General features: G+C 69.2%; 44 protein-coding genes and 1 pseudogene (2 of these 45 running past the window's edge). 26 read left to right on the forward strand and 19 right to left on the reverse strand.

From position 1 onward, the window contains the following. Nucleotides 1-590: the 5' portion of a GNAT family N-acetyltransferase gene (locus tag V4Y04_RS13455; protein WP_332427985.1), read on the reverse strand. It extends 121 nt beyond the left edge of the window; only the first 590 of its 711 coding nucleotides appear in the window; its start codon is at nucleotides 588-590; its stop codon lies off the left edge, out of view. A gap of 570 nt (nucleotides 591-1,160) precedes the next feature. After that, nucleotides 1,161-1,691 carry a hypothetical protein gene (locus V4Y04_RS13460; RefSeq protein ID WP_332427987.1) on the reverse strand — a complete coding sequence of 177 codons (531 nt, stop codon included), beginning with the start codon at nucleotides 1,689-1,691 and terminating at the stop codon, nucleotides 1,161-1,163. Nucleotides 1,692-1,991: 300 nt separating this feature from the next. Between V4Y04_RS13460 and V4Y04_RS13465 the strand changes: the two genes are divergently transcribed. Genes V4Y04_RS13465 through V4Y04_RS13485 form a run of 5 tightly spaced genes read left to right on the forward strand, consistent with a single transcriptional unit; the run spans nucleotide 1,992 to nucleotide 9,314 of the window. Further along, nucleotides 1,992-3,545, forward strand: a complete 1,554-nt coding sequence (locus V4Y04_RS13465; protein WP_332427988.1) for an ATP-binding protein — start codon at nucleotides 1,992-1,994, stop codon at nucleotides 3,543-3,545. A 53-nt stretch (nucleotides 3,546-3,598) separates the two neighbouring features. Further along, complete coding sequence (locus V4Y04_RS13470; RefSeq protein WP_332427990.1) at nucleotides 3,599-6,544, forward strand: Z1 domain-containing protein; 2,946 nt, start codon at nucleotides 3,599-3,601, stop codon at nucleotides 6,542-6,544. Between the two features lie 53 nt (nucleotides 6,545-6,597). Beyond that, complete coding sequence (locus V4Y04_RS13475; protein WP_332427992.1) at nucleotides 6,598-6,975, forward strand: very short patch repair endonuclease; 378 nt, start codon at nucleotides 6,598-6,600, stop codon at nucleotides 6,973-6,975. A 21-nt stretch (nucleotides 6,976-6,996) separates the two neighbouring features. After that, on the forward strand, nucleotides 6,997-7,992 hold the full coding sequence (locus V4Y04_RS13480; protein ID WP_332427993.1) for a DNA cytosine methyltransferase: 996 nt from the start codon (nucleotides 6,997-6,999) through the stop codon (nucleotides 7,990-7,992). A gap of 11 nt (nucleotides 7,993-8,003) precedes the next feature. Then, nucleotides 8,004-9,314 (forward strand): DNA cytosine methyltransferase, encoded by a 1,311-nt coding sequence (locus V4Y04_RS13485; protein WP_332427994.1) that lies wholly within the window; start codon nucleotides 8,004-8,006, stop codon nucleotides 9,312-9,314. Nucleotides 9,315-9,384: 70 nt separating this feature from the next. On the opposite strand, the gene V4Y04_RS13490 is transcribed toward V4Y04_RS13485, so the two are convergent. From V4Y04_RS13490 to V4Y04_RS13500, 3 genes are read right to left on the reverse strand one after another with little or no spacing between them, the layout of a single operon-like run. Further along, complete coding sequence (locus V4Y04_RS13490; protein WP_332427995.1) at nucleotides 9,385-10,248, reverse strand: DUF6339 family protein; 864 nt, start codon at nucleotides 10,246-10,248, stop codon at nucleotides 9,385-9,387. Further along, nucleotides 10,245-11,240: a hypothetical protein gene (locus tag V4Y04_RS13495; protein WP_332427996.1), complete on the reverse strand. Its 996-nt coding sequence runs from the start codon at nucleotides 11,238-11,240 to the stop codon at nucleotides 10,245-10,247. The genes V4Y04_RS13490 and V4Y04_RS13495 overlap by 4 nt, the downstream gene beginning before the upstream one ends. Nucleotides 11,241-11,243: 3 nt before the next feature. Next, nucleotides 11,244-13,388 carry a helix-turn-helix domain-containing protein gene (locus V4Y04_RS13500; RefSeq protein WP_332427998.1) on the reverse strand — a complete coding sequence of 715 codons (2,145 nt, stop codon included), beginning with the start codon at nucleotides 13,386-13,388 and terminating at the stop codon, nucleotides 11,244-11,246. A gap of 489 nt (nucleotides 13,389-13,877) precedes the next feature. On the opposite strand from V4Y04_RS13500, the gene V4Y04_RS13505 reads away from it, so the two are divergent. The 5 genes from V4Y04_RS13505 (at nucleotide 13,878) to V4Y04_RS13530 (ending at nucleotide 26,017) form a co-directional block, all read left to right on the forward strand. Further along, nucleotides 13,878-14,084: a hypothetical protein gene (locus V4Y04_RS13505; RefSeq protein ID WP_332427999.1), complete on the forward strand. Its 207-nt coding sequence runs from the start codon at nucleotides 13,878-13,880 to the stop codon at nucleotides 14,082-14,084. 155 nt (nucleotides 14,085-14,239) lie between these two features. Further along, nucleotides 14,240-19,006: a DEAD/DEAH box helicase gene (locus V4Y04_RS13515; protein ID WP_443080010.1), complete on the forward strand. Its 4,767-nt coding sequence runs from the start codon at nucleotides 14,240-14,242 to the stop codon at nucleotides 19,004-19,006. Then, the gene (locus tag V4Y04_RS13520) at nucleotides 19,003-20,907 is read left to right on the forward strand and encodes a UvrD-helicase domain-containing protein (RefSeq protein ID WP_332428003.1); all 1,905 of its coding nucleotides are present in this window, start codon (nucleotides 19,003-19,005) and stop codon (nucleotides 20,905-20,907) included. Before V4Y04_RS13515 ends, V4Y04_RS13520 begins: the two co-directional genes overlap by 4 nt. Continuing rightward, complete coding sequence (locus V4Y04_RS13525) at nucleotides 20,904-24,149, forward strand: helicase-related protein (RefSeq protein WP_332428005.1); 3,246 nt, start codon at nucleotides 20,904-20,906, stop codon at nucleotides 24,147-24,149. The genes V4Y04_RS13520 and V4Y04_RS13525 overlap by 4 nt, the downstream gene beginning before the upstream one ends. Beyond that, complete coding sequence (locus V4Y04_RS13530; protein WP_332428007.1) at nucleotides 24,146-26,017, forward strand: DUF1998 domain-containing protein; 1,872 nt, start codon at nucleotides 24,146-24,148, stop codon at nucleotides 26,015-26,017. Before V4Y04_RS13525 ends, V4Y04_RS13530 begins: the two co-directional genes overlap by 4 nt. Before the next feature lie 8 nt (nucleotides 26,018-26,025). On the opposite strand, the gene V4Y04_RS13535 is transcribed toward V4Y04_RS13530, so the two are convergent. Next, entirely contained in the window at nucleotides 26,026-26,706 is a 681-nt protein-coding gene (locus V4Y04_RS13535) for an ATP-binding protein (RefSeq protein WP_332428008.1), read from the reverse strand. Nucleotides 26,707-26,906: 200 nt separating this feature from the next. On the opposite strand from V4Y04_RS13535, the gene V4Y04_RS13540 reads away from it, so the two are divergent. Both V4Y04_RS13540 and V4Y04_RS13545 read left to right on the forward strand, forming a co-directional pair. Continuing rightward, nucleotides 26,907-27,755, forward strand: coding sequence for a helix-turn-helix domain-containing protein (locus V4Y04_RS13540; protein WP_332428009.1), 849 nt, complete (start codon nucleotides 26,907-26,909; stop codon nucleotides 27,753-27,755). After that, nucleotides 27,752-27,961, forward strand: a complete 210-nt coding sequence (locus V4Y04_RS13545; protein WP_332428011.1) for a DUF397 domain-containing protein — start codon at nucleotides 27,752-27,754, stop codon at nucleotides 27,959-27,961. The genes V4Y04_RS13540 and V4Y04_RS13545 overlap by 4 nt, the downstream gene beginning before the upstream one ends. Before the next feature lie 317 nt (nucleotides 27,962-28,278). Here the strand turns inward: V4Y04_RS13545 and V4Y04_RS13550 are convergent, their stop codons facing one another. Beyond that, complete coding sequence (locus V4Y04_RS13550; RefSeq protein WP_332428013.1) at nucleotides 28,279-29,448, reverse strand: RICIN domain-containing protein; 1,170 nt, start codon at nucleotides 29,446-29,448, stop codon at nucleotides 28,279-28,281. Nucleotides 29,449-29,670: 222 nt separating this feature from the next. Then, nucleotides 29,671-30,120, reverse strand: coding sequence for an MmpS family transport accessory protein (locus tag V4Y04_RS13555; protein WP_332428015.1), 450 nt, complete (start codon nucleotides 30,118-30,120; stop codon nucleotides 29,671-29,673). Between the two features lie 530 nt (nucleotides 30,121-30,650). Between V4Y04_RS13555 and V4Y04_RS13560 the strand changes: the two genes are divergently transcribed. The 5 genes from V4Y04_RS13560 (at nucleotide 30,651) to V4Y04_RS13580 (ending at nucleotide 35,982) form a co-directional block, all read left to right on the forward strand. Next, nucleotides 30,651-31,307: a DUF4232 domain-containing protein gene (locus tag V4Y04_RS13560; protein ID WP_332428017.1), complete on the forward strand. Its 657-nt coding sequence runs from the start codon at nucleotides 30,651-30,653 to the stop codon at nucleotides 31,305-31,307. Nucleotides 31,308-31,455: 148 nt separating this feature from the next. After that, on the forward strand, nucleotides 31,456-33,627 hold the full coding sequence (locus V4Y04_RS13565; protein ID WP_332428019.1) for a TerD family protein: 2,172 nt from the start codon (nucleotides 31,456-31,458) through the stop codon (nucleotides 33,625-33,627). A 586-nt stretch (nucleotides 33,628-34,213) separates the two neighbouring features. After that, a complete protein-coding gene (locus V4Y04_RS13570) occupies nucleotides 34,214-34,870 on the forward strand; it encodes a TOPRIM nucleotidyl transferase/hydrolase domain-containing protein (protein ID WP_332428021.1) in 657 nt (218 codons plus the stop codon). 214 nt (nucleotides 34,871-35,084) lie between these two features. Further along, nucleotides 35,085-35,594, forward strand: coding sequence for a hypothetical protein (locus V4Y04_RS13575; RefSeq protein WP_332428023.1), 510 nt, complete (start codon nucleotides 35,085-35,087; stop codon nucleotides 35,592-35,594). An 85-nt stretch (nucleotides 35,595-35,679) separates the two neighbouring features. Continuing rightward, on the forward strand, nucleotides 35,680-35,982 hold the full coding sequence (locus V4Y04_RS13580; protein WP_332428024.1) for a hypothetical protein: 303 nt from the start codon (nucleotides 35,680-35,682) through the stop codon (nucleotides 35,980-35,982). Nucleotides 35,983-36,174: 192 nt separating this feature from the next. On the opposite strand, the gene V4Y04_RS13585 is transcribed toward V4Y04_RS13580, so the two are convergent. The 4 genes from V4Y04_RS13585 to V4Y04_RS13605 form a co-directional block, all read right to left on the reverse strand. After that, a complete protein-coding gene (locus V4Y04_RS13585) occupies nucleotides 36,175-36,720 on the reverse strand; it encodes a class IV adenylate cyclase (RefSeq protein WP_332428025.1) in 546 nt (181 codons plus the stop codon). A 657-nt stretch (nucleotides 36,721-37,377) separates the two neighbouring features. Then, nucleotides 37,378-37,914: a hypothetical protein gene (locus V4Y04_RS13595; protein ID WP_332428026.1), complete on the reverse strand. Its 537-nt coding sequence runs from the start codon at nucleotides 37,912-37,914 to the stop codon at nucleotides 37,378-37,380. Between the two features lie 41 nt (nucleotides 37,915-37,955). Next, complete coding sequence (locus tag V4Y04_RS13600) at nucleotides 37,956-39,422, reverse strand: hypothetical protein (protein WP_332428027.1); 1,467 nt, start codon at nucleotides 39,420-39,422, stop codon at nucleotides 37,956-37,958. Beyond that, on the reverse strand, nucleotides 39,419-39,661 hold the full coding sequence (locus tag V4Y04_RS13605) for a hypothetical protein (RefSeq protein WP_332428029.1): 243 nt from the start codon (nucleotides 39,659-39,661) through the stop codon (nucleotides 39,419-39,421). The genes V4Y04_RS13600 and V4Y04_RS13605 overlap by 4 nt, the downstream gene beginning before the upstream one ends. Between V4Y04_RS13605 and V4Y04_RS13610 the strand changes: the two genes are divergently transcribed. Further along, nucleotides 39,630-41,684 carry a transposase gene (locus V4Y04_RS13610; RefSeq protein ID WP_332428031.1) on the forward strand — a complete coding sequence of 685 codons (2,055 nt, stop codon included), beginning with the start codon at nucleotides 39,630-39,632 and terminating at the stop codon, nucleotides 41,682-41,684. The two genes, V4Y04_RS13605 and V4Y04_RS13610, sit on opposite strands and share 32 nt — an antisense overlap. A 55-nt stretch (nucleotides 41,685-41,739) precedes the next feature. Here V4Y04_RS13610 and V4Y04_RS13615 read toward each other — a convergent pair whose 3' ends face one another. Both V4Y04_RS13615 and V4Y04_RS13620 read right to left on the reverse strand, forming a co-directional pair. Next, the gene (locus V4Y04_RS13615; RefSeq protein WP_332428033.1) at nucleotides 41,740-42,816 is read right to left on the reverse strand and encodes a winged helix DNA-binding domain-containing protein; all 1,077 of its coding nucleotides are present in this window, start codon (nucleotides 42,814-42,816) and stop codon (nucleotides 41,740-41,742) included. 26 nt (nucleotides 42,817-42,842) lie between these two features. Then, complete coding sequence (locus tag V4Y04_RS13620; RefSeq protein ID WP_332428034.1) at nucleotides 42,843-43,577, reverse strand: alpha/beta fold hydrolase; 735 nt, start codon at nucleotides 43,575-43,577, stop codon at nucleotides 42,843-42,845. 79 nt (nucleotides 43,578-43,656) lie between these two features. On the opposite strand from V4Y04_RS13620, the gene V4Y04_RS13625 reads away from it, so the two are divergent. From V4Y04_RS13625 to V4Y04_RS13650, 6 genes are all read left to right on the forward strand, one after another. Then, nucleotides 43,657-44,631, forward strand: coding sequence for a helix-turn-helix transcriptional regulator (locus V4Y04_RS13625; RefSeq protein ID WP_332428036.1), 975 nt, complete (start codon nucleotides 43,657-43,659; stop codon nucleotides 44,629-44,631). Nucleotides 44,632-44,750: 119 nt separating this feature from the next. Beyond that, nucleotides 44,751-45,818 carry a tyrosine-type recombinase/integrase gene (locus tag V4Y04_RS13630; protein WP_332428037.1) on the forward strand — a complete coding sequence of 356 codons (1,068 nt, stop codon included), beginning with the start codon at nucleotides 44,751-44,753 and terminating at the stop codon, nucleotides 45,816-45,818. A gap of 112 nt (nucleotides 45,819-45,930) precedes the next feature. After that, the gene (locus V4Y04_RS13635; protein WP_332428039.1) at nucleotides 45,931-46,236 is read left to right on the forward strand and encodes a DUF6247 family protein; all 306 of its coding nucleotides are present in this window, start codon (nucleotides 45,931-45,933) and stop codon (nucleotides 46,234-46,236) included. Continuing rightward, nucleotides 46,233-46,511 (forward strand): hypothetical protein, encoded by a 279-nt coding sequence (locus tag V4Y04_RS13640; RefSeq protein WP_332428041.1) that lies wholly within the window; start codon nucleotides 46,233-46,235, stop codon nucleotides 46,509-46,511. Before V4Y04_RS13635 ends, V4Y04_RS13640 begins: the two co-directional genes overlap by 4 nt. A gap of 349 nt (nucleotides 46,512-46,860) precedes the next feature. Beyond that, nucleotides 46,861-47,091 carry a hypothetical protein gene (locus V4Y04_RS13645; protein WP_332428042.1) on the forward strand — a complete coding sequence of 77 codons (231 nt, stop codon included), beginning with the start codon at nucleotides 46,861-46,863 and terminating at the stop codon, nucleotides 47,089-47,091. A 291-nt stretch (nucleotides 47,092-47,382) separates the two neighbouring features. Continuing rightward, nucleotides 47,383-47,682, forward strand: coding sequence for a hypothetical protein (locus V4Y04_RS13650; protein WP_332428044.1), 300 nt, complete (start codon nucleotides 47,383-47,385; stop codon nucleotides 47,680-47,682). A 215-nt stretch (nucleotides 47,683-47,897) separates the two neighbouring features. On the opposite strand, the gene V4Y04_RS13655 is transcribed toward V4Y04_RS13650, so the two are convergent. Next, the gene (locus V4Y04_RS13655; protein WP_332428045.1) at nucleotides 47,898-49,283 is read right to left on the reverse strand and encodes a DUF445 domain-containing protein; all 1,386 of its coding nucleotides are present in this window, start codon (nucleotides 49,281-49,283) and stop codon (nucleotides 47,898-47,900) included. 468 nt (nucleotides 49,284-49,751) lie between these two features. Here V4Y04_RS13655 and V4Y04_RS13660 point away from each other — a divergent pair, with 468 nt between their 5' ends. Further along, complete coding sequence (locus V4Y04_RS13660; protein ID WP_332428047.1) at nucleotides 49,752-51,137, forward strand: SGNH/GDSL hydrolase family protein; 1,386 nt, start codon at nucleotides 49,752-49,754, stop codon at nucleotides 51,135-51,137. Between the two features lie 141 nt (nucleotides 51,138-51,278). Here the strand turns inward: V4Y04_RS13660 and V4Y04_RS13665 are convergent, their stop codons facing one another. The 4 genes and pseudogenes from V4Y04_RS13665 to V4Y04_RS13680 form a co-directional block, all read right to left on the reverse strand. Next, nucleotides 51,279-52,142, reverse strand: a complete 864-nt coding sequence (locus V4Y04_RS13665) for a DUF1707 SHOCT-like domain-containing protein (protein ID WP_332428049.1) — start codon at nucleotides 52,140-52,142, stop codon at nucleotides 51,279-51,281. A gap of 372 nt (nucleotides 52,143-52,514) precedes the next feature. Next, nucleotides 52,515-53,585, reverse strand: a pseudogene (locus V4Y04_RS13670) (ABC transporter ATP-binding protein); the annotation flags it as partial. 2 nt (nucleotides 53,586-53,587) lie between these two features. Continuing rightward, nucleotides 53,588-54,379 carry an ABC transporter permease gene (locus V4Y04_RS13675; RefSeq protein ID WP_443080176.1) on the reverse strand — a complete coding sequence of 264 codons (792 nt, stop codon included), beginning with the start codon at nucleotides 54,377-54,379 and terminating at the stop codon, nucleotides 53,588-53,590. Nucleotides 54,380-54,518: 139 nt separating this feature from the next. Continuing rightward, nucleotides 54,519-55,304 (reverse strand): ABC transporter permease, encoded by a 786-nt coding sequence (locus tag V4Y04_RS13680; RefSeq protein WP_332432830.1) that lies wholly within the window; start codon nucleotides 55,302-55,304, stop codon nucleotides 54,519-54,521. Between the two features lie 448 nt (nucleotides 55,305-55,752). Here V4Y04_RS13680 and V4Y04_RS13685 point away from each other — a divergent pair, with 448 nt between their 5' ends. Beyond that, nucleotides 55,753-57,671, forward strand: the 5' portion of a protein-coding gene (locus V4Y04_RS13685; protein WP_332428051.1) for a transglycosylase domain-containing protein. The gene runs 421 nt beyond the window's last position; only the first 1,919 of its 2,340 coding nucleotides appear in the window; the start codon lies at nucleotides 55,753-55,755; the stop codon falls past the right edge of the window.

Genomic DNA, 57,671 nt, shown 5'->3' on the forward strand with positions numbered 1-57,671 from the left:
GCACCCTCCTCGACGAGGAGGTGGGTGCACTCCGCGAGGAGGTCGTAGGCGTAGCCGTGACCACGCTGTTCCGGGACGACTCCGATGAAGCCGATGGTCGGGCCGGAAGGGTTGTGGGCCGGGATGTGGATGCCGGCCAGGTCGCCCTCCGGCGTGTACGCGATCTGCCACCACTCCCGTGGGGAGGGGCACCAGTGGAAGAAGTCGAGTTCCTCCTGGGCGGCCTGGTCGAGGCCGCCCTCCTCGACGGCCCTGAGCGCGTGGGCGTCCAGGGTGACGGAGTGGATTCGGCGCAACGCGTCGAAGAACACGGTGTCGTCGGGTTCGGCGCTGAAGCGCAGGCGTCCGGGCCGCTCGGGCAGACCTCGCTTTGGGGTCCAGCGGTACAGGAAGCGTTCCACCAGGAGTTCGTACCCGGCGGCTCGTGCGGCGGCGAACCGTGCCTCGGCGGCGGCGCGCAGGGCGACGCGCTTCCAGTCGGGGCGGAACCGGGTACGCCGATGGCCTTCACGGGCGCCCAGTGGGTCGGGGAGTGCGTCGAAGAGACGGGCGTCGCTCGCGGTGAGCGCGCGGATGACCGGATCGGTCATGGATTCCTCCGGGAGACAGGCTGCTCGGAGCGCTCCCGGTCAGAAGTGACGCACCACGCCGGGACAGCGGAAAAGGGAGCGCTGGAAAGGTGTGAACCGCACGGCACTCGCCTCCTTCCATCCGTCTCAGGGCGTGGAGCCACACCGTACGTGATCTTCCGCGGCTCCGTCATGGATTTCCGCGGCCCTTGGGAAGGACGGGTTCACGGGACGATGCAGAGCGCACCCAAAGGCCTGTGGGGCCTTGATCCTCCGCCCGTAGACCGCGATCGCCACACCTGACGCGCTGTCAACGCTTCTGTCGGCGGATGAGTACCCGAGTCGGCGAGCTGTGCCTGCCGAGTGGCAGGCCAGGGGCTGCAGGTGGTCTGCTGGCAGGCACTCACAGGGCCCCGAGGCGGGAGGCCGCCTCCTTCGCCGCGCCGACCGAACCGCTCGATCATGTCCGGGCTGCTTGCCTCCGGTGGGACCGGTCGAGCCGGGGCGATGGGCGTACAACCGGGCCGCCGAGCAGCGCGAACACCGGGGCGCCGGCAGACCCGTGCCTCGTGCTCAACCGCCTTGGCCTCCTTACAACTGGTCCCCCCTACCGGCTGGTTCCGGAGGATGCTCCCCGCCACCGTCCTTGATGTCCTCCGCGCAGGTTCGTCGGTCGTAGGACTGGTCGTTGGGGATGAACAGCACTCCGGCAACCTGCTCAGGGTGCTCGACGGCGAGCCAGTCGTCGCCCGTGAGGGGATCGGCAGCGGGCCCGAACGCCTGGGACGAGTAAACCGTCTGACACCCCAACGCCACGCGCTCCTTGTCGACCGCGCAGGCGTCCACTGCGGGGTCGGAATATTCGTCGGCGCCGTCGAAGCGGAAGCGGAAGTGGACCAGGTCGCCTTCGGAGGGCACCTGTGGGTGGGGCTCAAGGCTCCAGTCGACGACCTCGGCGGTAACGCCGAGAGACTGCCCGTACGTGCCCTCGATCTGCACCCTCACACAGGCCTCACCGCGCTCCGCCGTCGTGTCGGTGCAGCTCCAGAGGAAGGAGCAGCCGGACAGGGAGAGGATCACCAGAGCCAACGGGGCACCGGCAAGTATCCGTGCGGGTAACACTGAGATGACCTCCGGTCGGGGTGGGGCGGAGCAGTGCATCCCGGGGCCTGGCAGCTGCGGGCGACGGCGACGAGCGCCTGCGGCGGCGAAGCCGAAACGCAACTGAAGCAACCGCATTGACCGTCTATCCCCCGGGGGTTCCGGTCCAGCACCCACTCAACAGTTTTGGGACTAATCCCCCAGCTTCACCACCCAACCACCTTCATGTCCGACCTTTGCAGTACGGTCACACGAACCAGCCCGACCCTGAGGGCCGCCTCTCACCGGGCAGGCCCGGACCCGTGTATTCGAGGACGCACAATGCCTTACGAGCCCGGCACCGTCTGGCAGTACGAGGTCCCCACGACCAGTAGCACCCACCTGCCACCGGATGCCGGCTACGGCAAGGCTCTGACCAATCAGGGGTACGGCTTCGAGGTCGCCATAGCCGACCTGATCGACAACTCGATCGATGCCGGCGCCGACAAGATCGTCGTGCACTTCCTGCGGGACGCCAAGCGCATCCTCACCCTGCTGGTGATTGACAACGGCAAGGGCATGGACGATGCCGACCTGGACGCCGCCATGACCGTGGGGCGGCGCCGCGACTACGGCGAGAGTGCCCTCGGCATGTACGGCACGGGCTTGAAAGCCGCTTCGCTGTCCCACGCGGCGTCCCTGACAGTGGTCAGCCGTACCAAGCGCAGCCGGACCGCAGGACGCCGTCTCACCGCGGAGGGCCTCGAGGACGGCTTCCGTTGCGACACCGTCGATCCGCGCTACGCGCAGGAACTCGTCGACCGCTATGACGGCGTCATCGAGTGGCACGGCACGATCGTGCGCTGGGATCAGGTGCGGGCCTTCGAAACGGTGACCGCAGGCCAGAGCGACCACTACCTGTCCAAGTCGATCGCCCGCCTGGAAACGCACCTCGGTCTCTACCTGCACAGGTTTCTCCAGAACGGCCTCAAGCTCGACATCGCCGTGTGGGACGTCAGCAGTGGCGAAGGGGCACTCGGCGAGGAAGTCGACCACATCGCCGTCCAGGCGCTGGACCCCTTCGGTTACAAGGTCCCGGGGAAGCCGCGCTACCCCCGTACGTTCACGGCCCCCGTGGAGGGCTTGGGGGACGTCGAACTGACCGCGCACATCTGGCCCGCCAAGTCGAAGCAGGCCGGGTTCCGGCAGATCGGACCTCTCGCCGACCGTCAGGGCTTCTACTTCTACCGCAACGACCGTCTTGTCCAAGCCGGCGGCTGGAACGGTCTTCGCAACCCTGAAGGGCACCTCGCTCTTGCCCGCGTGGCCGTCGACCTTCCGCCCCGTGAGAACAGCGTCCTGAGCCTTGACGTGAAGAAGGAGAGCGTCACCGTCACGCCTGCCTTCACTCTCGGCGTCGAGAATGCCGTGGACGCCTCCGGGAACACCTTTCACGGGTACCTCAGCGACGCCGAGGCCACCTACCGGGAGGGCGCGAAGCGCACGGAGATCGTCCGCAAGCCCGTGACGCTCCCGGGTAAGGGGATAGACCCGAAGATCAAGCGGGTCGTCAAGGAGGAGCTGCCCGAGAAGCCGGGGGAAGAGCCCATCTCGTTCACCTGGGCCTCACTTCCCAGTGGCAAGTTCTTCGACCTTGACCGTGAGAACAACACCGTCCTCCTCAACAGGGCTTTCCGCAGCGACTTCAACGACGGCCGTCGCGGCGGAAGCAACGACGCCCCCGTCACGAAGACCTTGTTGTACTTGCTGCTCGAGGACTGCTTCGGTCTCGGACGCTGGGAGCGTGGCCGCCAGGACCGAGTGGACTACTGGAACACCATCCTTCTGGCAGCGGCGGGTACGCACCGCGACCGCCGTGTCCAGGCGACCGACTGATCCAGTACCGCTCTCGCTCCTGGCCCGCTCCGGCCCCTGACTGAGGACAAGAGATGACCCACACTTCGTCCGGCGTGCTCCTCGACATCCACACCTCCGCGCTGGCCGGGATGGGCAGCATGCCACGTCACTTCGAACGCTGGGCAGCGCTTGCCGCGGACGATTCCTACCCTGAAGCGGACCTGGGCGAGGAGTTGCTCCGCTCCCTTTTCATCAGTGGTGACGACGCACTGACCGCTCTGTGGGACCGCCACCTGACCGCCTGGGACTTCGCGGAGAACCCGCAATGGGGAGCGGGCTCCCCGGCGCGCACCGACGAACGGCGCGCAGTGGTCTACGAACGGCTCCGGTTCGGAAGTGAACTGCGCAAGGTCCTGGACGAGGCCATACCCGTGGCGAAGGTGCCCGGCGCGACGGTGATCACCCGGGAGTTCACCCCGTGGTACACCCCTGAACGCGCGGCGGCCAGGTCCTTCTACTGGACGGCGTACGAGCAGAAGCTCCGCGACAAGGGCTGGCCCGAGACCGCCATCGCCGGCCTCGACCAGGCGAGCCGGGCAGTCGTCGAGCGCCTCGCCGACCCCGAACAACCGGCGGCCCGCCAGGCGAAGGGCCTGGTCGTCGGCTATGTCCAGTCCGGCAAAACAGCGAACTTCACCGGCGTGGCCGCCAAGGCCATCGATGCCGGATACCGCCTCGTCATCGTCCTGGGGGGCACTCTCAACCTGCTCCGCGCCCAGACCCAGAGGCGCCTCGACATGGAGTTGATCGGCCAGGAGAACATCCTGCGGGGCGCGGATGTCACAGATGTGGACTCCCTGGTCGGCGTGGACTACGTGGGTGACGACGAGGGCTGGCCGGAGTTCGTCCGGCACGGCGGCCGCCCTTCCACGCTCGGTGCGTTCGACGTCGAGCGCCTGACCACACGCGACAACGACTACAAGAGCCTGGCCCAGGGCATCCGGGCCCTGGAGTTCGAGAAGCGCGCCCCCACCCGGCCGCTGCATGACTCGGCAAACCTTCACCACACCGCAGCGCGGATCCTCGTGGTGAAGAAGAACAAGGCCGTCCTCACGAAGCTCGTCAAGGACCTCAAGCAGATCCACGGGATCCTGGGGGAGCTGCCGACCCTCATCATCGACGACGAGTCCGACCAGGCCTCCGTGAACACCTCGGACCCGAAGAAGTGGGAACGGGGAAGCACCGAGCGCACGGCCATCAACGGCTTGATATCCAAACTCCTGGGACTGCTCCCGCGAGCCCAGTACATCGGCTACACCGCGACGCCCTTCGCCAATGTCTTCATCGATCCCGGTGACGAGGAGGACATCTTCCCGCGCGACTTCCTGATCTCCCTCCCCCGTCCCACCGGTTACATGGGTGTTCAGGACTTCCACGACCTGGACGGCATCGACGACGGTGAGGGTGGGGCCGAGCAGAGGCACGTCCGTGGGATCCATGACTCCACGGGCGACCGCCTTCAGGAAGCCTTGGACGCCTTCGTCCTCACAGGCGCTCTGAAGTGCTACCGCGTCGCCCACGGCGTCTCCTCCGAATCGTTCCGGCACCACACGATGCTCGTGCACGAATCGGTCCGGATGGCCGAGCACACCGAACTCGCCCTACGCATCAACACCATGTGGCACAACGCCGCGTACACACACTCTGAGGGCCACGCACGCCTGGCCCACCTCTTCGAGAAGGACTTTCGCCCCCACGCGGACGGAGCCGCCCTACCCACCCCCGCGACATACGACGAACTGAAGCCGCACCTCAAAGAGGCACGCCACCTCATCAACAAGGGCGGCGGGCCTGTCATCGTCGTCAACGGCGACAGCGAACGCGATTACACCCAGCCCGACCTGGACTTCGATCGCACCCCGAACGTCTGGAAGATCCTGGTCGGCGGCACGAAGCTGTCCCGTGGCTTCACGGTCGCGGGCCTGACGATCACGTACTACCGTCGCACGACGCAGCAGGCCGACACCCTGATGCAGATGGGCCGATGGTTCGGCTTCCGGCACGGGTACCGTGATCTTGTGCGGCTGTACATCGGTAGGGAGGAGACCCTCGGCCGTGGCCGCAACGCCAAGACGGTCGACCTGTACGAGGCCTTCGAGGCGATCTGCCGCGACGAGGAACTCTTCCGCGCCGAACTGGCCCGCTACGCCCCCTTGGTGAACGGCCGCCCCCAGGTCACCCCCGCCCAGATCCCGCCGCTGGTGGCCCAGCATCTGCCGTGGGTGAAGCCATCGGCACGGAACAAGATGTTCAACGCGCAGCTGGTGGAGGTGCGATCGCCGGGTGTCTGGGAGGAGCCCACGGCCTACCCCGAGGATCCTGACGCCCTGCGTCACAACACGGAGTGCTGGGCACCGGTTCTCGGGGCTCTCTCGCATGCTCCCGTCTCTCTCGGCCTGGACGGCGGTCCGCAGTACGACGCGCGGGTGGGCACGGTGTCGCACCAGGACCTGCTCACGGTGCTGTGCGACCTGCGCTGGTCCGCGCCGGCGCAGTTCTCGCCCCACCTGGAGTTCCTGCTGGACGCCGGACAGGAATCGGGCACGATCGACGACTGGTTCGTGATCGCTCCGATGCAGACGTCCGTTCGCCGCAGCGAGGTGCGCATTCTGGGGCACGGCCCCTTCTCCCTGGCCCGCCGCAAGCGCCGCCGAGGGTCTCTGTTCGGCGCGATCCGCGATCCCAAGCATGTCGCGGCTGCGAAGCGTCTGGCCGGGGCCTCGAACCTGACCGGAAACGCAACCGTCGAGCAGCACGTCCGTCCGCGTCGAGGTGCGCTGGTGCTCTATCCCGTGATGGAATCCGAACCCCGGATCCTGTCCGACGGATCGGTCGATCCGCGTGACCTGATCATGGCCTTCGCCTTCGTCGCCCCGCCGTCGACTGCGCGGGGTGACCGTGCCTTGGTGCGGTTCCGTGCGATCGACTCGACCAGGGCGGAAGCTGCGATTATCGACTGTGACGACATGGGTTCGTGAGGCTTTCGGCAGTGAACAATGTGACTCCGTCCTCCCCGGGTGTTTCGGCTCGAATGAGCAGGCAAGCGAGCAAGGACACGGAAATCGAGCTGGCCGTGCGACGGCGGCTGCACGCGGCCGGGCTGCGCTATCGCGTGGAGTACCCGGTGCCGGGCATGGCGCGGCGGCGTATCGACGTGGCGTTCACCCGTGCCAAGGTGGCCGTCCTGATCGACGGGTGCTTCTGGCACGGATGCCCCCAGCACGCCACGCACCCGAAGTCGAACGCTGAGTGGTGGCGCAGGAAGCTGGACCGGAACATGGCTCGTGATCTGGAGACTACGGAACACCTGACCGCGGCGGGATGGACGGTGTTGCGGTTCTGGGAGCATGAAGATCCGGAAAATGTGGCCGCTCGGGTGAAGGCGGCCGTGGAACGGCGTCTGGCGTAACGAAACAGGAAGGTGGCAGGTATGGGGGGACTGACCTTCGTGGACGTGTGCTCCGGGGCGGGTGGACTCGCCCTCGGCCTGGAGCAAGCCGGATTCGAACCGCGGCTGCTCCTGGACGACGACGATGATGCCGTCACGACCCTGCGGGCCAATCGACCGCGCTGGAACGTGCTCCGCACCGATCTGCTCGACTTCGATCCAGCCGAGCACCCCGAGAGCTACGACGTCGATCTCCTCTCAGCCGGGTTGCCGCGGGTGAAGTCGAGTGCGACCGCCCAGCGGGCCGAATCAGGTCTGGAGGAACGCCTGTTGGAGGCCGCGGTCTACCTGGCCCACGCCATCAGGCCGCGAGCGGTGATCATCGAGAACGTTCCCGATCTCGCTCACTCGGACAGGTATCAGCGCTTCCGTGACTTCGCGCGTGCAGAACTGGCTCACCTGGGTTACGAGTTCAGTTGGTTCGTCGTGAACGCCGTCGACTTCGGGGTGCCGCAGAACCGCAGACAGGGTGCCCTGGTGGCCGTCGAGCGGCGTTGGGCCGAGTCCTTCCGGCCACCGACACCCACGGTGCGGCAGCCGCAGACAGTCGGTGCCGCCCTGGGGTCGTCCATGGCAGCACGCGGTTGGCGGGACGCCGCCCGGTGGGCCGCCCAGGCCGATCAGCCGGCTCCCACACTGGTGGGCGGCTCGAAGAACCGAGGTGGTGCCGACCTCGGGCCGACCGGGGCCAAGCGGAAATGGGCGACCATGGGCGTCAATGCCCACACGGTGGGCAACGAGGTTCCCGGATCCGACTTCGTGTGGGCCCCTCAGCTCGGCAGGGACAACATGGTGAAAATCACAGTCGAGCAGGCGGCGCTGCTCCAGGGGTTCCCCGGATCGTGGCATGTCACGGGCCTCAAGACCGCCCGGTACCGCCAGATCGGGCACGCGACACCGCCGCCCGTCGGCCAGGCACTGGGTCGGGCCGTTGCCGAGGCGCTGCACGGGGAGCCGGTCGCCCCCGCTGCCGGCTAGACTTCCGCCACATGACCAGCACGCTGCCCCACCAGTCCATCCTCGACAAGCCCTTTGTCCTGGACCTCTTCGCAGGGCCCGGCGGGCTGGACGTCGCTGGACACAAGCTGGGTATCCCGAGTCTCGGGATCGAGTGGGACAGGAGCGCGTGCCTGACGCGCTACGCAGCCGGCCTGGACACTCTCCACGCCGACGTGAGCGCAGTCCGCAGGGAGTCCTTCGAGTCGCTCCCGCCGGAGATCAACGTGCTCGCTGGCGGCCCTCCTTGCCAGACGTACTCGGTGGCCGGGAAGGGCGCAGGACGTAAGGCTCTGGAAGAGGTCAAGAAGTTCATCGAACGGCTTATGGCGGGCGATTCCGACGAGGAGATCGACAAAGAGCTGAAGAACCTCAGCGACCCGCGCACCGCATTGGTGCTCGAACCCCTGCGCTACGCGATCCAGGCGACCAGGAGCCCGAACCGGGGGTGTCGACCGTACGACGTCATCGTCCTGGAGCAGGTCCCCGCGGTCGAAGCGCTCTGGGACCGCTACGCCAAGGTGCTGCAGAGGATCGGCCTCCCTGACGGCACCAAGTACAAGGTCGTCGTCAAAGTCCTGGACACCGAGACTTACGGAGTACCGCAGACCCGCTCCCGCGCCGTGCTCATCGCCCGTCGTGAAGGACTCGGTGAGCCCTCGCTGCCCAAAGCGACTCACCGCGCCTATGAGGTGAAGGAGTGGAATCGCAGGAACGGTGACACTGCGACACCGACGGCTCAGCCGACCCTCTGTGAAGCGAACGTCCCCGAACCCCGACGGCGCCCCGAGGAGGACGACGATCTGGAGCATTGGACGTCGATGGGCGACGCCCTCGCCGATCCGGTCGGCACACACTTGGGGCGCAAGACGCCTTTCCTGGTCCGGTCGAACTACGGCAGCTCCGGAAATCCGGGACGACGCGGAGTACGGACCGACCGACAGCCCGCCACCACCGTTACGGGGCGCATCTCCCGCTTCGTGGTCTTCGAACCCGTCGGCGACCACCACCCCGACATCGTCTGGGAAGGTCCGAGGTTCAGCATGAACGAGGCGGGGATGCTGCAGAGCTTCCCGCCTGACTACCCGTGGTCGGGTACGGCGAAGGCCCAGCAGGTGGGCAACGCGGTGCCGCCCCTTTTCGGGGCCCACCTCCTGAGCGCCGCGCTCGGTATTCCCGCACCGAGCCCGGAGGCGATGCGGAAGCCGTGGGTGCCGGCCACGGAGGAGCAGCGAGCCAAGCTACGGAGCCACGGCTGCGGAGCAGCGGACGACTGCACCGCCCGCTGTCCGCGCCCCGAGTAGCAGGTTCCGCCCTGGTCGTCCTCGCGGCCGGGCAAGAACGCGTCGCAATACTGATCCGAGGGCCACCGGATCAGTCCTCGATCTTCCTACCCCTGACCGGAGCTGTCTCGAACAGCTCGGTGAAGTAGTCAGTCAGCGCTGTCACAGACTCCTCCGGAGCGGGGTCCTCGTCGGGTCCCTCCGGGAGGACGTGGCGCGAAACCGGTGGAGCCGTCTGCGCCTCCTCGATCCAGTCCCGCAAACGGGCGGGGTCCCTGGGCTCGTCCGGTGCGAGAACGTCGTAGATCACGGTCGCGCCGGCCGCGTTGATGGCGACGCTCAGCCCGTTGATCTCGCGCCCGGTGGTGACCTTCCCATCCTTCAGGAGACGGACCAGCGCCTGGGCCGTAGGACGGTGGTCGATCAGGTCCTTCCGGAGCACGGTGTGGATGAGGTCCTGATTGCCGCAGGCGACCTCGACCGGCCCGTAGTCCGGCCCGTTCCGGAAAAGTTCGGCCGCCCACCACAGACGGGAGAAACACTGCCGGTCCGCAGGGCCCTGAAAGCGCTCCGCGGCCACACGTCGAGACGGCTCCGACAGGTGCCGCCACACGACATAGTCAGGGGCGACAGCAAGCGCCAAGTGGTTCCACAGCCGCCTGTCCGCCGCTTCCTGCCGCGTCAGACGCAGCGTGGCGTGGAGCCGGGGCGCGAGCCAGGCATCGGCTCGGGTGTGCTCCTTTTCGAAGGCGAACATGGCGTCGTCCACAAGGCTGCGGATCGGCTCGACCCACCACCTGGCGTCGTCCTCGGGGAGAGGCTCAACGGCCTTGGCGAGGTCGATGCCGCTGTGAACCTCTTCGCCCCTGAGCAGGCCCTCGGTGAGGAAGGTGTCCACGGCCGAGCTGGAAAGCAGCGCCAGACGCTCCGGCATGTGGTGGGGTTGGGTGATCACGTCTCGCTCTCCCTGTTCGTCCGTTCCAGACTGCGGATGATGTAGCCCACCGCTTTGGCGGCCTCGGCACGCCGGACCGCCGCGTAATGGATGCGTGTCTGGAGCTCGCCCCAACCCGACTCGCCGGTGCGTCGGCGGTGGACCTGGCGCAGGGCCTCCTCGACGTGCACGCCGGGAACGACGTCCGGGAGCATCTCCCGCAGCACTTCTCCCTGCCAGTCGGTCGGGAAGACCGGACCTCCTCCTGGTTCCACCTCCAGGTCGCCGATGGCTCCGTGGAACACCGCCGTCCAGACGTCCGTGGCCATCTGGGCGACGAGGAGGTCGCGTACTTTGCTGTCCACACCGGAGCCGTTGCTGTCCAACAGCCCGACGATCCCGTCGATGTCGGTGTTGACGAACACCGTGGGAACCCGTGCCGTGGTGTCCACGAGCCAGGGTGCGTCGGCGTAAGCACGCAGCCATTCCCTGGAACTCTTGCTGAACGACGCCTTCCGAACATCCAGTCGCAGCCCTCTGACCGGCTCGTCGGAGACGGTGTCGACGACCCAACCCCGGTCGGTCTCGGCGATCGACCGTCCCCGCACTCCGTCGACCGTCCCGGCGGCGTACGCACTGAGGGAGGCACGTCCCAGGTGGTCGTCGCGTAGCACCTCCAGGTAGCCCGACCAGTCGCGGCTGCCCTCCGTGTCGCGTGTGAGGGCCGTCGAGGTGCGGACATTGGTCTCACCGTCGGTCAACACCACGAGGACACACAGATCGGACCAGGCAGCGTCCGGAGCGTCGGCGCCGGGCGGCAGCGTGGCCGAGAGACCGATCGTGGCACTCACCCAGTCCGTGTGGCCCACGACACCGAAGGCGACGGCTTGCTCCTGAGTCGAGTAGGCACTGGTGTCCAAGGGGTCACGAGTGCCGTCGGAGAACTTGAGGGAGACCGACGTCACCCTGAGTGTGATCGGGCGATTGAGCCGCTTGTACGGGTAGATCTTCACGCGTCACGCCCCCTTGCCGGCGCGCAGTTCGAGGACGAGGCGGGTGAGTGTGGTCCTCACCGGATGGCTGGAGACGTCGGTGACTCCTCGGAACGTCGCACGGCGCGTGCCGGGCGGGAAGCGCAAGGTCCCGCCTTCCACCTCGCAGCCCTCGACGGCCACGAGTTCCGCCCAGTCGAGTCGCGGGCGTCCCCCGGAGCGGACATCCATCTGTGCGACCGGCACCATCGGGACGATCTCGTCACCGCGCGGGATGCTCACCTCCGCGGTGATCAGCCACTCCCCCTGGTCACCGATCGTCGCCTCGAGTCCGTCCAGCACCGGCACCACCGGGCCGGAGGGCATCTTGGCCTTGGGCCGGCTCTTGACGGTCAGCGCCTTGCGCAGCGCCTCGCCGCCTTCGCCTCTGCCGCGCTTCGGACGGGCGACAAGTTCTCTGACCACGCTATTGACTTCGGTGGTCAGGTTGCTGATCCGCCGATACGCGGAGGGGGACCAGCGCAAGGACAGCTCCTCCGTCTGTCCCCAGCGATCGTGCTCAGGGGGTTCGGCCGCGCGCAGGAACTCCTCGGCCTCCTTCGCGAAGGGGGCCGACTCTCCGGCGGCCGCGCCCACCAGGAGAACGGCTTGGAAGGGGTTGGTGCCGAGCGGCAGGTTCGGGACCGTGGCCTTCTTGACCGTCATGCGGTTACCGCGCAGCGAGTGCACCTGGTTCTTGGGGGTGTCCTTGTCGCCGGCAGCCTCGGTGACCAGCAGGACAGCCTGGTGGGTGCCGAGCGTCCCCCGGGCACCTCCGGTCAGCGGCAGCTTCAGCGGAACGTTTCTGATCGCCACCTGCCCGGCCTCGGTGAGCCGGTCCACCGTGGTGCCCTCGTAGTGAGCCCGCAGGGCGCGGGTGCGGGAGGGTTGCTCGACGGACGGATCCACCTTCGTCTCCGCCACGACCTCCTCACCGTTACGCAGAGCGCGGACGGAGACCTCGAGCAGCGGGAGCCGGCCACCCCCACCGATCATGGCGGCCCAGAAGTCGCGACCCAGCGCCTCGACCAGGCGGCCGTGCATTCTGCCGATGTCGCGTGCGTCCTCGGGGCCCTCCTCGTCGCGGGGCTTCCCGTCCTGGTCGAAGGCGTCCCCTTCGAGACTGGCCACGTCGTGCGCGCCCACGATGAGGAAGGACGTACCGGGTTCGTCGCTGTCCCGGCTCAGATGCAGGCGGGCCACGGTCTCCTCGTCCGCCCACCAGGAACGGGCGACCTCGGCGCCCGGTGTGTCGGGGTCAGGGCGCCCGAACCAGGCGGGGCCCGCGTAGGTGCGTCCGTCGACCTCCCGCCAGGGCAGTTCGAGACGGCCGATCACCCGTCGCTCGGTACGCCCCTCGTGCGGCACGGACAAGGTGGAGTTGATGAGCACGAGGCCGAGAGCACTGGTGGCCCACAGCGTGGCCTTGCCCAGGCCGTACGAACCACCGGCGGCAGGACCGGACTTCAGGCTCTCGAGTTGGCGCCGGACGACGGCGGCGAACTTGCCGTCCGCGTAGTCGTCGCCGATGAGCCCGGAAGCGTTGTAGTCGTCGACCCGCAGCAGGACCAAGCGGCCCTTCTCGTACATGTCACGCACCCCGGCGTCCACGACCCGGCCGACCTTCTGACCGCCCGCACTTTCGGAGACTGCGGAGTAATGGGGGAACAGGTCGTTCCACAGGATCGCCTCACGGAAGGCGTCGAGTGTCTCCCCGGTCAGCTCGTGCAGGGTGTAGCGGACCTTGACCGGCCGTCCGTTCTCTGTGAGCCGCTCGTCGAGACTGTTCTGGCAGGTCTCCCGAGCGAGCACCTGCACATCGGCGTCGAAGGCGAAGGCAGCGGCGTTGCCCAGGTCACGGCCGCCGTCGGGGTAGCCGGGGCGGTGGTACCAAGTGACCGGGAGGCCGGCTTGGGTGTCGGTGGTGCGGGTGTGCAGCGTGCCGACGTCCGTACCGAGCGCATTGGCGATCTCCGTCATGACGGTCGGGCGCGGGGTCGACCGCCCAGCGATCCACGCGGAGACGGCGGCTCGGGTCAACCCGAGCTCCTTGGCCAGTTCGGCCTGCGTCTTCCCCGTGAGCTTGAGCTGCCGGGCCAGCCACGGCCCGAACTCCTCGCTTGTCTCCACGCGCCACCTGCTCTTCCTCGGGTCGTACGAGGGAGGCTAATTTGACGATCGCGACCATGTCAACCAAAAGTTAACCGAGCAAGGGGTCACGACAGGTCCAGTCGGTCAGTCCGAATCATCCAGTTCACCCCCTCCACCCCTATATGCCCGCTCTACACAAACGGAAGTCGTCAACTCCTTTCACGTGAGCAGACGTTGGGGCTTGCCGACATCTCAAAACCCCGATACATTCGCCACGTTGGAAAAGCCAACTCGCTCGCGAACCGGTTTGTCCGGAGGCCGCGCGACTGGCCAGCGGTGTGTCCGCATGCGCTCAACGAACGCACGCGGAAACGTTTTTGGAAAGTTCTGGCGGCCGGGGGGATCCAGCCGCTACCGTGATCAGCGGGAGTGAATCCCGCAGCAGGAACCATTCGCTTCATGGGGGCGTTACCCGATTACACCCCTGCGCGAATTAACAGGACATCAATCGACAGGGGTGGGGACTCAATGGACGAGGACGACTGTTTTCCATTACTGCTCTCCCAGCGGGAGCGCAGCGCGCTTGAGCTGGATAATCTGCGGGTAGTGAGCAAGGTCGAAGTTGCGGACTTTTCGAACCGTCATGACGTGTCCGAGGATGATTTCCTCGCGGGACCCCCCGACCTGGACAAGACAGTTCCAGTGCTGCTGGACGAAAGCCCTCCTGCCGCCTGACTCCGCACATTCCACCCGCATGACCTGCGCACTCGTCCATCGGAGAGACGCTCCGAACCAGTGCGCGATGAACCATGGGCCGGCTCGCACACAGCTGGCGAGCCGGCCCATCACCCAGGCTTTCACCCACCTTTGACATCAGGAGCGCTGCAACCGTGCCGTCCTCGTCCTCAGCGGTGATCGAAACCGTTCTCGAACAGTCCTCCCGAGTCCTGCAAACGTACGCCGTGGATCCCGGCCTCGTCGCCGAGCACGCCAATGGCGAACGTCGTATCACGCAGGGCGGATACGGCGACCGTCAGCTTTTCGAGCTCGTGCAGAACGCAGCCGACGAAGTCGCGAACGAACCCGGCGGACGCGTCCATGTGGTCCTCACAGAGACCCACTTGTACTGCGCCAATGAGGGAAGTCCGGTCACCCCGGAAGGGGCGGAAACCATCCTTCGAATGAGCATGTCGAAGAAGCGTGGCGGGCAGATCGGGCGGTTCGGGGTCGGTGTGAAGTCGGTCCTCGTGGTGACCGACGCTCCGGAATTCTTCAGCCGCACCGGGAGTTTCGGATTCGACCGCGCCTGGTCCTACGAGCAGGTCAAGGCCGTGCCCGGTGTGACGGAGCGCTACGGCTCGGAGTTCGACGCCCCCGTCCTGCGGATGGCCCGTCCTCTCGACATACAGGCCGAACGTGCCTCGGACCCCGTACTGGACAAGCTGTTGACCTGGGCGACCACTGTCGTCCGGCTTCCGCTGCTCCCGAAGGCCGACGACCGGCTGGGCAAGGACATGCACGGCAATCGCGGCAAGGACCATGGTGAGCCCCGCGAAGAGTTCCCGGTCGGATTCCAGCTCTTCTCGCCGCACGTCGCCAAGGTCGTACTGGAGGATCACCGGCCCAGGCCCATGGCGCGCCGGACGCTGACCGTTCAGCAGTCCGGTGACCTGCACACCGTGACCGAGGAGCGCACGGGGAAGGCTCTCTCCACGGAGCGATGGCGCGTGTTCACCACCACGCACGAGCCGGGACCCGCAGCCCGCGCGGACGCCGGAGAGTTGCACGACCGGGTCGCGCTCGACCTGTCCTGGGCCGTCCCCGCGTTGGAACGGGACACTGAGAGTGGCCTGTACGTCAGCCCTAGGTCCCGCGGCCGCGGCAAGTTCTGGTCCTTCTTCCCCACCAAGTACGAGATGTCGCTGAGCGGCATCCTCAACGGGGCGTGGAAGACCAACGAGGACCGACAGAACCTGCTCGACTCCTCCCCGTTCAACCAGGAAATGATCAGGGTGTCGGCGAAGCTGGTCGTCGACACCCTCCCCGGGCTGACTCCGGACGAGGACCCGGCCGCTTACCTCCCCCTGCTGCCCGGCCGTGTCAAGGAGTCGATCAGCTGGGCCGACGAGTTCCTGACCCGGGAGATCTGGGCCCGCACCGCTACGAGCCCTTCGCTGCCCGACCAGGACGGTGTCCTGCGCGTCCCCAAGCAACTGCGCATCCACCCGCGACTGGACAAGGACCTGAAGCAGCTGACGCGGTGGCTGCGGATGTGGCACGAGTGCCCTGGACGCCCCTCGAACTGGCTGCACCCGAGTGTGGAGGCCGATGCCCTGCGCTCCGGCAAAGTCGAGCACATCCTCACCGCCGCCGGACACGAACGGGCCGGCGTCCGCGACTGGCTGGAGGCCCTCGTCGCGAACGGCACCGCCGAGACCTCGGCGGTGGCCGTCCGCATCCTGGCCGACATGGTCGAAAAGGGCTCCTCCTTCGCCGACGAGGCCCGCAGGGCCCGCGTCGTGCTGACCGAGGAACATGGGTTGGTCGCCCCGGTCCACGGCAAGGTGTTCCGTCGGGCCGAGCACCAGGACGGGCTGCGCGAGTCCACGGTGTACATCGTCGACGAGCTCGCCCAGGACCCCTCTCTGGCACACGCGCTCAACGTTCTCGGCATCCGCGAGGCCGATGTAGAGGGACGATTCGCAAGCGTCCTCGACCAGGGCGTCGACCACTACGGGGAGTCCGACTGGGAGCGCTTCTGGGAGCTGTTCCGGCAGGCGGGCATCCGTCGGCTGGCCCACAAGGTCCTGGAGCGCGTGCCCGACCCGCGCACGACACTTCGGGTACGGACGGCCGACAAGCGTTTCCGGCCGGTCGCGGACTGCATGCTGCCCGGTGTCGTGGTCGTCGCCGAGCGCGATCCGAGCATCGCTGTCGACATGACGTTCCACTCCGACGACGCGTCCTTCTTCTCTCTGATCGGCCTGCGGGAGCGGCCCGCCGGCGGCGTGCAGCCGCAGGCTGACGAGGCCTGGTTCGAGGAGTACCGAGCAGCCGTCCACGCCTCGTACCTTCGCTCTCTGGACAGTCGCGCACCCCGCCCCGCACTGAACCGGATGAAGGTCGAGGGCGCCGCGATCGGTGGTCCCCTCCATCTCTTTCGCGCCCTGTCCGAGGAGTCCCGGGCCGCTTTCCTGAAAGCACTGCCCGACGACGCCGTGGTGGACAACTGGACGCGTCAGTTCGGCGCCCAGGCCGGCACTCGGCAGGCGGTGATGTCCCCGATCCGCTGGATGCTGCGCAAGCACGGCAGGGTCGCCACCTCCCAGGGGATCAAGCCGCTGGCGGAGGCCGTCGGCCCTCAGCTCGCTGCCTACCGCGATGTGCTGCCGGTCGCCGACATCTCTCCCGAGAAGGCCCGCAAGCTGCGGCTACCGATCACCGTCGAGGAGGTTCCCGCCGACCGTTGGGACACGCTCCTCGATGAGGTGTCCCGCAGCGAGGACGACGCCTTCGTCGGCGCCACCTACGTGATGCTGACCAGGTTCGGGGCGGACTTCCCCGAGGACTCGCTGACCCGCTGTCGGATCGGGGACACCTGGGGCGCACGCCCCGACGACGAGATCACTCTCGCGGTCGGCGCCGCCGAGTACCGGGCCCTGCGTGCCGAGCAGCTCCCCGCCCTGCTCGTGCCGACCGCCGAGGACGCCGAGCTGATGGTCGAGAAGTGGGGCATGCTCCGCTACGCCGACGTGATCAGTCGGGAGACCCGCGAGGTGCCCGAGGGCGACCCCGTACCCCTCGTCGAGCTGTTCCCCGCCCTGCGACAGCGCCTGAACAGCGGCAACCGGAACAACATGGTGCAGCGGTGCACCGAGCTGGAGGAGGTCACGCGTACCCCCAACGGCACGCATGCCTCTCCCCTGGACGCCGTGCGCCAGGACGGCACGGTCAAGATCCGCGTGCCGCGGGAGCCGGAGCCCATGCTGCGGCTGATCGACCGCGAGCTCAGTCTCGGTCTGGGTGCTGCCGGCTGCCGCGCGGTGCTGGAACACCAGGACCGCATGGCCAAGGACAGCGCCCTGAAGGCGGCGCAGAAGGCCGTACGCGACGCCAAGGACGTCGTGACCAAACTCGAGCTGCTGATCGGCGCGGACGCGCTCAGGGCCGGCCTGCCCGAAGGATTGGTGGACGCCGAACTGCAGGCGACCGGCGGCGTGGAGCCGTCCGGGCGCCGCATCGCGCAGATGGCGTTCAACGCGCACGGCGACGGGGTGCTCCAGCAGCACACCCGGGACATCCAGGCGCGCTTCCCGAACGCCCCGGTGGCGTACGGGGGTTCGTCTTCTGCCATCGCGTTCGTCTCCGACCTGCGGCTGCCTGTGACGTTCGCCGGTTCCAGGGCTCCGTCGCCCCCTCCCTTCGAGACGATCGAGGGTCCCCGGGACTTCCCCAGACTTCACGACTACCAGGAGGACCTGGTCCGGAACATCTCCACCCTGCTCGACCGGCTCGCCCCGCAGCGCGGAATGCTGTCCCTGCCCACCGGCGCCGGCAAGACACGGGTCACCGCCGAGGCCGTGATCCGCTGGGTGAAGCGGGTCGGCGACCTCAAGGGTCCTTTGTTGTGGATCGCGCAGACCGAGGAACTGTGCGAGCAGGCCGTGCAGAGCTGGAAGTTCGTCTGGAGCAAGGTCGGTGCCGAGCGGCCGCTGACCATCAGCCGACTGTGGAGCAGCAACGAGGTCGGCAATGTCGTCGATCACCCCCACCTGGTGGTCGCCACCGACGCGAAGCTGCAGCGATGCCTGGGCACCGACCAGTACGCGTGGTTGCGTGAGCCCGCGCTTGTGATCGTGGACGAGGCGCACACCGCCATCTCCAAGCGGTACACGGAGGTCCTCAGCCTGTTGGGCCTCACCCAGTACGAGACGCGCCGGCATCTGCTCGGCCTGACCGCCACCCCGTTCCGCAACACTAATGAGGACGAAACGCGCCGGCTGATCACCCGCTTCGGCAACCGACGACTCGACGAAGGTGTGTTCCCGTCCGGCGACCCGTACCGGGACCTGCAGGAGTGGGGCATGCTCGCCCAGGTCGAGCACCGCACCCTGGAGGGCGGTCGAATCGTGCTCGACCAGGACGAGAAGACGCACGCCGAGCGCATGGCGATGCTGTCCCGCGCCACCGAGCAGCGGCTCGCCGACGACCACGCGCGCAGCCTGCGCATCGTCGACTCGGTGGCCGATCTTCCGTCGGACTGGCCGACGTTGCTCTTCGCCACCTCCGTCGACCACGCCAAGTATCTGGCGGCCATGCTCAACGATCGGGGTGTCCCCTCCGCCGCCGTGGACTCGACGACCAGTACTCAGGACCGTCGGACGCGGATCGAGAAGTTCAGGAACGGCAGCATCCGTGTGCTCACGAACTACGGCGTCCTCACCCAGGGGTTCGACGCACCCGCCACTCGGGTCGTGGTCGTGGCACGACCGGTCTACAGCACCAACGTGTACCAGCAGATGATCGGCCGCGGCCTGCGCGGCCCCAAGAACGGCGGCAAGGACACCTGCCTGATCCTCAACGTCGACGACAACATCGCCAACTTCGACACCGCGCTGGCCTTCGCCCAGTTCGAGCACCTCTGGAGCCGTACGTGACCGACGTCTACCTCGACAGTCCGCCGCTCACCGCCGAGCAGCGGACCGTCGTCGAGCAGCCCTGGGACGCACGGGTCCTGGTCACCGCAGGGGCCGGCGCGGGAAAAACACACACGTTGGCGCGTCGGCTCGACGCGCTGTGCGGCCACGAAGACCCTGAGGAGGCGCTGGAAGCCACCGACATCCTCGTGCTCACGTTCTCGCGAGCGGCCGCCCGCGAATTGCGCGAGCGCATCACCCGGCACGGGGACCGGGCCCGCCGGGTACGCGCCCAGACCTTCGACGCCTGGGCATACGGGGTGCTCGTCCAGGCGTACCCGGACCGGGACTGGGCCACGACCTCCTTCGACGAGCGGATCAAGGCCGCGGCCGAAGCCGTCGAGGAAGGCGCGCTGGAGGCCGGCGACTCGGTCCCGCCCTCCCACGTGGTGATCGATGAGGTGCAGGACCTGTTGGGCGACCGCCGGGAACTGGTGGAGGCCCTGCTCGACCGCTACCAGGAAACCTGCGGTTTCACCGTGGTCGGTGACGCCGCCCAGTCCGTGTACGGCTTCCAGATCGAGGATCCGGCCGAGCGCAACGACGAGACCGGCCGGTTCTTCGAGTGGTTGCGCAGCTCGTACCCCGACGACCTGGTGGAACTGCGTCTCACCGAGAACTTCCGGGCCGTCACCCCGGAGGCACGGATCGCGCTGTCGCACGGCCCCCGGCTCCAGCGGGTCCGGGACGCGGACGAGGCAGTCACGCTCTACGAGGAACTGCGCGACCTCCTCCTGGATCCGGTCAACTCCCTGGGCGATCTCACCGACGAGTACACGCTGCAGGGTCTGCGAGACCTCGACGACACCTGTGTCGTCCTCACCCGCGACAACCGGCAGGCCCTGGTGGTCTCCCGGCTGCTCCACGAGAACGGCATCGGACACCGGCTGCGCCGTCCTCTTGAGGAGCGGCCGGTGCCCTACTGGGTGGCCGAGCTGCTGCGCCGTACCGAGGCGACCGGCCTGCCCGAGGAACGGTTCCGCTCGTTGCTGGAACAGATCCCGCTGCCCCACGAATCGAACGCGGGCGCCCTGTGGACGGTGCTGCGACGCGCGACCCGCTCGCCCGGGCGCTCCGTGCTCGATCTGGACCGGCTGCGCCGCCTGGTCGCCGACGGCCGGTTCCCCGACGAGGCGGCCGACCCGGAGACCGCGCGGATCGTCGTCTCCACCGTGCACCGGGCCAAGGGGTTGGAGTTCGACCGGGTGATCGTCCTGACTCCGCCGACCGTCGCCGAACTCCACAAGCAGTACGGCGCCGAGACGGACCTCCCCGCGGAGGCTCGCGCCCTGTACGTGGCGATGACCCGCGCCCGACAGGACCTTTACCACGTCCACAGCCCCGAGTTGCCGATCATCAAGAGGGCGGAGAACCGCAAGAACGGTCGGCGATTCGTCGGCGGGTGGCGGTCGTACGACAGGTTCGGCGTGGTGGCCGAGGCCGGTGACGTCTGCCGGGACAACCCGCCCGGTCACTCGACCGACGCCGTGGCGACCCAGACCTACCTCCTGCACGAGGTCGGTCCCGGCCAAGAGGTGCTGCTGCGCAAGCGTCACGATCTGCCGGCGGGCGAGGCTCAGAGCCCACCGTACGCCCTGCTGCACCGGGGACGGGAGATAGGCGAGGCGTCGGAGCGGTTCCGGCAGGAGCTGTTCCGGGTGCAGAAGGTGAGCCGGACGTGGGACCCGTGGTGGCCCGACAAGATCCACGGCCTGCGGATCGACACCTTGGAGACGGTGACGGGCAGCGTCGCGGCCGGTGCCAACGCCGGCCTGGGCGATCGAGGTGTGTGGATCACTCCGCGGATCACCGGCATCGGCATGTTTCGACGGGCTGACAACGAAGAGGAGCAGGGAGCATGACACACGCGGCAGGTCGGCACTCCGAGCACTATCGGGTGCGGGACGAGGAACTTCTCGTGGGGTTGCGCAGGGAACTCTTCGGTCCCACCGAGGAGTTCGACCCGGAGGACCTGGCTGAGGTGCTCCCTCACGACGCGCCGATCGACCGTTACCTGACCGGGGTGCTCTATCCCCGCGCCTCACGGGAGCGGAGGGCCGAGAACGCGGCTGAGCAGGACGGCCTGGACGCCGCGCCCGTACTCGCCCGGGAGGACGCCGAGGAGGCCGGCGCCACGCAGGAAGCCGGTGTCTCGGGCGACAAGCGCCCCTCCTCCATGGGCTTGACCTTCGCGGTCGCCCCGGCCATAAGCGACACGATCGTGGTCTCGACGCGCGCGGCGGTCTACGAGCCCACCGACGCGGACGGCCACCCGGTCCCGGCCCGCCGAGCCGAGGCCCGGACCGTCGCGGAGCAGCGGGAGCGATGGCGGCGCAAGGAACTCCAGCTTCCCGAGACGACCATCGACGTGACCGCCCCTACCCCGGGCGAGCTGATCGGCCTCGTGCCGGACAAGGTCGCTCTGCACGTCATTGTCCGGCGACCCGATCCGGTCACCGGCACGGTCACCGTCACGGTCACGCTGATCAACAGGCAGAAGGTCGGTGAGCGGGACCTCCAGGACGCCTTCGCCCTGTTCCAGTGCGGCCTGATGGTCTGGGCCGCCGACGGCTCCAGCGCTTTCGTCGAGCGCCCCGCCGCGGACGCCGCACACGACCCGGAGATCGCCACCAGTCGCCTGCTGCACCGCCATGCCCCGACCTTCGCCATTGGCCACGGCTGCGCCGCCGCCTGGGACTGGGTTCCGTCGCCGATCGGCGTGACCGACAGCATCCAGGCTGCCGTCCCCGAGGTACGCAGCGAGTTCGTACCCAGCGTGGAGGTGCTGCTGACCGACTCCAATCCGGAGATCGACAGCTCGTCGTTGTCGATGCTGGGGCTGGCCGAGAAGCCCGACACCGAGGTTCTGGCCGCCTTGGAGGCACTGGCGACGGGGTACGAGGACTGGATCGCCCGTAAGTCGGCCGAAGCCGACTCTCTGGCGGGCAGCCCCCACGAGCAGCCCGCGCGGGACCAGGTGGACGCCTGTCGTGAAGCGCTCGGCCGGATCCGCGAGGGCATCGGGCTGCTGCGGGCCAAGCCCGACCTGATGCGGGCGTTCCGGCTCACCAACCGTGCCATGGCCGACCAGCGCGCCCGCAGCGCCTGGGTGAAGGGCGGACGCATCGGCAACCCCGATCCGGCCGCCGGCCGCTGGCGTCCCTTTCAGATCGCCTTCCTGCTGCTCTGCATGGCCGGCATCGACGACCCTGAGCACGACGATCGTAAGATCTCCGATCTGCTCTGGTTCCCGACCGGTGGTGGCAAGACCGAGGCTTACCTCGGCCTGATCGCCCTGACGTCCTTCCTGCGCCGCATCCGCAAGGGCGCAACCGGCGGCGGTGTCACCGTCCTCATGCGCTACACGCTGCGGCTGCTCACTCTGCAGCAGTTCGAACGTGCGGCGATCCTGCTGTGTGCCATGGAGCACATGAGGCGTCACAGGCTCGAGCTGGGCGACGAGCCGTTTTCCGTCGGCATGTGGGTGGGACGCTCCGCCACCCCCAACACGCTGGCCGAGGCCGCCGCCAGGCTCGACGAGCTGCGCGCCGACCTCGACAAGCGTCTCGCCACCGAGAATCCCGTACAGATGCACGCCTGCCCCTGGTGCGGGACCCGGCTCGACGCCCGGGACTACGAGGCCGACGAGGACGCCAAACGGATGTACATCCGTTGCCCTGGCACGGACTGCGACTTCTCCGGCGGTCTTCCCGTCCACCTGATCGACGAGGCGGTGTACGACGCGCGTCCGACGCTGGTGATCGCCACCGTCGACAAGTTCGCCTCGATGCCCTGGCGCCCAGCGACCTCCGCGCTCTTCAACCTCGACGATCCACACGACGACACTCCCCCTCCGGAGCTGATCGTCCAGGATGAGCTCCATCTGATCTCCGGCCCCTTGGGCACCCTCACCGGCCTCTACGAGACCGCCGTGGACGCGCTGGCCAAGCGGCCCAAGGTGATCGCCTCTACCGCGACCATCCGCCGCGCCGCCGACCAGGGCCGCCACCTCTTCGCCCGCGAGGTGCGGCAGTTCCCGCCGGCCGGCCTGGACTCCCGAGACTCGTGGTTCGCGGTGGAGACCCCGCGCGAGGAGAAGGCGAGCCGCCGCTACGTCGGCCTCCTGGCTCCCGGCACCAGTCAGTCCACGCTGCTGATCCGCACGTATGCCACGTTGCTGCACCGGGCCATGCACGCGGACACCGACGACAAGGTGCGCGACGCGTATTGGAGTCTCGTCGGTTACTTCAACAGTCTGCGGCTGCTCTCCGCGGCCGAACTCCAGGTTCACGACGACGTGGTGGCGTACCTGGAGCTGCTCGCCGAACGCGAAGGCGTGGCGGTGCGCTCGGTGGCCAACTACTCGGAGCTGACCAGCCGGATCGACGCCAGTGAGATCCCCACGCGCCTCAAAGGCATCGAGAAGCGGCTTCCTGACGAGGACACGGTGGACGTCCTGCTCGCCACCAACATGATCGCGGTGGGCGTGGACGTGGACCGGCTCGGGTTGATGGCCGTGATGGGCCAGCCGCAGACGACCGCCGAGTACATCCAGGCCACGAGCCGCGTCGGTCGCGCCCACCCCGGCCTGGTCGCGGTCATGCTCAACTCAGCGCGTGCCCGGGACCGCTCGCACTACGAGAACTTCCAGCACTACCACTCGGCCCTCTACCGCGAGGTCGAGTCCACCTCCGTGACCCCGTTCTCCGCCCGCGCTCGTGAACGGGGACTGCACGCAGTGATCGTCGCTCTCGCCCGCATCCTGATCCCGGCCGCCCGCCCGAACGGGGGCGCCGGTCAGGTCGAGTCCTACGAGCACATCCTTCGGGGCCGCATCAGGTCCCTGCTCCTGGACCGCGTCCACGTGGTCACTCCCTCGGAGGCCGAGGCTGTGGAGCAGGGCTTCGACGAGTTCGTCGACTGGTGGTGCCGGGAGGCCGACATCCACAACGAGTTGCTCTTCGAACCGAAGCGAGGCAGTCGTGCCCCTTCGATCCTGAAGTCGTACGACGACGATTCCGAGGACCGCGAGGCGTGGCCCACCCTGTGGAGCCTGCGCGACGTCGACGCCGAGTCCGCCCTGTTCATGGAAGGAAACCGATGACCCCGCCTCCCGCCCGACGCCGTCGGACCGCGGCGAACGGCACCACCCCGGCCCACAACCTCCCCCGCCGCGGCACCGTCCGCCGGGCACAGGCGATCAGCACGTACGGCGTCGGGTCGCTCATCGCTGTCGACCACGAGTCCTTCGTCGTCTCAGGCCTGGACGAGGCCGATCAGAGCTGGCGCAAGGATGAGTCGCCCATCGTCCATGAGCGGCGACTGGCCCGACTGCTCGATGTCGACTACTTCCGGCTGCCGCCGGCGTCCGACGACACCAGTAAGGACGGCCTTCGGGTCCGCCGCTTCCCCTTGATGCACTCGTGTCCCGAGTGCAACGACCTGCAGCCGCACCGCGACTTCTCCCCGCCAACCGGTCGAAGCATCTGCGGCACGTGCGAGGTGGATCTCGTCCCCTCCCGTTTCGTCGTCGCCTGCGAAGCCGGGCACCTCGACGAGTTCCCCTACTGGCAGTGGGTGCACCGCTCGCCCGACCGTGATTCCACGAGGTTCGGGAAGTGCGGCGGCAAGCTCAGGATGCGCACGACCGGACGTACCTCCTCGCTCCGCTCCATCGTCATCTCCTGCACCTGCGGCCAGGTGCCCGAGGTATCGATGGAGGGTTCCTTCCGCAGGAACGCGCTGAAGGACCTGCGCCTCATCTGCCGAGGTGCCCGCCCCTGGCTCGGCACCTCCGCCACCGTCCCGGCGGGGTGCGGACTCCCCTTGCGCACTCTGCAGCGCGGTTCCTCGTCGGTGTGGCAACCGGTGCTGAAGTCGGCGCTCTCCATCCCACCGTGGAGCAGCGGCCGTGCGGATCCGCTCGCCGAGCACTGGGCGAAGCTGCGGAAGTACGACGACCCCGCGCGTATCGAGGGCTATCTCGACGCCGTTTTCGGCGACGAGAAATGGCCCCTTTCCCTGGAAGAGATCACGGCTCTGCTCGACGCGGAACGCGAGGAGGACCCTGAGGACGACAAGGAACCCAACTTCGACCACCGCTACCGCGCCCTGCGCAACAAGGAGTACGAGCGTCTTCGTTCCGGCAACGACGAGAGCGAGTACTCCCATGACGAGCAGTTCGTCTGCGAGACGCCGCTCGGTGACCCGAGCGTGCTCCAGCCACTCGGGATCACCGGCCCGATGCTGGTGAAGAAGCTTCGCGAGGTGCGGGCCCTGAAGGCTTTCACCCGCCTCGTGGACGTCGAGTCGACGACCGATGCGAAGGAGATGCCGCTCTCCCAGAACCCGCTGCGCTGGCTGCCGGCCATGGAGGTCCAGGGCGAAGGTGTTTTCCTGCGCCTGGATGAGAGCCGACTGGACGCCTGGGAGAAGGCAACGGCCGTGGCAGCCCGGGTCGAGCGCATGCGTATCGCTCACCAGCGGGTGCTCGAGCAAAGGGCCGACGACCCCAGCCGGGCCGTGTCGTCCCCGGCGACGCCTCGCATGGTGCTGTTGCACACCTTGGCCCATGTCCTCATCAACGAGTGGAGCCTGGAGTCGGGCTACCCGTCCGCCTCCTTGCGTGAGCGTCTGTACGCCGCGGACGACATGGCCGGGGTACTCGTCTACACGGCGACGAGCGACTCGGCGGGCAGCCTCGGCGGTCTCGTCGCTCAGGGCGAACCGGAGCCCCTCGACCGCGCTGTGCGTTCGGCGATCCGCCGGGCCGAGTGGTGCTCCTCCGACCCGCTTTGCATGGAGGCCGAGGCGTCCGGTTCCACTGGGACGAATCTCGCTGCCTGTCACGCCTGCGTGATGCTTCCGGAGACGAGCTGCGAGCACAACAACATCCTGCTCGACCGCGCTCTGCTGGTGGGCACTCCGGAGGATCCCTCGGTGGGATTCTTCCGGCAGGCCCTGACGGCCTGAGGCAAGCCTCACCGTCCGCGTGCCGACGGAGCGGCCTCGAAGCGGCTCTGCGCGCGGTCGAGCGCCTCGTCCACGTCACAACCGCGGGCCTGGAGCCAGCGGAGGAAGTCCGTGATGACGTCGATCGCGGACTCCTCCGCCATCATCCGGCCCACTCTCCCGGGCCCGGGTTCATAGGAGCACTTCGGAGGTCGCAAGGTCGTGTACAGGCCCAACAGCGCCTCGGCACGCGTCACCGACGGCTGGCTCGGAGAATCGTCGGGTGACGTGGACCCTGTAGCCAACTCGCACCATGTCACCTTGTGGTCCTCGTGGAGCTGAACGCCCCAGCGGTCCGCGAGGGCGTCGACCAGCGTCATACCGCGACCGCCTTCGGCGTCGGCGTCCGTGAGGACGACGGCGGGCAGGGCCCGGGTGTCCGGGTCGTGAACCTCGATGCGCAGGTCCGCACCGTTCATGGAGAGCACGAGCAGGCCCGGCGTACCGATACCGACGTGCGTGAGGACGTTGGACACGAGTTCGCTGACACAGAGACGGGCCGTGTCGACGAGTTCGGGTAGGCCCCAGGCCGCCAGGCGGAGTGCCACGACGCGGCGCAGCGTAGCCACCTCCTCGGGGTGGGAGGTGAACTCCACGTCCCACTGTTTTCGCGTCGTACGGGTTTCCTGGATCACGAGACTCTCTCCCATCGGAGTTCTCCCTGCTCGTCGCGATGCACCATCGGAGCGTCACGACCACTCACTCTGTGTGTCGCTCCGTCGCCCAGGATGACGCCGGCACATCCCTTCATGCAATGTGCACAGCGGGATTCCCACTTCCGAGTGATTGGCAAGCAGCCCTCTTGGCATGAGACTGAACTCTCGTTACGCACCACGTGGAGGAGAGCGGGATGGCCGGTTCACCGACGGCACGCCGTCGGCGTCTGTCGATCGAGCTGAAGAAGCTCCGGGAGAAGAGCGCGCTGACTTGTGCTCAGGTCGGGCAGGCGCTGGACTGGAGCGGCTCCAAGGTCAACCGTATGGAGACGGGCAGCGGCAGGGTCCAACCGTCCGACATCGACGCGCTGTGCCGGTTCTACGCGACGAGTGACGAGCTGCGAGAGTTCCTCAAGTCGCTGGCCCGTGAGGCGAAGACCCGCGGCTGGTGGCAGGTGCACGGCGCCGGTGTGCCCGAGTGGTTCAACATCTACATCGGCCTGGAGCAGGACGCCTCCGCGCTTCGCCAGTACCAGTGCGAGTTGCTGCCCGGTCTGATGCAGACCGTCGCGTACGCCCGCGAGTTGCACACCACGGGCGCGCACCTCTCGCCGGAGGACATCGATCGGGCCGTTCGAGTACGGCTGGAGCGCCAGGAGATGCTGACACGCCCCGACGCCCCCGAAGCTTGGTTCGTCGTGAACGAGGGTGCGGTGCGCAACGTCATCGGCGACCGCGCCTTGATGCGGGAGCAGCTCGAACGAGTACTTGACTCAGCCGCGCTGCCGAACGTGACCCTGCAGGTGCTCCCCTTCGACGCGGGCACGTACCCGGCCACCGGCTCCTTCACCATGCTCGGTTTCCCCGCCCCTGAGGACCCGGACCTGGTGTATCGGGACGGCATCACGGACGCTGTCTACCTGGAGGGCGAGCATCACGTCCGCGAGTACACCAAGGCTTTCGACGGTCTGCGCGCCGCGGCCCTGAGTCCTCAGCGCTCCGCCCAACTCATCAAGTCAGTGGTGAAGGAGTACGCGAAGTGAGCACCGCGGATCGGACCGGGCCGGCTTCGGCATGGTTCAGGTCGTCGTACAGCAACGGCGCGGGCGGGGAGTGCGTGGAATGCGCCTACTCCGCCGACGGCACGCTCATACGTGACTCGAAGCGGGCGGAAGGCCCGGTGGTTCATGTGCGGGCTGGTGCGTGGAGCGCGTTCGTGCGGTCTCTGACCCGCGATGTCCCCAGGTAGAACCACGATTCCCGCAGGCCCGTACCTTCGGGTGAGGGTGGTGGTGGGGATCAGCGCAGTATCGACTCTCCGTTGCTCACGGCCGTGGGCCGCTCCGGGGTCGGTAGTGCGGGTCACCTGAGGCGGCCAGGTGGTTCCCTCCGCATCCGGCATCGGAAACCGGCCGCGGTTCGGGACCGACTAGCCGCTCGTGAAGCCGCGGAGGGCCGTAAGAGGCTGGTGGCGTATGGGTGGCACCTCGTGGGCGGGGTCGGATTTCCGGACGACGAGGGGTGGGAGCCGGGTTCGGTGGTCGGTACGCGTCCGGCGCCGGCGTGTCACTCCGGCTCGATGATGAACACCTGGCCGTTGGCGTCCTGCACGGTGCACCGCTGGGCCACGGCCACCGCGCCCGCCTTGTCGGAGCCCTGGGAGCCGTCGGGGTCCTCGGCGCTCTCGCGGATGCCGACGCACAGGGGTTCCGCGTCCTGGGCCGGCCTGAACCGCCAGTGGTCCGTGCCGCCGCCGGGGGCGCGTTCGATGCGGAACCGTTGGGCGGTGCTGCCGCCCTGGCAGGCCTTCCAGGGCCAGGGTTCGAGCATCCCGTGGAACGGTCCCCCGTCGAGGACGGTGAGGCAGCCGGGGCCGTGGTCCGGGTGGTCCCACTTGATGATGTACAGGCCGTCGGACTCCCGTTGGAGATACGTGCGCGGTGGCACCGCCTCCGTGCAGGGCCGCTGCACGGCGACCGTCTTGGTGTCGCCGTCCACCCGGGCCTCCCCGTCGGTCAGGCACAACGTCGGCGCCCCGACCGGCCGTACCCGTGACCACCCGGGAGTCGGCCCGGCCGCCACGGGGGTGGCCGCCGGATTCATGGAGGCCACCGGGCCACCGTCCTTGGAGTCCCCCGTCCGTTCGTCGTCCGGCAGCAGGACCACCGCGGCGATGACGAGCAGGACGACCGTCCCGAGCGAGGCCAGCGCGACGATCGGGGCGAGCGGTGCGGTACGCGTACGACCGCCACCGGCGGCTCCTCCCCTGGCAGCCTCTCCCTTGGCGGCCCCTCCCCTGGCGGCTTCGCCCTCGGCGGCCTCGTCCTCCGGGGCGCGGCCCGCCCCCGGGGCACCACGGCCCGCCCCCGGAACGCGGTCGGCGTCCAGGGCGCGATCGGACTCCGGCGCATCGCCGGCCCCGGAGGCCTCCGGCCTCTCCGCGTCCGCGAGGCGCTCGCGCTCCGCGAGCCGTTCCCGGGCGGCGAGCCACTCGGCCACGTCCTCCCCGGGGCTGCAGGCCCGTACCAGCGCCGAGACGAGCTCGGCCCGCGGCAGTGCGTCCCGGCGCAGGACGTCCGCCAGGGTGCTGCGCGCGAGTACCTCGCCGCGTTCGGCGGCCCGCTCCTCCAACTGCCGGTAGGTCAGCCCGCTGTGCTCCTTGAGCCGCCGCAGCAGTCCGACGTACTCGGCCGGAGTCCGCGCCCCGCCGGGCTCCAAGCCGCCTGAGATCGCCATTCCGTCATTGTCGTCACGCGCCTCACACCCGGCAATCCCCGTCCCGGCCACGTCGGGCGTCCCGCCACCGCCGTTCCGGACAGCCTTCCGACCGGCCCGGACAGCCCGGTTCTTGTCCCGGACAGCGCGAACCGTTGCCGGACAAGCCCCCACGGCCCAGGCTCTGTTGATGTCGCCGCAGGCCGGACCCACGGGGGTGGACCGGCCTCGGCGGCCACCGGCTCAGTCGACGATCGGTGAGACGGCGACGCAGCCGGTCGCGGAGACCGTGCCCGCGTCGGACTCCTCGGCCAGGGTCTTGCCCTTGTGAAGGATCTTGCAGGAGAGCGCGCCCGAGCCGTCGGCGTCCACGGTCACCGGTATGACGGCGGGCGCCTCGATCCCACGCAGTTTCACCGTCTTCTTCCACGGCAGCGTGGGGTTGTTCACCGTCTCGAACTTCGGGTCGGTCGCGTCCCCGCCGCCCGCGTTGAAGTCGATGGAGTCGGCCTTCTCGCCGGTCACCTCATAGGTGACCTCGTACTCTTCGTCGAGCTGTCTGTCGACTTCCTCGACCAGCTCGTCCTCGACCTGCCGGGCGGCCTCGTCCTTGGCCTCGGAGCAGGCACCCAGGCCAAGGACGAGGCCGCCCGCGACGAGCGCGGACATGAGGGAACGACGGATGTGTTTCATGCTGATTGATCCCCCGATCACACCAACTGTGCTGGTCGTGCGCAACAGTTGAAGAAAGAGCAAGTCATCTCGTTATCGGCTGCGCGAAGCCGCTTGTCAATACCGGCACCGGCTGCCTCGCACTGTCGAACGGTGAGAGAGGCCGCCGAACCGAGCCCGTTCCGACGCGAGCCCTGGCAGGGTCCGGTCGGGTTCGCCGGCCGGTGGCGTGTCCGTGAAGAGACGGCGCCGTCCCGAGCCTCACCGGGGTCCGGCGCGTCCTCCCCTCAACTCTTCGAGCGGGGGCCCCGTGGCGCTGCCGTCGCTCTCCTCCACTCCCGGCTTCGACGGGTTCCCGCGGAAGGCTTCTGCCCGGCGAACCGGTCTGGGCCACTCCAACCGTCCGTGGCCATGTCACCGGTTGGTGACAGCGTTGTCCTGGAGCGGAGACGCCGGTATCCCTTCGGCCCGTGGCCCCGTCATAGTCATCAAGCGACCACCGGAAGCCGTCACGGCTTCTGCATCAACTACCGCGTATTAAAGGGGATTTCATGTCCAGCAACCGCCGCAGGGCCTTACTCGTCTCCGCAGCCGTCGTGTGCGGCACCCTGCTGATGACCGCATGCGAGGACGGGGATGTGGACGCCGGTGCCGGCCCCACGCAGGACTCCTCGTCGGCCGCCCCCTCCGACTCGTCGACCGCAGACGGCGGCCAGAACACCGACAAGGGCTCCGACGCGCCGAGCGAGGAAACCGGGGAAGCGGACGGATCCGGCGCCGACACGGGCGACGGCAAGCGGGTGCCGGTCGAGCAGAGCTGCGGCGCCAACGACATCTCCTGGAGCACCAGGTCCGAGAGCCAGGCCGGCGGCTACATCCTGATCATGGCCAAGGCGAAGTCGGGGATCACCTGCTACCTGCCCGCCGAGCTTCCGACCGTGGCGTTCGGCTCCGACGGCACCCAGGCGGGTCCCGCGGAGCAGTCCGTCGGCGAGCAGATCAAGCTGAGCGGGAGCACCACCGCCTACGCCGGGGTGAACCCGAAGACCACCAACAGCAACGGTGGCAAGGAACTGGACAGCATCATCGTCGGCGTCGGTGATGAGGACCCCGACCCGGTCTCCCTCAAGGTCGGCACCATCACCGTCGACAGCCCGGTCGTCACCAACTGGCACACCGCCCCGGCGGAGGCCGTCCCCTTCAGCTGAACGGATCGCGGATCGAGGTCTGCGATCCGTCCTGGGGCCTGTCCTTGATCCTCTGCGGCAGATGTGAGCACGGCGCCGGAGCGCGTACGAGAACTCGCGTACGAAAACTCCAGTGCGCCGGCTCGCACACCTCTGCGACCATCCCCGAATGGCGCACAGTCTCGAATCGTTGGTCATCCGGCACACCCACCGCCTTTCCTCCCCCGGGGGTTCCGCCGGTCAAGGAGCCACCGCCGCACGGCAGTTCGACGCGGCGCTGACGTCCGTGGGCTTCAAGCTCTCGGCGGAGCTGCTGGAGCGGCTGTCGGGGCTGTCCGAGGCCGCGGTCGTGCACACCGCCAGGCGGACGCTGCGCACCGTGAGCGAGATGGTGGGCGACCACGTCCGGCACAACGCGTACTTCATCGACTTCCCGGCGAACGTGCCGGACACCGAAGAGTTCTGGATGCGGTGTGTGGCGAAGGCCCTCGGCGACGACACGTCGCGCGAGAGCGTGCTGACGCAGTTGGCCCGCGGGACGCTGGACCTGATCGGCCTCCCCACGTACGGCCGCTACCAGCACACCTACGAGGAGATGCTCGCGGCGCATGACGAGCTGATCGCCTCGGCGGGCGACCGGGTGACCGTCCTGCACCTCGGGCGGGGCCTGGACGACGAACTCACGGACCTGTACCTGGCCCTGGCGGGCAGCACGACGCCGCTGGGCGAGGAGCACCTGCGCGACCTCGGAACCCTCGCCGAGTGCTGCGCGCTCGGTCCCCAGCCGGAGTCGATCCCGGTCCGGGAGAACCGGGCGGTCGTCAACGCGGCCCGTCTCGCTGTCGACGTGGACCTCCTGCTGGACACCGTCACCGACGTGCTGCGGCTGGCCTGCGCGCTGTCGGGCGGCGACGTGACGCTGCAGGAGCCGACCCGGTTCCGGACTCTCCCGCGGCCGACCCGCCGTGCACTGCTCGCGGGCCTCGACGCCGTGGTCGCGGCGAACCCCGCCAAGCTGGCCGATGTGCACGCGCACCGCGAGCCCTTCAAACGGCTCGGTGAGCGTCTCCACCCGCACGAGTACCCTCGCTGGCCGCACGCCGCCGATGTGTTCGCGGTGGCGCGGGGCGAGAAGGAGGCGCGGTCCTTCGACAGCCGTGTCGAGGAACTGCTCGGCGAGTCCGACGTCCTCGGTGCGGCGCGTCTGCTGAAGTCCGCTCCCGGCAAGCTGTTCCGCGCCCTGGACCTCCTGCTGCGCAGCGCCGCCGGCCAGGACGAGCGGGACGCGGTGGTGGCCGCCGCGGTACAGGTCGCCCCCGAGGTCTCCGGCCGGGTCGTGCTCTCGGTCCGCGAGCACTTCCAGAACCGGGAGCGGGAGACCGGCGCACCCCGGATCTTCGTCAACCGCCGTGGCCGCGGCTGGGCCACCCCCGACGCCCGGCCGCCGGTCCCCGCCGCCGACCGCGATCGTCTGACCGCCGCCCTCGACACCGAGCTGCGCCGCAGGCTCCCCGCACCGGGCCGGCTGCTGCTCGACCCCGACGTCCTCGACGTGGCGCTCCCACTCAGCGGCAGGGCGACCGCGGCCGGGCTCGGCGTACTGCCGCGAGGTTCGCTCTCGGCGGTCGACGGCGAACAGCTGCGCTTCTTCGTGTACTGGAAGGAGACCGAGCACCGGACCGACTACGACCTCTCGGCACTGCTCCTCGACGCGGACTACAGCACCCGCTCCTGGCTCTCCTACACGTCCCTCAGGGCTGTCGGGGGCAAGCACTCGGGCGATGTCACCGCGGCGCCCGACGGGGCCTCGGAATTCATCAACCTGTCGCTGGGCCGGGTACGCGGCGCATTCATCGTTCCGCAGGTCAACATCTACGCCGGCGAGGGCTTCAAGGAGGTCGAGGAGTCGTTCTTCGGTTTCATGCTGCGCGACAGTGAACAGAAGGGCCGGCCGTTCGAGCCGCGCACGGTACGTATGAAGTCGGAACTCCGCGGGACGGGCCGGGTGGCGCTGCCGCTGGTGTTCCAACGCGAGGACGACGGCCGGTGGCGCGCCAAGTGGCTGCACCTGTACCTGAAGGGCACCTCGTCGGCCAACCAGGTTGAGCAGAACCAGGTGTCGGTGTCCAAGGTGGTGCGCGCCGTCGTGGAGCACGAGCACCTGACGGTGCGGTACCTGATCGACCTGATGTCCGGCGACACCACGGCCGTGGATCTGTGGGACGGCGGGCCGGTCCCGGACGAGCCCGTGACGTACATCGGTCTCGAACGTCCCGAGGGGCTGCACCCGGACTCCCGGGTCATCACCCTCGAAAACCTGCGCGACGTGATCCCGGGCTGAGTGCTAGCGTTGCCCACGGCGAGGCCATGAAGGGGCTTCCTTCTCAACTCCTTTCCTGAACAAGTCCTTTCGCTTTCCTCGCCCTCGACATCGACATCGACATCGCTCCGGGCGGTGCCCGCGCTCACCGCGCGGGCACCGCCCGAGCCGTTTTCAGGCCCTGTTCCACGTAGCCACGGCCGAAGAGAACGGCGTGCACCAGCTCGACCTGGCCGAGACGCGGAAGGGGCGCTTCCACATCGAGACCACCGACCGGGTCCGATGGATCGCCGACATCCAGGTTCCTTCCTGACGAGCAGAAACGAGACCGCGCGGGAGCCTCCGGGGCTCCCGCGCGAACGGCCGGACCGCCTGCCCGAGCACCGAGCACCGAGCACCGAGGTATCACCGGCCGCAGAAGCCTGAATCGGCTCGCTGAGCACCAGCGACGACGGCCACCTAGCCATCGCCTTCGGGCGCGAGACGGCCGTCCTGAAGCGGCAAGGTTCACCACACGACCGGCAGCGGTGGAAGTCGGTGGGGGAGACCGCCGGGGCCCACTGGAAAATCCGTGCGGTGAGGGCCCGGCAGGGCGGAGACTCGTTCCATGGTCGGCATGAGGGCGTTCCGGGAAGCGGTCACGGCATGGGCGGCCGGTGGGTCCCGTGAGGCCGGTGGGTCCGCGCGCGAGCTGGCGGCGCGGCTGCCCGTCCGGACGGCCATCCTGCTCGAAGGGCCGAGCGACGCCGCGGCGGTCGACGCGCTGGCCGGGCGTCGCGGGCTGGACCTGGAGGGTGAAGGGGTGTGCGTTTTGCCGATGGGTGGTGCGATGAGCGTCGGGCGCTTCGCGCGGCTCCTCGGGCCGTCCCCCGGTCTGGGGCTTCGCCTCACCGGGCTGTGCGACGTGGGGGAACGTCGCTTCTACGCCCGCGCCCTGGAGGGGACGGCCGCGGCGGCCGGTGCGGCACAGCGGCAGCGGTTCTTCGTCTGCGCGGCGGATCTGGAGGACGAGCTGATCCGCGCGCTGGGCGTGGCACGGGTGGAGGAACTCGTCGAGGCGGAGGGCGACCTGCGGGCCCTGCAGACCTTCCTGCACCAGCCCGCGCAGCAGGGCCGCACCGCCCAGCAGCAACTGCGGCGCTTCCTCGGCACGAAGAAGGGGCGCAAGATCCGCTACGGTCGCGTTCTCGTCGAGGCCCTCGATCCCGACCGCGTACCCGCCCCGCTGGACGACCTGTTCGAGGATCTGCTCGCCGGCTTCTGATCCCTGGATCCCTGGATCCCTAGGGTCTCTGGGGGCGGCGGGGCAGACATGATCACCGGGTGGGGCGGGCAGGACGACGGGGCACATCCCGTGAGCGGCCTGGAGCGGTGAAGGAGCATGGGAGGATTCCGCACAGCCATAAGGCAGTTGAGGGCTCCAGGATCTGATGCCCGGGCTCCGGTGGTGGTTCGGTCATCGAGGTCGGGAGGCCGTGGTGTGGTTGTTGGTATTCCCGCTGGCTCTGCTGCTGGCGGGGTGCTCTTTCGGTCTTGTGGGGTATGGCTTCGGGTCGGTGGCCGATGGGCTCTCGGGGCTCAAGGAGCGCCGTACCGCCGTGCTGCGGGGGTTGGCCGCACTGGCCGCGGCCGGTGCGGTCGCGGTCTACGCGTGGGGTCTGCTGAGTCTCTTCGGAACGTTGGTGGCCGCGGAGGACGGAGGGGCCGACTCGGCGCCGGTGCGGCCCTGCCGTACCGCCGGATGGATGGAACAGCATCGGGCGGGGATCGAGATCGTCGGGCACCGGGCGAGTTTCGTGCCGCTCGGGTTCGTGTGCGAGACCAGTGACGGGGGGAGCTACGACAACGGGGACGTGCCCGGGTACGTCAATCCCGCCGTCGCCTCCCTCGCCCTCGCCGCCCTCGCCTGTGCCGTCGCCGCGGGGTACTCCGCCGAGCTGCGGGCGCGGGCCGAGGCCCGTGCGGGCGAGGCGGGCTCCGGGGGATAGCCTCGGGGAGAGCGAGACCCCGAAAGTGAGATCCCGCCGCCCTTCGGCTCGACAAGGGCGGGCGTGGTGGCAGGAGGCGCAGGACATGGCGAAGGTTCCCGGCTCGGTGCTGGCCGCGAGTGGACTCGTCGGCGGGTACGGCGTGGCCCGCTGGACCCGTCAGCGGCCGCTGGGCGGGGTCGTCCTCGCCGTGGCGGGTGCCGCCGCGGCGCGGGAGTGGCGGGAGCGGGCCGGCGGGAAGACCGCCGGGGCGCTGTCGGTCGCCTACGTCGCCGCGTTCGCCGGATCGCACCCCCTGGCGAAGAAGGTCGGCGCCTGGCCGGCGGTGTTCGGCGTGGCGGGTGCCGTGGCGCTGGCCTCGTGGGCGGTCGCCGACCGGCGCGGGTGAGGCCCCGCGGGGAGGCGGCGGAAACCGCGACGGATCGCGTGCGGGTGCGATGCGGGTGCGATGCCGGTGAGGTGCCGGTGAGGTGGCACCCGGGCCGAGCGGGCTTGCCGGCCGGCCCCTCGACCAGGCCGCGCGGCCCATGCCTGCCGAGGCCGCCTGCGGCAGGGGACCGACCGGCTCGCGGCGGGTCCGTCAAGCGAAGAGCAGGGTGGGGTCGGCCAGGATGTCTCTGCTCTTCTCGCTCTTGTAGATCAGGTCGATACTGCCGAAGCGGGCCTTGGTGTAGTCCAGGCCGAGTTCTGCCACCGCCTTGCGCACGGCTTCCTCGGAGCCCGCCTCGATCTCCAGGAACGTGGAAAGGCCGGGCCAGGTGTCGAAGTCGTAGGTGACGCCTTCCAGTTGCCACTCCTCGCGGTAGTTCTGCTGATACCGCACCTGACGCAGGCCCAAAGCCGCAAGGAGTTCCGCGGTGCGCGCCAGGTCGCTGACCTCGATCTCGATCTCGGTGGTGCCGTTGATGTGCGTGGCATCGCTGACCTGCTTCAGCGTCAGCGTCGTCCTGCCGCCCTCGTCGCGCAGGCGAAGCCACTGCTCGCCCTGGACGGCGTCGTTCTCGAAGATGAGCCGGGTGAACAGGGTCTTGTCGAAGGTGCGCCGGGCTCCGGCTGCCCGCAACTGGTCGCGGACGGCGTCCACGTCGATCTCCAGGAACTTCGCTTCGTATTCGTGCTGAGCCAACGCTCTCTCGCTCTCGGTGAGTTGTGGGTCAAGGTCGGGTGGTCAAGTCGTGCAGGTCCTGCTCGCGAATCTTCCGGACCTCTGCGCACACCTCGCTGCCCACGAACTCTTCCACGGGCAGACAGAGGTCCATGCGTTGTGTGCATACGCCGACGTGGAACGTGCCGTGCGGGTCTCGGTACCACCGCACTGCGTAATAGCCCTCTTGGCAGTCGGCGCTGTTGTTGAAGCGGCAGCCTGTGCAGGTCTCGGGCAGCCGCAACGGGCGTATGTGCTTGACGAGCAGGGGCCGACCGGCGGGTAGCCGGCAGGCGATAGGGAATCCAGGGGACATGCCCGGGTACGTCGATCCCGCCGTCGCCTCCCTCGACCTCGCCGCACTCACCTGTGCCGTCGCCGCGGGGTACTCCGCCGAGCTACGGGCGCGGGCGGAGGCCCGTGCGGGCGGGCATCACGCCGGGGGACAGCTCTCGGGAGAGCGGATCCCGCCCTGCCTCTCGATCCCTGGTGGGGCCGGAAACCCCGCCTCGGTGCGACCGCCGACTTCGGTTCGAAGCGACGGCTGCACAGGATGAGGACCCGAAGGTGTAGGGGGTGTGACCCTGGTAGGAGTCTGTGATCAGGTGACCTGTAATCGAGGGCTTGCGCTGCTTCCGATTACTGTGAGTACTTGTCAGGGTGGCCTCGAGTGGCCCCTTGTGTTGCGGTGGCGGGATCGATGCCTCGGTGCCGTAGCCGCGCGCGGACCCTCTCCCACCGCTCGGCGGGCAACTTCCACCCGATCACCGATCCGGTGTCGCTTGCGGAGAAGGAGACTCCTGATCCTGCCGGCCCCCAGATCTCTGCAGAAATGGTGTGCGGCACGAGGGTGATGAACCATTCGCGCTGCCGTTCGTCCGTCAGGTCCAGGACTACGGCGGTCTCCCCTTCCCGAGCCCCCGTCGCGCCGGCGATGGCGGTGAGGGCAGCCTGGGCATCCGAAGGCCAGGGGAGGTCGGAAATAAGGTCAATGTCTACCGAAGCCGCGTCAGGTGCCACCTCCCGGATCACCTCTTCAACCACTGCCCGCGCCGTTTCGGGGGCGGTGCCTTCCAGAAGGAGGAGGTCAAGCGGACGTGGCCTCTGGCCACCGCGGCCCCCCAAGGGCCGCGCGAATTCGGTGAGTGCGCGCGGGAGTGAACGTTTGGCGGACATGAGGCTGCTGTCTCCTCTGGTGAGGTTCTGCGCGGATCGTTTCATCGGGTGTGGTCGCCGGGTGCGTACTTCTTCCAGGTTCCTCCGGCTTGGGCGGCGACGGCCTCGGTGTGGACGGCGTGGTAGCCGAGTATCCCCGCGATCACTGATGGCGGCGCTTGGAGGACGAGCTGCCGCAGGGTGGCGGTCCGGCCGTGGAGGGTGGGGACACCCGCGGCAGTGAGTCGCTTGCCCAGGGTGGCGGGGTCCATGGGCTGTCCGGCCCGGCGTCCGGGGAAGAGCCAGTCGCTGGCGGGAAGAGTGCCGCCTGGCCGGTTCGGGCGTCCCTCGCGTATGTGGTCGAGGAGCATGCCGGCGAAGGGCTCGGGAACTGGTGTGGGCGGGTCGCCGAGGCGGAGTGCGACCTGGTCGGCGTCGTGCTGGACGTCGTGGACGGTGAGCCGGACGAGCCGACGGACCGGCTGGGCATAGAGGAGGATCAGGGCTGCCGCGATCCGTTCCATGAGCGGGAGGTCGTCGCTGGTCATGATCTTGCGGATCAGGGCGATGCGGTGGTGCTGGCTGATCGGGGCCGGGTTCTCCGTGCGGATCGTGGGGACCTTCAACCGGGGCATGACCTGGTGGTCCATGCTCCAGCGCAGGAACGCTTGGACGACGCGGCGGGCGGTGGCGTCCTGGGCGAACCAGGCGTCGAGGTCGGCCTGGGTGCACTCGCCGACGGCGCGGTTCCGTTCGGCGAGCCAGGTGAGGAAGGCGGCTGCCTGGATGAGTCGGGCACGGGCGGAGGTGACGGCCCCGGGGCCGAGGGGCCGCTTGGCGGCGGTGGCCCGGAGCTTGCGCAACAGGTGCCAGGCGGCGAAGCGGTTCAGGAGCTGACGGTGTTCGACGTCCTCGATGGTGTCCAGCCATTCGGGCAGTCGGCGTTCGAACAGCAGAAGGTGCCGGTCGCGGTGCGGCAGGACGCCGGTGTGCATGAGCAGGTCACGGACGTGGGCGACCGACCGCCAGGGCGACAGCGTGCTCAAACCCTCGTGGCTGAGGGGCACTTCGCCGCGAGCTAGGGCGCGCAGGATTTGCTGGACATGTGGCTTGCCGACCCAGGTCAGCGTTGCCTTGGGGCGGGGCACGGACCTGACCTCGTCGAAGAAGGGAACAAGTTCGGGCCGGACGAGGCCGGCGCCGTTGTCAAGGAGCTCTTCCAGGCGTTCGGCCAGGACGCAGTTCCCGCATACTCCGCGCAGGTAGCGGCGGGCCTCGCGGCCGCAGCGTTCGCAGTGGAACTCGCCCAGGCCGCCCGCGCAGTTGGTGCACCACCGGCCGCCGTCCGGTGCGATGCCGGGGGTGAGACGGTCGACGCCGCAGCCGACGCACTGCCCATAAGTTTCCAGCGCGTGGTCGTAGCAGGCGGAGCACAGGTAGCCCTCGGGCCAGTGGGCTGCTCCGAGACGGACGGCCCGGTGACAGCGTGCGCAGAACAGGTGCTCGGGCCGGACCCGGGTGCGGCTCATTTCTCCGGGCGGACCCGTGCCCGCTTGGGACGGACCGTGGCCGCGAGGTCGACCACGTCGGCGCCGCCGGAGGCGGCGGTGCGGCGCGGGGCCGCGTTCTCCGCCTTGGTGGCGATCAACTCGGCGGGAGTGACGTCGAGGATGTCGCAGAGGGCGGCGAGGACGGGCAGGGCCTCCCCGGCGGTCCTCGCCCTGGTGAAGGCCCAGGTGGTGCAGGCCGGCGGGTTCGGCGCGGTCACCCGCGCGGTGGACGGCTTCGGCGGGTTCGCCAAGCAGTACGAGCAGATCGAGAAGGTCTCCGCCCACCACGGCAACTTCTGGGAAGTGCTGCTGTACGGGCAGATCGGCCGGGACCGGGCGGTGATGTTCGACCTGGCCGGCAAGCTGGAGTTCACCGCGACCAGTGAGGGCAGCCGGGTGTTGGACGCACTCGCGCACGCCCAGCGGCACCAGAGTGCCCGCGGCGAGTACATCACTGCCGTCAACGATGAGGGCAAGGAGGTCGACATCTCCTTCGCCACCCAGAACTGGCGCAAGGCCGTGGTCGACAAGACCCGGACCGGGCAGTTCGTCCGCAAGCACTTCGAGGCGATGGTCTTCACCGCCCTCACCGAGGAACTACGCACCGGCAACGTCGCGGTGGTCGGCTCGGAGGAGTACGCCGACTGGTCCGAGCAGCTGCTGGCCTGGGAGGTTGTCCGGGAGACGCTGGGGTCCTACCTGGTGGAGGTCGGCCTCGCCGAGCCGGGCGAGAGCGCCGAGTTCGACGCGAAGTTCTTCCGCCGGCAGCTGGAGGACAAGCTGCGCAACGCTGCCGCGGCGACGGACGCTGGGTGCCCGGAGAACGAGGGCCTGGTGATCGATCCGGAGACGGGAGTCCCGTCGCTGAAGGCGTTTAGGGCTGACGGCCAGCGTCCCTCGGCGAAGCGGCTGGAGCAGGAGATCAGGGCGAGGATGCCGGAGCGTTCCCTGATGGGGATCGTGGCCCGGACCGCGTACTGGGTGGAGTGGTGGCGCCGTTTCGGCCCGCCGTCGGGTAACGAGCCCAAGCTCACCGACCCCTTGGGCCGCTACGTGATCGTCACGTTCGTCAAGGGCACCAACATGGGCCCGTACGAGGCCGCCCGGCACATCCCCGGCGTGAGTGGCCACGAGCTGTCGTACGTCGCCAACAAGCACTTCTCAATCATGCTGCTGAACGAGGCGATCTCCGACCTGGTGAACGCGCACGCCCGCCTGGACATCTCGCAGGCATGGGGCGACGGGACCGCCGTCGCGGCGGACGGCACCCACATGGACACCTATCTCGACAACCTGCTCTCCGAGACGAGCGTCAGGTACGGCAAGCCGGGCGGGATCGCCTATCACCACGTCTCGGACACGTACATCGCGCTGTTCACGCACTTCATCCCGTGCGGCGTGTGGGAGACCGTCTACATCATCGAGGGCCTGCTGAAGAACACCAGCGAGGTGCAGCCGACCACGGTGCACGCGGATACTCAGGGCCAGAGCTTCCCTGTCTTTGCGCTCGCGCACCTCCTGGGCTTCGACTTGATGCCCAGGATCAGGAACTGGAAGGAACTGACGTTCTACCGGCCCTCCAAGCAGAGCGAGTACGTGCACATTGACGCCCTGTTCGGGGAGCTGGGCAAGCACGTCATCGACTGGGACTTGATCGAGTCCCAGTTCCGCCACCTGATGCGGGTGGCCGTCTCCGTACGCGAGGGCACGATCTCCTCCTCCACGCTGCTCAAGCGGCTGCGCTCTGGGTCGCGGAAGAACGCCACCTACGCGGCCTTCCGCGAGGTCGGCCGCGTGATCCGTACTGTGCAGCTGCTGCGCTACCTCTCAGATGCGCCGCTGCGGCGGCGGGTGACCGCGGCGACGAACAAGGTGGAGTCGTTCAACCGGTTTTCCCAGTGGGTCGGCTTCGGTAACCGCGGAGTCATCGCCGACAACGACCCGATCGAGCAGGAGAAGTCGATGAAGTTCAACGCCCTGCTCACGAACATGGTGATCTTCCACAATGCCCTGGACATCGCCGAGATCATCCGCCAGCTGCTGGAAGAAGGCTGGGAGATCGACCCCGAGGACCTGGCCCACATCTCGCCGTACCTGACCGAGCACGTCAACCGGTTCGGCGAATACAGCACGCACGAACTCGGCATCCAGCCGGAAGCGTACGACCCGAAGCTTGACGTCGACTTCACCCCGCTCCGTGAGCAGAGTCTGATCGCCGCCGGCCTCGGTCAGGCCGCTTGACCCAACGTTCTCGCCTACGCGGCCGCCTTATTTTTTGGATCGGGATGCGGGTCGGCTATGCGGAGGGCCGCAGAAAGCCGACGACGGCCTCCTTCTCCATGTCGATACCCTGCTCGATCTGAGGCGGGACAGGTTCGAACGCATCCACCTGGATGGAGCGCGAGCCGGAGCCACGGCTCCAGGTGGCGATGGCCAGGCCGTCGGCGATGACGGTCGGCCGGATGAGACCGCCTCCCGGCCAGACGCGAGCCTCATGGACAGCGGGGACGGACACCTCGCGAGTGCGGTAGCCGATCAGGTAGTTGTCGTAGGCGGGCAGCATGCGAACGTCTGGAGTGTCAGACGGGCCCGGGAGTTCCTCCATCCGCCCGGCGAGCATGGTCAAGCCGCCGTACTCGGTGATCACGCCGGATTCCGCCAGCAGTTTCCAGGCCCTGCGGGCCCAGGTGACCGGCAGCCCGGACCAGGCGGCGAAGTCCTCCAAGGTGGCGGGGGCGTGTGCGGCCAGGTAGCGACGGGCCAGCTCGGCGAGGGCAGCGTCTTCCTCCCACCGGAAGCGCCCGGTGGTGGGCAGCCAGTCGTTGAGCAGTACATAGGTGGCCTCACCGGCGCGCTGTGGGCCGTGGCAGAGGATGCCGGTGAGTGCTGCGTGGCGGATCAGGTGGAACGGCGCCTGCCCGTCCGGCGGGATACCGAGGGTGGTGAGGTGCTCGGTCAGCTCGGCCCGGGTAAGCGGGCCGTGCGCGGCGAGAACGCGCCGGATGAGATGGTCGGCGCGCTGGCGCAGATCGTCGTCCAGGCCCAGCTGCTGGTAGCGACGGCTTGTTGTGGCAAGGACCTGAGGTGCGAGCAGTCGCAGAATCCAGCGGGCGTTGTCGCTGGGGATGGTGTGCAGGGTACCGCGCATGTACCAGCCGCGGACGATGCTCCGCTCTTTCTCGTATGCCGTGCGGATGGCCTGGGCGGTGATGTCCCGGCCGCGTACCCGGATGCCCAGGTCGGAGGCTGTGGCGTCCTGGGCCTGGATGGCGAAGACCCGTCGGACGACCGCCTCGGCAGAGTCCTCCCGTGCTCCGCCGGCCAGGGCCTGGGCGTGGGCCCGCAGCCGGCGGACGCTCTCGCGGTCAAGCATCGGACTGTGCCTCTCAGCCAGCGCGGTCAGGAAACGGCCTTGTCGAGGATGTCGGCGAGTTCGGCGGGCGCGGACAGCATCGGCCAGTGCCCGGTGGGCAGGTCGAAGCGCCGCCACGGCGGCTGGTTCAGGTAGGCCAGCATCGGCACCCCTGCATCCAGCAGCCCCGTGAAGTCACGGCACGCGACCAGGACACGGTCCACACCGGGACCGGGCTCGGCCGGGCCGGCGAGACGCTGGGTGAAGGCGCCGAACGGTTGAGGGGTAGCACGCGAGCGCAGAGCGTCCCGCTGGCCCTCATCGAGCCCGTCGAGGCTGCTGGACAAGCCCAGGACCTCAAAGGGCGGCATCGGCAGCCGCCACCCGTCGCCAGACGCGTCGACCTGCTGGCGCAGCTGGTCCGCTGCCTGCGGTGGCATGAGGTCGAGCATGCACATGCCCGCGGCAAACGGGGCGCTGTCCACATAGACCACGCGCTCCAGCCGGTCACCGAGACGTCCGGCTGCCCCGGTCACCGGAGCAGCCGCATAGCTGTGGGCGACCAGCGTGACGTCGCGCAGATCGTTCCGCTCGACGAATCCCGTGATGTCCGCGATGTGCGTGTCCAGGTCCGTCTCGGGGCCGCCCTGGTCGGCGTGCTCGGCCAGGCCGGTCAGTGTCAGCGGCAGCGCCGTGTGACCGCGCTCCCGCAGAGCGCGGGCGGTGTCTTCCCAGGCCCACGCCCCGAGCCAGGCGCCGGGAACGAGTACGAAGGTGGCCATGTGATCTCCCAGAAGTAGGTGCTGCGGGGAGCGTAAGGTCGATACAGGACAGAATCCGCCCTGAAATGCCGAGTGATCCATGTCGCATCCCCTCACCCGCGTGCTGACCCTGCTGGAACTCCTCCAGTCGAACGCCCGGCTCACCGGGGCGGAGCTGGCAGACCGCCTGGACACCGACGTCCGCACCGTGCGCCGCTACACGGCCCACCTACGCGACTTGGGCATCCCAGTGGAGGCCGAACGCGGCCGCTACGGCGGCTACCGACTGGCCCGCGGCTACCGCATGCCACCTCTGGTCCTCACCAATGACGAGGCCCTCGCCGTCGTTCTTGGCCTGCTCGCGGCAGAACGTCTGGGCATGGGCACCGCCGCACCGGCCAGTGCCGGTGCCTTGGCCAAGATCGAGCGGGTGCTTCCGCACGCCCTGCGCGAACCGCTCGCCGCCATGCGGGAGACCCTGTCCTTCACCGCCAACGCCGTGATCGGGCAGGCACCCGGAACCGGCGTCCTGCTGGCACTGGCCCAGGCCTCCCGCGCCCACACGACCGTCGGTATCAGCCACCAGTCCTGGCGCCAGGAACACACCGAACGCGACATCGACCCCTACGGCGTGGTCTTCCACACCGGCCGCTGGTACGTCGTCGGCCACGACCACCTCCGCGACAGCCTGCGTACCTTCCGCATCGACCGCATCGCCTCCGTCACCTCCCGAGCCGACGGCTTCACCGCACCCGACGGCTTCGACCCCGTCGCCCACCTGACCTCGACCCTCGCTCAGGGGCCCTACCGCTGGCAGGTCGAGGTGACGATCCATGGCCCCCTCGATGAGATCGCCCGCCGGCTGCCCCGCTCAGCGGTGACCCTCACCGCCCAGCCCACCGGCGTCCTGATGCACGCACGGGCAGAACGGCTGGACGGCATGGCCCACATGCTCGCCTCCCTGGAGTGGCCCTTCACCATCCACCATCCCGACGAACTACGGCAGGCGCTCAAGAATCTGGCCGCCCAGCTCACCGCAGCCGCCCAGCGGAGACCGGAAGAACTACCGCAGTAAATGCCGGATTTACTGCGGCGGAGCCTCTACCGTGATCTTCGCGACCTGCGGCGGGGCAATTCGGCCGCCGGGGCGAGGTGTACGCATTTACTGCGGCAGAGCCGGAGGGCGGGGTGGGCGTGACGATCGAACCAGTGACCGAACTCGGGAGCGAGGGTGCGCTCAGGTTGCCGCGCGCCCGGGTCGTGCCCCAGTCCGCCCCGCCCGCGTCGTACACCGCGGCGGTCGAGCGGTACCTCACCGGCGCGGGCATCGCGAAGTCCTCCGCGCGGATCTACCGGATCTCGCTGACGACGTGGGGATGGATGCTCGCCGGCGAGCCCGCGCCGACCGGACCCGCCCGCCGGGGCGCGAAGCCGCCCGTCTTCCCTGTCGCCGCGATCGACGACCCGGCGCTGCCGGAGGTACTGGCCGAACTGGCGGCGGCGAGGGCGGACGAGATGGACGCCGGCACCGTCAACCGGGAGCTGTCCATCGCGCGCAAGGCAGTCGGCTGGTGGCAGCGCCAGGGCTGGATCGAATCCGACCCGACGATCGGCATCGGGCGGCGGCCGGCGCCGCCCGACCGCACCAAGGCTCTGGCCGAGAACCAGATCGCCGCCCTGTGGCGCCTGGACGTCGCCCTGCGGGAGAAGACGCAGTGGAAGATGCTCTACGAGTCCGCCGCACGGGCCGACGAGGTGCTGTGCCTGAACGTGGAAGACCTGTACCCGCAGGACAAACGCGGGAAGATCACCGCCAAGGGCGGGGCGACCGAGTGGATCCACTGGCAGTCCGGCACCGCCCAACTGCTGCCCCGACTCATCGCCCGCCGCACCCGCGGCCCGCTGTTCCTCACCGACCGCAAGGCCCCGGCCGGAACACCGACGCTCGACGTGTGCCCGGAGACCGGCCGGGCCCGGCTCTCCTACCGCCGGGCCGAGGAGATCTTCGAGGAGAACACCCGGCTGCCGGCCAACCCTCTCGCCTCGCCCGAGGACATCGAGGCCCTGGACGGCTGGACCCTGCACCGGCTCCGGCACAGTGCCCTGACGCACGACGCCGAGGACGGCACCTCGACCCCGATGCTGCTGGCCCGCTCCCGCCACGCCTCCGTCCGCTCCCTGGAGCGGTACGCCCGCCCCGGCGTCGACGCGGTCGCCCGGCACGTCGCCGGACGCGACCCCGCTGCACGCCGCCGTACGTAGATCCGAGCGGATCAGGACTTCAAGATCATCCCGTTGCCCCTTTGGCGCGTATCTCGGTCACACCCCTGTAGGACACTCCTCGTAGGACGGGAAGAAGAGGGAGCTAAAGATCGTGAGCCCAGAGCACGCAGAGGCACCGATCCCAGCAGCATTGCCGTTGAGGACCATCGGCGACATTCGGGCTGCCCTACGGTCCGGACTTGGATTCCCTGGCGATCAGGAGACCTTCGAAGCTGATCTCCAGCAAGCGCTGGAGGCGTCCTCGGAGACCGATCTCCATACGGTCGCGTCAGTGATTGTCGACTATCGGGGACGGATTCGCCTCTACCAGGACCCGGACTTCGACATCGCCATACAGGAGGGCCAGGACCTGACAGCACAGCTGAAGCGAGAGGATCCGAACGCGCGAGCGGTGTGATCGCCGCCATTACCGTGCGAGCTGCCCAACGAGCCAAGGAATGGGGAGTCGAACAGGAATTGGAAGCGTTGCGGCAGGAACTGGAACAGGCTCCTCGTCTCGGGGTGCGCCTCGGACCGATGCGCCAGGACGGCACGGAAGTGCGTAAAACGAGAATCGAGCCCCGAAACGACATGCCTGGGTTCGCCGTGGCGTATGTGTACACGCCGTCGCCCCCGCCACCGACAGTGGCTGTTGTCGCCCTGACGCCGGACGACGCGGCGCGTTCGGACTGACGTGTCCTACCGGGCCCGGCTTGCTGTGCCGGGCCGCGGTCGGCGGACGCAACACGGAAGAAGCACGGCCGCCAGAAGCGGTTCCGCAAGCTGATCTCCGGCATGCCCACCTCCGAACTGCGAACCAGGCTGGTGTCGACGGCGGCCGAGCTCGGCATCACGGTCGTCGCCAGCGGCGACGGTGCGGCGCGGCACGGCTGTGGGACGAGGCGACCGGCCGCTGCGAGGGCCTTCAGGTGATCGAAGACCACGGGGGTGGGGGCACAGGCCGTCTCGGGTCGCCGTCTCCGGAACAGCTGGCCATGCTGGTGCTGGGAGTGGCCCTCTTCCCGATGACAAGGAGCACGGCATGTCCACGGACCCGGTCGGACGATTCCTGACGGCTTTGGACCCGGACCACCGGGAAGCCATCAGTGCCAAACCGCGCGAGGAACAGGAACGGCTCGCGGCGGCCTGGGAACGGGAGCTGGCAGACGATACCGAACTCGACTCTCTCGATGAACTGTCCCCGGCGGCGGCAGAAGCCGAGGCGGCCCGCCGCGTCCTGGACCGCGGGACCGGCTCAGACCTGTCCGGCTGAGGCCTGGCCTGCCGATCACGTGTCTCGCCGAGGTGCTCACGGCTGGGCTGTGCCCGGTCGCGGGACGGGACGGTGCCCGGCGCACAGACACCGGCCCCCGCGGATGTGCGGCATCCATGAGCCATGAGCGGCGGCGTGTGTCGCACGGTCGGCCTGTCCCGAGGAGCGGGTCGCCGGCATCTCGTGTTCGTCCGGTGCGATACCGCGAGCACGGGTGAGGACGACGCCTGCGCCTGTTCTTCCGGCTTCCGGCTTCCGGCTTCCGGCTTCCGGCTGTGGAAGGCTTCTCGCGTGCCCACCTGGACGACTCCGCGCCGCTCAGGCGCTGCCGCCGTCCTGTGCGCCGTGTCCGTCGGGGGCTGGTATCTCGGCCGGCCTCTCCCCTACGCCGGCTGCGGCTCGCCCGGACCGGTGACCGCTTCCGAGGTGACGATCGCGGAACCCGGCGATGTCGCCAGGGACTTCGGCCGGGGCCTCACCGTCATGTCCCAGACCTTCACCGCGGAGATCGTCTCCGTCGAGAGTGTCGTGTCGTGCGACGCGACCCCCGATCCCCGTCTCCTGGCCTGGCTGACCGGCGACTGGCGCTGACCCGCGGCGGGACCGGCCGCTTCGCCCTCGGAGGGACCGGCCGTTTCACCCGTGGGTGCTCTCCGTCTTCGCTTCCGTGGCGGAGAGCGGGGTGGCGATGTCCTCCAGCGAGTTCCGTGGAGCCCCGTGGAGCCCCGTCGGGCGAACGCCTCCCGTATGCCCTGGGCCGGGAGGAACACGCCCGCCGCCGGGAAGCCGGAGCCCGCCGGACGGGCCTACGCCCCCAGCATGCGGGAGACCGTGTAGATCAGCAGCCCGGCGAGGGAGCCGACGACCGTGCCGTTGATGCGGATGAACTGGAGGTCGCGGCCGATGTTGGCCTCGATCTTCTTCGTCGTGTGCTCGGCGTCCCAGCCCGCCACGGTGTCCGTGATCAGAGAGGTGATCTCCCCCCGGTAGGTGGTGACGACGTACACCGCGGCGCTCTCCAGCCAGCCGTCGACCTTGCCCTGCAGCCTGGCGTCGGCCGACATGCGCGCGCCCAGCGACAGCAGCGAGGCGCGTACGCGCAGCCGCAGCTCGCTGCGCTCGTCCTCCGCCGCGGAGACGATCATGGCCCGTACGGCCGTCCAGGCGGAGGCGATCAGGTCCTGGACCTCGTCGCGGCCGAGGGTCTCGCTCTTGAGGCGTTCGATCCGGGCGCGGGTCTCGGTGTCGGACTGGAGATCGGAGGCGAAGTCGGTGAGGAAACGGTCCAGGGCGCCACGCGCGGGGTGGGCGGGCATGTCGCGCATCTCGGTGACGAAGCGCAGCAGCTCCTTGTAGACACGGTCGCCGATCTTGCGGTCCACGAACCGCGGGGTCCAGCCGGGGGCGCCGCCGTGCACGGCGTCCATCACGGTGTCGCCGTGCCGCACGAGCCAGTCGTGGGCGCGGGTGACGACGACGTCGACGGCCTTCTTGTGGCCGCCGTCGGCGACGACCTTCTCCAGCATCTTGCCCATGCCGGGCGCGATCTCCTGGGCGTCCGCGCGACGGGTGATCGCCTCGCCCACCACCGCCTGGACATCGGAGTCGCGCAGGACGGTCAGCGCGCCGCGCAGGGCGGCCGACAACTCGGCGGTGACCCGGTCGGCGTGCTCGGGTACCGCCAGCCAGGCGCCGAGCCGGCTGCCGATGCCGACGGAGCGCAGCCGTCCGCGGACGACGTCCTCGGAAAGGAAGTTCTCACCGACGAATTCACCCAGGGAGACGCCGAGCTGGTCCTTCTTGGTGGGGATGATCGCGGTGTGCGGGATGGGCAGGCCCAGCGGGTGGCGGAACAGGGCGGTCACGGCGAACCAGTCGGCGAGCGCGCCGACCATGCCCGCCTCCGCCGCCGCGGCGACGTAGCCCGCCCAGGGGCCGGCGCCCGCGTGGGACGCCCACTCGGCGAGGACGTACACCACGGCGACGAACAGCAGCAGCCCGGTGGCGATGAGCTTCATCTGGCGCACTCCGCGCCGCTTCTCCTCGTCCGCCGGACTGAACGTCGTCATCGTGCGGTGGGTGGCGCCACCGGCGCGGGCCTGCGCACGCCTGCCCTCACCGCCCTCGCCCCGGCCCTCCGTGGCCGCGGTGGCCGCGGTGCCCGTGGAATCCGTGGAATCCTCCCGGCTCATCCGCTCGATCCGTTCATCCGTTCCGCCCCGCTCCATCCGCTCCACCCGTTCGGTGATCCCTCACACATTGTCCCTTCCCGACCGACTCCCGGAACGGAACAGAAGTTCCCGGCGTCTGTCCAATGAGCGGCCCGACGAGCGGCCCGACAAGGGAATCGGAGGGGACTCCGCCTGGAGATCAGAAGAAACGCGGGGGGAGTTCGGGAGGAGACCCAGAGGAAACCAGAGGGAAATCAGGGCAATCCGCGACGCGGAGCCAGGGTGGACCTCAGGGACAAGTCAGAGGGAACTCAGGGACGAAGCCAGGTGACTTGCCCGCGGGATCCCCCGTGAACTCTCCAAGAGACCCCGGCGAGGTCCCAGTGGGACCCCGACAGGGTCCCGTCGGACCGCCGCCCGTCCATGACGCATCATGGGTTCATCCGTACGGAGTCTCGGACTCCGACCGTCCGAGGAGAACAAAACAGCATGACCGGGGGACGTGACGGGGGCTCGGGGACGCCTCCCGCGAAGTACCGCGCCCTGCTCGCTGCGGTGATCGCCGCGGTCGTGGCGGTGTCCGCGGCCATATACGTCGGAGTGGCCGGAGTGCCGTCCGACCTGTACGGCGACGGCACCAGGGACCGTGACACCCTCGCCGACGGGCGCGACGGGCGCGGGGACCCGGCCGCACCCGCCTCCACCGGCACCTGGGTCTCCTCCTGGGCGGCCCCTCCGGTCGGCGGTGAGCCCGGCACCGAGATGACCGGCCTCGCGGACCGCTCGCTGCGCAACGTCGTGCACACCAGCGTCGGCGGCACCGCCGCCCGGATCACCCTGTCCAACCTCTACGGCCAGTCCCCGCTCACCGTCAGCCACGCCTCGATCGCCCCGTCCGCGGGCCGGGGCGACGCGGCGGCCCTCGCCGGCGCCATACGGCAGGTCACCTTCCGGGGCAGCCCCACCGTCGTCGTCCCGGCCGGGCAGCAGGTGACGAGCGACGCCGTACGCCTCACCGTCCCGCACGACGGAGACCTGCTGGTCACCACGTACTCCCCCACCGGCTCCGGACCGGTCACCCGCCACCCGCACGCACGCCAGACCTCGTACGCCGCCGTCGGCGAGCACACCCAGGACACGACCGGCGCCCCGTACACCGAGAAGAGCACCTTCTGGCGCTACCTGACCGGACTGGACGTGCTGAGCAGCGACTCGCAGGGCACCGTCGTCGCCCTCGGCGACTCGCTCACCGACGGCAGCACCTCCACCACCGGCGCCAACAACCGCTGGCCGGACATCCTGTCCGACCGGCTGCGCGAAGCGGCCGCGGCAGGCCGGGACGTACCGCGCTACAGCGTCGTCAACGGCGGCATCAGCGGCAACCGCGTCCTCGCCGACGGCCTCGGCCGCCCCGCGGAGAACCCCAGCGCCCTGAACCGCTTCGACCGCGACGTCCTCGGCCGCACGAACGTCAAGGTCCTCGTCGTCGACCTCGGCGTCAACGACATCCTGCGCGACCCGGGCCTCGCCGACCCCGACGCGATCGTCGGCGGCCTGAAAACCCTCGTCGACCGGGCCCACGCCCGCGGACTGAAGGTCGTCGGCGCGACCCTCATGCCGTTCGGCGGCCACCGCGGATACACCGACGCACGCGAGGCGGTGCGGCAGCGGATCAACGCGGAGATCCGCGCGGGGCACGTCTTCGACGCCGTCGTCGACTTCGACCGGGCGCTGCGCGACCCGTACGCCCCGCGCCGGCTGCGCCCCCTCTACGACTCGGGCGACCATCTGCATCCGAGCGACCGGGGGTACACCCGGATGGCCGAGACCCTCGACCTGGACGACCTGAAGGGCGGGGCGCCGGCGCAGCTGTAGGGCGCGGCCGGACCGGCCCCACACCCTGCGGCAACGACCGGTGACCGGTCAGCGGTCCCGACCGGTGGTTCCGGTCGGTGATTCTGACGGGTGGTCCTGGCCGACCCTCCTGGTCGGCGGTCCCGGTCGCGGCAGTCCTGGTCAGCGGTCCCGGTCGCGGCGGCGTTCGCCCTGCTCCTCGGCCCGCCGACCGTGGGCGGAGTCGAAGCCGAAGGAACCGTGGCCGAAGCCGCCGTGCCCCTGACCCTGGCCGAGGGCGGCCTGGCCGGACGAGGAGGCGCCCAGCCCACCGCGGTCCGCGTCGTCGCCCGCCCCCTTCCCGCGACGGTTCGCCCTGCGCTCCAGCTTCTCGAGGCGGCGCTCCTCACGGAGCTGCTGCTTCTCCGCCCGGGTCAGCTTGCGCTTGACGCCGACACCGCCCCAGAAGGCGAAGCCCGAGACGATCACGCGCGGGGCGCCCGGCTCGCCCGGCACGCCCTCCTCACTGTGCTCGAAGCCGCCCATGACGCCGATGCCGCGGACGACGACCTCGACACCCTGCGGGACGATGACATCGATGCCGCCCATGATCGCGATCGCGTTGATCACGATCTCGCGGTCCGCGAAGTCCGCCTCGCGCAGGTCGATCTCGCCGCCGCCCCAGAAGGCGAAGCAGTTGAACTTCCGCGGCGCCGTCCACCGGCCCTTGCGCTGGAACCCCGACATCACGGCGACGGCCCACGTCGACGGCGCGTCGCCGCCGACGCCCACCCGGCTCGCCCAATCGTCGCCCGGCTCGGGGGACTTCGTCAGGGAGACGACGGGAACGGACACTCCGGGGGCGGGCAGATCACGGGTGATCGGCTCGAGTTCCCGGTAGGTCCGCGCCTTGTACGTCGCGTCCAGCCGCTCCTCGAACTCCTCCATGTCCAGGCGCCCCTCGGCGACGGCATCCCGCAGAACGGCGGTGACGCGCTCGCGGTCGGCATCGGAGGCGCGGAGGTCCGGGGCTGCGTCGTCGGTCATACACAGCAGACTACGAGGTCCCCCCGGCCGAGGGCTACGAGGTCCCCCGGCCGAGGGCTACGAGACCACTCGCCCGATGCCCTCGTCCCGGCTCTCCGAGGCGCCCCCAGGGGCCGAGGCGGTCCCCGCTGCCTCGGTGACCCCCACTGCCTCGATGACCCCCGCGGTCTCGGTGGTCCCCACGGTCTCGGTGGTCCCCGCGGTCTCGGTGGTCCCGGCAACCGACGCACCCCCGGCGGCCGAGACGCCCTGGGCGACGTCCTCCCTCCGATCCGCCCGCACCGCCTGTCCGGCCCGCACCGCCTGTCCTCCCTGCCCGGCCTGCTCCGCCTGCCCGGTCCGCCTGGCCTGCTCTCCCTGCCCGGCCTGCCCAGCCTGCCCAGCCTGCTCCGCGTACATCTTCGCGATCACGGCCTCGATGTCCGGCTCCCGCACCGAAAGATCCACCAGCGGATACTCCGCCGCGATCCGCGCCACCAGCGGGGCCGCCGACTCCGCCGCCGGGAACGCCAGCCACTGCCTCGGCCCCTCCACCCGCACCACCCGCGCGGGCGCCGGCGCGTCGATGGGCGGCATCTCCCGTTCCAGGTCCACCACCAGCGTGCGTTCACTCTCCCCCGCCCGGTGCAGGCCGGCGAGCGGACCGTCGTACATCAGGCGGCCGTGGTCGATGACCATCACCCGCGAGCACAACTGCTCGATGTCCTGCAGATCGTGCGTGGTCAGCAGCACCGTCGTGGCCCGCTCGGCGTTCAACTCCCGTAGGAATTCCCGCACCCTGGTCTTGGAGATGACGTCCAGACCGATGGTCGGCTCGTCCAGGTACAGCACCTCCGGGTCGTGCAGCAGCGCCGCCGCGATGTCGCCGCGCATCCGCTGCCCCAGGGAGAGTTGCCGTACCGGCGTGTCCAACAGGTCGCCCAGATCGAGCAGTTCGACGAGCCTGTCCAGGTTCTTGCGATAACGGGCGTCGGGAATCCGGTACATGCGGTGCATCAGCCGGTACGAGTCGAGCAGCGGCAGATCCCACCACAGCGTCGTCCGCTGCCCGAACACCACCCCGATACGGTGCGCCAGCCGCGTCCGCTCCCGGCTGGGGTCGATGCCGGCCACCCGCAGCCGGCCACCGCTCGGGGTGAGAATCCCGGTCAGCATCTTGATCGTGGTCGACTTGCCCGCGCCGTTCGGCCCGATGTAACCGACCATCTCACCGCGTGCCACGGAGAACGAGAGCGAGTCCACGGCCCGCACCTGCCGCCGCTCCCGCTTCAGGAATCCGGTCCTCTTCCGCACGTCGAAGACCTTCTCGACCCCCTCGAGAAGAATGAACTCCCGCTCGTCACCACTCACCCCGCCGCCGCTCACCCCGCCATCGCCATCGCCATCACCGCTGCCGCTGCCGCTGCCGCCATCACCCTCGGCATGCGCACTGTCGTCACCCATGGCTAACTCCCTGTACTCCGGTATGAACGCAGCCCCGCCCGCCACGCCAGTCCCGCCAGCGCGCAGCACACCACCGCCACCGGCGGTGCCATGAACGCCATCCACTGCGGCAGGTCCAGCGGATACGGCCGCCCCAGCACATAGGACGCGGGCACCCAGTTGACGAAGGCGAGCGGCAGTACGAACGTCACCCCGCGCACCAGTTCCTGCGCGAACACCACCGGCGGGTACTGCAGCATCGTCTGCCCGCCGTAGGTGAACGCGTTCTGCACCTCGGACGCGTCCTGCGCGACGAACTGGAAGGCCGCGCCCCCCACGAACACCGCGCAGAAGATCGCCGCGCCGCTGACCACCGTCACCGGCACCAGCAGCAGCTTCGGCACCGTCCAGACGATGTCCAGCGAGGCGACGGCCCAGCCGAGGACCAGCAGCCCCTGCAGCACACGCCCGACGCGGCGCAGGGCGAAGCGGTCCGCGGCGACCTGCGCGAGCACCGGTACCGGCCGCACCAGCAGCGTGTCGAGCGTGCCGTCACGCACCCGGCGCCCCAGCCGGTCCATCGAGCCCAGCACCAGATCCGCGATGCCGAACGACACGATGGACAGGCCGTACAGGAAGGCCACCTCGGCCAGGGAGTGGCCGGCCAGCACGTCGACGTGCGAGAACATCAGCGCGATGCCGACGAAGTCAAGGCCGGTCACCACGACCCCGCCGATGGTCGTCAGTACGAACGACGTCCGGTACACCATGGTCGAACGGATCCACATCCCCGCGATCAGCCCGTACGCGCGCACCCCCGGCACCAGCCCGGACCCTCCACCGAACCTCCCACCGGACCTCCCACCGGACCTCCGGCCAGGCTGCCCGCCGGGCTGCCCCCCGGGCTCCTCACCGACCCGGCCGCCGACCCGCCGTCCGACCCGCCCGCCGCCCTCAGCCACCCTGGACCACCACCCGCCGCGTCGCCGTCGACTGCAGCAGCCGCCCCGCCACCAGCAGCACCACCGCCCAGCCGCCCTGGAGCGCGAAGACCCGCAGCGCGCTCGTCTCCCCCATCAGGACGTCGGCCGGCCCCTGGAGCAGCGCCGCCCAGGGCAGCACCCGCACGACCTCGCCGAACGCGCCCGGGAACACGTTCAGCGGCAGCACCAGGCCCGAACAGAGCATCCCCACGATCATCAGCATCTGCATCGCCCCCGTACCGTCCAGCAGCCAGAACGCGCTCAGCGCCACCAGGTAGCGGATCGCGTAACTGACCACCATCGCGAGCAGCACCGTCGTCAGGAAGGCGGCCCAGGTCAGCGGATCGTCCGGCAACGCCACCGGGAAGACCGTCACCCCGAACAGGAAGGGGATCACACCCCGCCCCAGCAGCTGGAACACCGACCGGCCCAGATCCTGCGCCAGCCACCACCCCTGCAGGTCGGCGGGCCGGTACAGATCGATCGCGATGGCACCCGTACGGATCCGCTCCATCAGCTCGACCTCGAAGCCGCCGCCCTGAATGGCCAGCGTCGCGTACAGCGCCTGCCCCAGCCACACGTACGTGACCGCCTGCGCCTGCCCGTACCCCCCGAGGTCCGGCCGCTCGTTCCACAGCGCCAGATAGGTGTACACGAGGATCAGGCCGAAGACGGTGTTGGTGAACACCCCGGCCGCCGTCGCCGCCCGGTACGTCGCGTACCGCCGGAAACCGCCCACCGCGACCGCCCCGTACAAGCGGACCGACGACCAGACCGACAGCCAGACCGACAACCGGGCCGAGCCTCCCCCCACAACCGCCTCCGTCCTCGCCTCGCCCGACGCTCTCGCCCGACGCCCTCGCCCAGTGCCCTCGCCCGACGCTCTCGCCGACGCCCAACCGCACGAACCTAGTGCCGGCGGCCGACGCACTGCCAGGCATTTTCCGGCTGCCGAGGGCCATACGTGTGAGAAGCCGTACAGCGGTCCGACACGCGCCGCCGACGGGAACGGACCGCCGGATGCGACAGTCTTCTACAAGGGGACGCACGCCCCGTACGCGCACGCATCACGCGTACCGGCCGAACCTGCCGTAACAGCCGAACCGGCCGTTACAGCTTCAACGGCAGGAACAGCGGCAACAGGCAGGAACAGCGGCAATAGCCGTACCCTCGGAAAAAATGCGAAACAGGAGTCCGTGCACGACATGAGCGACGAGCCGCAGCCACAGCAGCCCGCCCGGGGCAAGCGCCAGCGCACCGGATGGCGCCGGATCGTCCCCACCTGGCGGATGACGCTCGGCGCCCTCCTCGCCGGCGCACTCCTGCTCATCGGCGGTTTCTTCCTCGGCTACCACCTCGTGCACATCCCGTCCGCCAACGCCCTCGCGCTCAAGCAGGCCAACGTCTACCTGTACACCGACGGCTCCGTCATCGCCCGGGACGGCGAGGTCAACCGGGAGAACGTCGGCCTCGGCCGGATCTCCCAGGACGCGCAGCACGCCATCCTCGCCGCCGAGGACCGCGACTTCTACACCGAGTCCGCCGTCGACCCCCAGGCCATGCTCCGCGCCGCCTGGAACACCGCCACCGGCAAGGGCAAGCAGTCCGGCTCCACCATCACCCAGCAGTACGTGAAGAACTACTACCTCCAGCAGGAGCAGACCGTCACCCGCAAGGTGAAGGAATTCTTCATCGCGATCAAACTGGACCGCGAACAGAGCAAGGACAAGATCCTCGAGGGCTACCTCAACACCAGCTACTTCGGCCGCAACGCCTACGGCATCCAGGCCGCCGCCCAGGCCTACTACGGCATGGACGCCCAGGACCTCGACGCCGGCCGCGCCGCCTACCTCGCCGCCCTGGTCAACGCCCCCAGCCAGTACGACGTCGTCACCCACCCGGAGAACCGCCCCGCAGCCGAGTCCCGCTGGAACTACGTCCTGGACGGCATGGTCCAGAAGGGCTGGCTGAGCGGAACCGAGCGCGCCGGCCTGAAGTTCCCCCCGCCCAAGGAGAGCACCAACTCCACCGGCATGTCCGGCCAGCGCGGCTACATCGTGCAGATCATGAAGAACCACCTCGTCCAGAACAAGATCGTGGGCGAGGAGGAACTCGACACGGGCGGCTACCGCATCACCACCACCCTGCAGAAGGACAAGCAGAACGCCTTCGTCGACGCCGTCAACGACAACCTGATCGACCGGCTCGACCAGAAGGAACGCGAGGTCGACACGTACGTCCGCGCGGGCGGCACCGCCATCGAACCGAAGACCGGCAAGGTCCGCGCCATGTACAACGGCATCGACTACGTCAAGCAGTACACCCCCAACGCCACCCGCAGGGACTACCAGGTCGGCTCCATCTTCAAACCGTTCGTGTTCACCGCCGCCGTCGAGAACGCGTCCACCACCCAGGACGGCCGCCCCATCACCCCCAACACCGTCTACGACGGCACCAACAAACGCCCCGTCCAGGGCTGGTCCGGCGACCTCTACGAACCTGCCAACGAGGACGACCGCTCGTACGGCGACATCACCGTCCGCGAGGCCACCGACAAGTCCGTCAACGCCGTCTACGCCCAGCTGGCGGTCGACATCGGCTCCGACAAGGTCCAGCAGACCGCCATCGACCTCGGCCTCCCCTCCACCACGCCCGAACTGACCCCCTCCCCCTCCATCGCCCTCGGCGTGGCCACCGCCAGCACCCTGGACATGGCCCAGGCCTACGCGACCCTCGCCAACCACGGCGTACACAGCGACGCCGTCCTGATCGAGAAGATCACCAAGGACGGAAAAGAAACAGTGCCGCTGCCCGAGCCGAAGAAACACCGGGCCGTCAGCCGCGAAGCCGCCGACACCACCACCGCCGTCCTGCGCGGCGTCGTCCAGAACGGCACCGCGACCGCCGCCCTCGGCGCGGGCCGCCCCGCCGCCGGCAAGACCGGCACCGCGGAGGAGGACAAGGCCGCCTGGTTCGCCGGCTACACCCCCGAACTCGCCACCGTCATCGCGGTCATGGGCCAGAACCCGGACACCGCCGCACAGGAGAAGCTGTACGGCGCGATGGGACTGCCCCGCGTCAACGGCGGCGGGGCCCCCGCCGAGATCTGGGCCCAGTTCACCCG

Origin of the sequence: Streptomyces sp. P9-A2 (assembly GCF_036634175.1) — a bacterium.
GTDB classification, from domain to species: Bacteria; Actinomycetota; Actinomycetes; order Streptomycetales; family Streptomycetaceae; genus Streptomyces; species Streptomyces pratens.

Excerpts from the sequence above, each read along its gene's own strand:
- V4Y04_RS13465 (WP_332427988.1), top strand. The coding sequence starts at position 1,992 with ATGCCTTACGAGCCCGGCACCGTCTGGCAGTACGAGGTCCCCACGACC.
- V4Y04_RS13470 (WP_332427990.1), top strand. The coding sequence starts at position 3,599 with ATGACCCACACTTCGTCCGGCGTGCTCCTCGACATCCACACCTCCGCG.
- V4Y04_RS13475 (WP_332427992.1), top strand. The coding sequence starts at position 6,598 with ATGAGCAGGCAAGCGAGCAAGGACACGGAAATCGAGCTGGCCGTGCGA.
- V4Y04_RS13480 (WP_332427993.1), top strand. The coding sequence starts at position 6,997 with ATGGGGGGACTGACCTTCGTGGACGTGTGCTCCGGGGCGGGTGGACTC.
- V4Y04_RS13485 (WP_332427994.1), top strand. The coding sequence starts at position 8,004 with ATGACCAGCACGCTGCCCCACCAGTCCATCCTCGACAAGCCCTTTGTC.
- V4Y04_RS13505 (WP_332427999.1), top strand. The coding sequence starts at position 13,878 with ATGGACGAGGACGACTGTTTTCCATTACTGCTCTCCCAGCGGGAGCGC.
- V4Y04_RS13525 (WP_332428005.1), top strand. The coding sequence starts at position 20,904 with ATGACACACGCGGCAGGTCGGCACTCCGAGCACTATCGGGTGCGGGAC.
- V4Y04_RS13530 (WP_332428007.1), top strand. The coding sequence starts at position 24,146 with ATGACCCCGCCTCCCGCCCGACGCCGTCGGACCGCGGCGAACGGCACC.
- V4Y04_RS13535 (WP_332428008.1), bottom strand. The coding sequence starts at position 26,706 with ATGGGAGAGAGTCTCGTGATCCAGGAAACCCGTACGACGCGAAAACAG.
- V4Y04_RS13540 (WP_332428009.1), top strand. The coding sequence starts at position 26,907 with ATGGCCGGTTCACCGACGGCACGCCGTCGGCGTCTGTCGATCGAGCTG.
- V4Y04_RS13550 (WP_332428013.1), bottom strand. The coding sequence starts at position 29,448 with ATGGCGATCTCAGGCGGCTTGGAGCCCGGCGGGGCGCGGACTCCGGCC.
- V4Y04_RS13555 (WP_332428015.1), bottom strand. The coding sequence starts at position 30,120 with ATGAAACACATCCGTCGTTCCCTCATGTCCGCGCTCGTCGCGGGCGGC.
- V4Y04_RS13560 (WP_332428017.1), top strand. The coding sequence starts at position 30,651 with ATGTCCAGCAACCGCCGCAGGGCCTTACTCGTCTCCGCAGCCGTCGTG.
- V4Y04_RS13565 (WP_332428019.1), top strand. The coding sequence starts at position 31,456 with ATGGCGCACAGTCTCGAATCGTTGGTCATCCGGCACACCCACCGCCTT.
- V4Y04_RS13570 (WP_332428021.1), top strand. The coding sequence starts at position 34,214 with ATGGTCGGCATGAGGGCGTTCCGGGAAGCGGTCACGGCATGGGCGGCC.
- V4Y04_RS13580 (WP_332428024.1), top strand. The coding sequence starts at position 35,680 with ATGGCGAAGGTTCCCGGCTCGGTGCTGGCCGCGAGTGGACTCGTCGGC.
- V4Y04_RS13595 (WP_332428026.1), bottom strand. The coding sequence starts at position 37,914 with ATGTCCGCCAAACGTTCACTCCCGCGCGCACTCACCGAATTCGCGCGG.
- V4Y04_RS13600 (WP_332428027.1), bottom strand. The coding sequence starts at position 39,422 with ATGAGCCGCACCCGGGTCCGGCCCGAGCACCTGTTCTGCGCACGCTGT.
- V4Y04_RS13615 (WP_332428033.1), bottom strand. The coding sequence starts at position 42,816 with ATGCTTGACCGCGAGAGCGTCCGCCGGCTGCGGGCCCACGCCCAGGCC.
- V4Y04_RS13620 (WP_332428034.1), bottom strand. The coding sequence starts at position 43,577 with ATGGCCACCTTCGTACTCGTTCCCGGCGCCTGGCTCGGGGCGTGGGCC.
- V4Y04_RS13625 (WP_332428036.1), top strand. The coding sequence starts at position 43,657 with ATGTCGCATCCCCTCACCCGCGTGCTGACCCTGCTGGAACTCCTCCAG.
- V4Y04_RS13645 (WP_332428042.1), top strand. The coding sequence starts at position 46,861 with ATGTCCACGGACCCGGTCGGACGATTCCTGACGGCTTTGGACCCGGAC.
- V4Y04_RS13655 (WP_332428045.1), bottom strand. The coding sequence starts at position 49,283 with ATGAGCCGGGAGGATTCCACGGATTCCACGGGCACCGCGGCCACCGCG.
- V4Y04_RS13660 (WP_332428047.1), top strand. The coding sequence starts at position 49,752 with ATGACCGGGGGACGTGACGGGGGCTCGGGGACGCCTCCCGCGAAGTAC.
- V4Y04_RS13665 (WP_332428049.1), bottom strand. The coding sequence starts at position 52,142 with ATGACCGACGACGCAGCCCCGGACCTCCGCGCCTCCGATGCCGACCGC.